Source organism: Sulfurivermis sp. (assembly GCF_059410345.1).
In genome coordinates this window covers 56,626-114,296 of sequence record NZ_JBLJDO010000007.1, presented here as the reverse complement: position 1 = coordinate 114,296, position 57,671 = coordinate 56,626, and the positions used below count along the sequence as shown (strand labels likewise).

Genomic DNA, 57,671 nt, shown 5'->3' with positions numbered 1-57,671 from the left:
ATCGATTCGCGCACCATCCTCGATCAGCAGGGCGCCGAAAGCCTGCTCGGCAACGGCGACATGCTCTACCTGCCGCCGGGCCACGGCGTGCCGGCGCGTATCCACGGCGCTTTCGTCTCCGATCAGGAGGTGCACCGCGTGGTGGATGACCTGAAGAAGCGTGGTCGCCCCGAGTACGTGGAAGACATCCTCAAGGGCGGCGGCAGCGACAATGGCGAGGCTGGTTTTGCCGGTGACGGCGGCGGCGAAGGCTCCGAGTCCGACCCGCTGTACGACGAGGCGGTGCAGATCGTGTTGGAGAGCCGCCGCGCCTCGGTGTCCGGTATCCAGCGCCGCCTCAAGATCGGCTACAACCGTGCCGCGCGCATGGTGGAGATGATGGAGATGGCCGGCGTGGTCGGCCCGTTGCAATCCAATGGTGCGCGCGAGGTGCTGGCGCCGCCGCCACCGGAAGACTGAGAAAACAGGCGATCCGCAAATGAACGCAAATGAAGGCGTTCTAGGCGATTGTTTCGCGTTCATTTGCGTGTATTCGCGGACCAGTTCTTTACTTTCGTTTCGAGTGATGACATGAAATATTTCAATTACATTTGGCGGACCGTTTTGTTGTCATCGCTACTGACGTTGAGCGTGCCTGGCCAGGCCGCCGACGGCAAGGTGCGGCTGGATGCCTTCTTCAAGGGGCTAAAGACCATGCGCGCCGAGTTCGTGCAGACCCTGGTGGATGCCGAGCAGCGCGTGATGGAGCAAAGCGAGGGCGTGCTGCTGCTGTCGCGCCCGGGGCGCTTCCGTCTGGATTACGCCAAGCCCTATAGCCAGCTCTATGTCGCCGACGGCAAAAAGGTATGGATGTACGACAAGGACCTGGAGCAGGTCACGGTGCGGTCACAGGACGAGGCGCTGGGCAGCACGCCGGCGATGCTGCTGACCGGCAGCGAGCCACTGGAACGCAGCTTCATTCTGCAGGAGCTGGGTGATCACGAGGGCTTTACCTGGATCGATCTCAAACCGCGCGAGAAGGATGCCACCTTCGCCTATATCCGCCTGGCCCTGGAGGGTGATGTGATCCGCGCCATGGAGATGGTGGATAACTTCGGCCAGATGACGCGGCTGTTCTTCCATACCGTGAGCCGCAACCCGCCGGTGGAGGCGGGCGCCTTTCGCTTTACGCCGCCGCCGGGCGTCGACGTGGTGGGTGAGTGAAAGAGAGGTATCCGTAAATGAACACCCATCCACGCGAATGATTAAACCGCTGTCTTTATTGGCGCGTAATTGGCGTTCATTTGCGCACTGTTCCGCTTCTTTTTTAATTGCGATGCGCGCGGCAGACGTGTGATGAAGGAGCCGGATCGCTTCCATCCCCTGGCGGACCGTATGCGGCCGGCTGCGCTGGAGGAATACTTCGGCCAGACCCATCTGCTCGGTCCGGGCAAGCCGCTGCGCCTGGCCATCGAATCGGGCAACCTGCACTCCATGGTGTTCTGGGGCCCGCCCGGTACCGGCAAGACCACTCTGGCGCGCATGATCGCCGGCCGCGCCAATGCCCAGTTCATCGCCATCTCGGCGGTGCTGTCCGGGGTGAAGGACATCCGCGAGGCCATCGCCCAGGCACAACAGGTACGCGCCGCCTACAATCGCGGCACCGTGCTGTTCGTGGACGAGGTGCACCGTTTCAACAAGTCACAGCAGGATGCCTTCCTGCCCTACGTGGAAGACGGTACCGTCACCTTCATCGGCGCCACCACTGAAAATCCCTCCTTTGAACTGAACAACGCGTTGCTGTCCCGTGCCCGCGTCTATGTGCTGAAGAGCCTGACCGCCGACGATATCCTGGCTGTGCTGGAGCGGGCGCTGCACGATGCCGAGCGCGGTCTCGGCGACCGGCCCCTGGTGCTCGCACCGGAGTTGCTTGCGCGCATCGCCGAGGCGGCCGATGGCGATGCCCGCCGCGCCCTCAATCTGCTGGAGATCGCCGCCGACCTGGCCGACAAGGTGGGTGGCCGGGAGGTGGTCTCGGAGGAAACCCTGCACGAGGTGCTGGCCGGCGGCGGGCGCCGTTTCGACAAGGGGGGCGAGGTCTTTTACGACCAGATATCCGCCCTGCACAAGTCGGTGCGCGGCTCGGCACCCGATGCCGCCCTGTACTGGCTGACGCGCATGCTGGACGGCGGCTGCGATCCGCTCTACATTGCGCGCCGCGTGGTGCGCATGGCCACCGAGGACATCGGTAACGCCGACCCGCGCGCCCTGCGTATCGCCCTGGATGCCTGGGATGTGCAGGAACGCCTGGGTAGCCCGGAAGGCGAACTGGCTATCGCCCAGGCGGTGCTGTACATGGCCTGCGCACCCAAGAGCAATGCGGCCTACATGGCGTACAATGCCGCCATGGCCGACGTGAAGCAGCATGGCTCCTATGAGGTGCCGATCCATCTGCGCAACGCGCCGACCAAGCTGATGAAGGAACTGGGCTACGGCAAGGCCTATCGCTATGCCCACGACGAGCCGGAGGCCTATGCGGCGGGGGAAAACTATTTCCCCGAGGACATGCCCGAGCGTCACTACTACCAGCCGGTGCCGCGCGGCCTGGAACTGAAGATTGGTGAAAAGCTGGCCCACCTGCGCGAACTGGACCGTGCGGCACGGCAGAAGAAGAAATAGCGGCAGGGGAGATCGATGATGCAGATACTGGCCATTGCAGGAGGCGGCGCCGTCGGGGCGCTGATGCGCTTCTGGCTGGCAGGTTGGGTGTACGGCCTGCTCGGGCGCGGTTTTCCCTGGGGCACGTTGGTGGTCAATGTCAGCGGGTCGCTGCTGATGGGCCTGCTCTATGTGCTGCTGGTGGAGCGCATGAATGTCGCGCCGGAGTGGCGCGCCTTGCTGCTGGTGGGTTTCCTTGGTGCCTTCACCACTTTTTCCACCTTCTCGCTGGAAACTCTCAATCTGATCGAGGATGGACAGTTGTTGCGGGCGATGATGAACGTGTTGCTCAGCGTTGTGCTGTGTATCGGCGCGGCCTGGGTCGGAATGGTAGGGGGGAGACAGCTATGAGCGGCGCAGAAGTCACTGTGGTGCGTATCTATACCAGCGAAGGCCAGGGACAGGCGGACAACCTGCTCAAGCGCCTGCATGACTGGGAACATGTGCGCGGCGTCACCGTCTACCGTGGCATCGCCGGTTTCGGCGTCTCGGGCAAGGTGCACACCGCCAAGTTGATGGATCTGTCGCTGGACCTGCCGATCATCGTCGAGTTCTTCGACACACCGGACAAGGTGGCCGCGATCCTGGAACACCTGAAGAACGATATCAAACCGGGCCATATGCTGAGCTGGACGGCCCGGGTGAACGACTGAACACGCGAACGTGAAAGGATAAAGAACATGCATGACCCCCGCCTGTTTCGGGCCGAACTGGAAACTACGGCGCAACTGCTCGCGCGCCGCGGTTTCGTGCTGGACACCGCCGCCATCGGCCGCCTGGAGGCCGAGCGCAAGGATATCCAGATGCGTACCCAGGAGCTGCAGGCCGAGCGCAACAGCAGCTCCAAGGCCATCGGTCAGGCCAAGGCGCGCGGCGAGGACACCGCGCCGCTGCTCGCCGCCGTGGCCGACCTCGGTGACAGGCTGAAAGAGGCCGAGGCGCGCCTCAACGCCATCCAGGACGAACTGAACGCCCTGCTGATGGGGGTGCCCAACATCCCGCACGAGAGCGTGCCGGCGGGCCGGGACGAGAACGACAATGTGGAGGTGCGCCGCTGGGGCACGCCGCGCAGCTTCAGCTTCACGCCGAAGGATCACGTCGACGTGGGCGAGGGCCTGGGCCAGCTCGATTTCGAGACCGCCGCCAAGATCACCGGCTCGCGCTTCGCCACCATGCAGGGTGCGCTGGCGCGCATGCACCGCGCCCTGATCCAGTTCATGCTGGACCTGCATACGGTTGAGCACGGCTATACCGAGACCTATGTGCCTTATCTGGTCAACGCCGACAGCCTGCGCGGTACCGGCCAGTTGCCCAAGTTCGAGCAGGACCTGTTCGCCCTGCGCGGTGAGCAGAACTACTATCTGATCCCCACCGCCGAGGTGCCGGTCACCAACATCGTGCGCGACACCATCGTCGAGGCCGAACGCCTGCCGCTCAAGTTCGTCTGCCATACCCCCTGTTTTCGCAGCGAGGCCGGAGCCTACGGCAAGGACACCCGCGGCATGATCCGCCAGCACCAGTTCGAGAAGGTGGAGCTGGTGCAGATCGTGCGCCCGGAGGACTCCTGGCAGGCGCTGGAGGAGTTGACTGGCCACGCGGAAACGGTGCTCAAGCGCCTGGAACTGCCGTATCGCACCATGGCCCTGTGTGCCGGCGACATGGGTTTTTCCGCAGCCAAGACCTACGATCTGGAGGTGTGGCTGCCGGGACAGGACAAATACCGCGAGATTTCCTCCTGTTCCAATTTCCAGGATTTCCAGGCGCGGCGCATGCAGGCGCGCTGGCGCAACCCGGAGACGAAGAAGCCCGAACTGGTGCATACCCTGAACGGCTCCGGTCTGGCCGTTGGCCGTACCCTGGTGGCGATTCTGGAGAACTATCAGCAGGAAGACGGTGCGGTGGCCGTACCGGCCGCGTTGCAGCCGTATATGGGCGGCCTGACGGTCATCACAGCGCGTTGAGGTGCAGCGATGAAGCTTCATTTGTTTGCTGTCGTGTTGATGCTGGCGTTGGCGGCGCCCTTGCATGCCGGGGTGTGGGATGACATCAAGTCCGATGCCCGCGAGCTGAAAAAAGACGTAAAGGACGGGGCGAAGGAACTGAAGCAGGACATCAAGGAGGGCGCCAAGGACTTGAAGAAAGATGTGAAAGAAGGGGCCAAGGAACTGAAGAAGGATGTCAAAAACGAGTCCAAAAGCACCTGGCAGAGCTTCAAGGGCGGTGTGAAGGATGGTTGGACCCGTTTCAAAAAAGGCTGGCACGATTTCTGGAATTGACCCAGGAGGTATGCGATGGCGCGGATAGGCTTGCTGTTATTGCTGCTGGTGAGTGGTCTTGCCCTGGCCAGCGCGGATAAGGACAAGGGATTCAAGAACGAAGTGAAGGAAGGGGCCAAGGAAACATGGCAGGGTTTCAAGGAAGGCGTGAAGGATGCCGGCCGTTCCCTCAAGCAGGGCGGCAAGGCCATCAAGGAAGACGCCAAGGAGAGCGTCGATAAGGTAAAAAAGGATTTGCAGGACTGAGGTTTCCCTCCCGCAAGCCCCCAATGGCTGACGCTGGTTCCTCGACGCGGCGTTGTCTTCCCTGTTTGAGTCCCCATATCGGGCTAGGTTATGCCCCGGCTTCCGGGTAAACTAATCGCCCCTTTAGTCCACTACGAGCTGCTAAATCGATGGATTTATTGCCAATTTTCATGAATGTGCGTGGTCGCCGCACCCTGGTGGTCGGTGGCGGCGACGTGGCGGCACGCAAGGTCGGCCTGCTGCTGGAGGCTGGTGCCGCGGTCCACGTGGTCAGCCCCGCACTCAATGACACCCTGCAGGCGCAGGCGAAAAGCGGCGCCATCAGCCATCGCGGCGCTGGGTTTGCGCCGGCGGACCTGGACGGCGTTGCGCTGGCAGTGGCTGCCACCGACGCTGAGGCGGTCAATCGGCAGGTATCCGAGCTGGCGCAGGCGCGCGGCATTCCGGTCAACGTGGTGGACAATCCCTCCCTGTGTAGCTTCGTGATGCCTTCCATTATCGACCGCTCGCCGGTGCAGATCGCCGTATCCACCGGCGGCGCGTCGCCGGTGTTGGCGCGGCTGTTGCGCGCGCGCCTGGAGTCGGCCATTCCGGCCGCCTATGGCCGCCTGGCGCAGCTGGTGGAAGGTTTCCGCGACAAGGTGAAGGCGCGCTTCAAGGACGTCAATGCCCGGCGTAATTTCTGGGAAAAGGTTCTGCAGGGCGAGATCGCCGAGATGGTGTTCGCCGGCAAGGACGAACAGGCTCAGGCCGCCCTCGAGGCCGCGGTGGCGGCGGGCAAGGACGAGCCGGTCGGTGAGGTGTACCTGGTCGGCGGCGGCCCCGGTGACCCGGACCTGCTGACCTTCCGCGCCCTGCGTCTGATGCAGCAGGCCGATGTGGTGGTCCATGACCGCCTGATCTCCAAGCAGGTGCTGGACCTGTGTCGGCGCGATGCGGAGCGCATTTACGTCGGCAAGGAACGTGACAACCATGCCTTGCCGCAGGATGAGATCAACATGTTGCTGGTGAAGCTGGCCAAGGAAGGCAAGCGCGTCTGCCGCCTGAAGGGCGGCGACCCGTTCGTCTTCGGCCGTGGCGGCGAGGAGATCGAAACCCTGGCCGCCGAGGGTGTCAACTTCCAGGTGGTGCCGGGCATCACCGCCGCCATCGGCATGTCGTCCTACGCCGGTATCCCGTTGACCCACCGCGACTACTCGCAGTCAGTCACCTTCGTGACCGGTCACCTCAAGGACGGCAGCATGAACCTCAATTGGTCGGCGCTGGCCCAACCCAACCAGACCGTGGTGTTTTACATGGGGCTGAAGGGGCTGTCGGTGATCTGCGACAACCTGATCAAGCATGGTCGCTCGCCCGATACGCCGATGGCCCTGGTACAGCAGGCGACCACGCCGCGGCAGAAGGAATTCATCGGTACTTTGGGAACCATGACCAAGGTGATCGCCAAGGAAGAGGTCAAGCCGCCGACTCTGATCGTCGTTGGTGAAGTGGTGCAGCTGCACAAACAGTTCAGCTGGTTTGAACCGCAGGCGTATTACGGGGATAAATGAGAGTTTCGAGTTTGTAGTTGCGAGTGTCGAACGGCGGGCTGGTGCCCCCGTTTCGGAACCCGCAACTCGAAACTGTTTTTCAGGCCGGCTTGCGCTGTTCCGGGCGCAGCTTGGTGGTGAAATAGTCTTCGCCGCTGTCTTCGTCGACCGGGTTGCCGTTGCCGTCGAGCATGGGCTGTTCGAACTCGAACCAGCCGCGCATGCCGGTCTTGAGGGAGTAGACGTGCTTGAAGCCCATGCGCTGCATGGTGTGGGCGGCGAGCACGCTGCGATAGCCGGAACGACAGATGACGACGATTTCGCGTTCGCGGCCGGCGGCGAGTTCCGGTACGGTTTCTTCGTAGTCCCACTCGCAGGCGGATTCCAGCACACCGCGCGGTACGTTGATGGCTCCCTCGATATGCATGGCGGCGAATTCATAGGGTTCGCGCACGTCGACGAGCAGCAGATCGGGCGTGCTGTTGAGCTTTTCCTCCAGATCCCAGGGGAATAGCTCGTCCACGTCGGATAGGCATTCGGCGACCAGATCGGTGTAATGCTTCATGGCGACTACCTTGCAGGTTCAGCGGGTAACACGGGTGAGGCAGAAGGCAGCAATATTACTTGCTTTGGGCAGCGGACTCAAAGCGTCGCATTGATGTAGAGAGGCAGAATCATGGCCGTGGAAAAATTCATCCCGATCAAGAACGAACAGCAGCCGGAGCCCGAAGACGAGCGCCTGGCGGCGTTTTCCAGCCCCTGTGAGGGCAATGAGCCCTATGCCCTGATGGTGCTGGGCGACAGCATGCTGCCGGAATTCACCGAGGGCGACGTTATCGTCATCTACCCTAAGAATGTGGTGAAGGACGGCTCCTATGTGGTCGCCCATCACAAGGACGAATACATCTTCCGCCAGTATGTGATGGTGGAAGGTCGTAGCTATCTCAAGGCGCTGAACCCCGCCTATCCCATGGAAGAGGTGCCGGGTGTCGAGGTGGTGAAGGGGGTGATTGTGCAGAAGAAGGGCAAGGGCGGGGGCCGCAAGAACATCAAGCACTACGTTTGATCGGCTTCGAGTTTCGAGTTTCGAGTTTCGAGGACAGCGCTTGTTCGAAACCCGAAACCCGGAACTCGAAACAGCGGTTAGTGGTGATGACCGCCGGCGCCGTGTACGTGGCCGTGCTCCAGCTCTTCCTCGGTGGCGTCACGCACCCCGACGATGGTGACGTCGAAGTTCAGGGTCTGGCCGGCCAGCGGGTGGTTGGCATCGACGGTGATGGTTTCCGGCGAGGTCTCCACTACGGTGACGACCATCGGCTGGCCACTCTCGGTCATGGTGTGGAACTGCATGCCCACCTGGATCTCTTCCGGGGTTTCGAACATCTGACGCGGCACGGCCTGCATCATGTTGTCGTCGCGCTCGCCATAACCTTCCTGCGGCGGTACGGCAACCTTCAGTGCATCACCGGCCTTCTTGCCTGCCAGCGCCGCTTCCAGGCCGGGGATGATGTTGCCGATGCCGTGGATGTAGGCCAGCGGATCACCGCCCTTGGAGCTGTCGATGACATTGCCCTGATCGTCGGTGAGGGTGTAGTCGATGGTGACGACCTTGTGAACGGAAATCTGCATGGTGCGGTCCTGGGTTGCGGGAGATGTCGGTCATTGTAGGGGCTTTGGCCGCCTGCGCCAAGAAAAAAAGCGGCCCGAAGGCCGCTATAAAGTCCACAGCTGCAGGGGTGCTGCTGGTGGAATCAGGAACAGGTATTGCCCTCCGGTACGCCGGCTTTCTTCAGCATGAAGGCCAGGGGACAGAAGCTGGTGATACCGCTCTGGGCCAGATTGAGGCCGACGAAGGCGGTCAACCAGACCCAGTCCGGGTGGTGCAGATTGGCCAACAGCAGGCTGAGCAACACCATCATTCCCGCCACCAGATGTACGATGCGATCAACATTCATGGTCCGGTCCTCACTCAGTTGCGGTAGCTGATCTGCAGGTTGAGCACGTTCTGCTCCAACTCCAGCTTGTTGCCGCTGCTGTTCTTGACCTCATTGTGGAAGGCGCGCACATAGGACAGGCTGACAGCGGCCTTGTCGTTCATCTGGCGCGTCATGCCCAGCGACAGGTGGTGTTCGGTGACGGCGAGAGAGCCGTAATTATTGGTGACATCTTCCGGGCCGATGGGGGATGCGCCGTAGTTGTAGCCAACGCGTACCATGGTCTTGTCGCTGACCTTTTTCTGCATGGCAATGGCATACACCGTCTGATCGCTCCAGCCGAAGTTCATCACCTGGTTGCCGCCCGGCGTTTTCAGTGTCACCTTGTCCAGTACATCACTGAACTGGATCTGCTTGATGTCGGTCGCGATGAGCAGGCCAGGATTCGGCATATAGGCCAGCCCCAGCTGCAGGCTCTGTGGGGCATCCATGGTCATCTCATACCGCCCGCCGGTGGTGTTCCATCTGAAGGCGTCCATGTTCTGCTGACTGATGTAGGCGGCGCCGAGGCGCACGGTGTCGCTGATCTGGTATGTGATGCCCAGGGTCGCGCCGAAACCGAATACCTGGTTCTGCGGCAGTTGGAAGTTGCTGTTGTACATGGCCAGGCTCTGGTAGTCGATGTTCAGGGCGGCACCGACATTGAGCTTGTCACTGACCTTGTAGGCGAAGCCCGGTGCGATTTTGTAGAACTGTTTGGTGGTGACGACCGCCTGATTGCCCGCGGCGGGAGCGATATCGGCGAAATCGACACCCATACCCGAGAGACCGGCCATACCCATGCCCAAGGTCAGTTGATCATCGATGCGAAAGGCGAGGGCGCCGGACGGCATCATGTACAGGTCGGAATCAGAGCTGTAGCCGTTGGCCTTGCGCGGCGGATTGAGAAAGCCGAAGCCCATGTCGGCGCGAAACTCGTTCATCTCCAGCGTGGCGAGTCCCGCCGGGTTGGTCAGGATGGTACCGGCATCCTGCGGCGCAGCGACAACGGCGCCGGCCATGCCCCATTGGGTGGCGGTGACGCCGAGCATCTGATCGCCATTGGTGGCGTGGGCCAGGCCGCTGCTGCTGCAGATGGCGGCAAGCAGCGCTGTCCTCGTGAGATTATTGCTGTTCATGGATTCCCCCTCCGGAATGAGTATGTGGTTTTATTTTTTGGGTAGTACGCGCGGCGAAATACCGGGTTGGCCGCGGAAATAGTTGTGGCAGGCGACACAGCCCTGGGCGATCTGGCCGAGATAACCGGCGGCCTTGGCCATGTCCCCTTCCTTGGCGGCATCCGCCAGGCGCAGGGTGTTACCTTCCACCATGTCCTGGAATACCAGCAGGGCATCGACGGTTTCGTCTTTGACCTTATCCAACGGCATGTAAGGCAGCAGGCCGCCACGCGGCAGGCGATGGTGCGCCAGGTTGTGGGCAGCGTCGATTGCCATGTCGGCGTTGTCAGTGGCGATGGCGGCGGCCATGCGCTGATAGTCGGCCAGGATCTCCTGCATCACCTGGACCATGGTCAGAGTGTCGCTGCGGCGGTCGTGCAGCATCTGCAGGCGGCTCAGTGTCTGCTTGCTCTGTGGCGACAGGGCCTGCACCTTCTTCTGCAGCTCCGGCGTCATGATTGACATCATCTGTTGCATCATCTTCTGTGCATCGGCAGGATTGGGCTGGGCGGCCTGCGGATCGGCGGCGAACACGGCAGGAGCAGAGGCCAGCGCAAGGCACAGGACTACGGTGCGAAGTTTGCGGTGCGTTGCAAAGTGGAGCATATAATTCCCCTCGTTATGTTTTGTTGGTCGGAAGCCAGACTGACCTGCCGGTGTTGCTGTGAAATTGCTCATTTGTAACAAGTTGTAACAGGATGTTTCTGGGAGTACCGACAGGTGGCTGAAATATGCGTAATGGCAAAGAACACATTCTGGTAGTGGACGATGATGCGGCGCTGCGCAGCCTGCTGACCCGCTACCTGACGGAAAACGGCTATGCGGTTGATGCCGTCGCGGACGGCAAGGCGATGATCGGCGCGCTGGCGGCGCAGCGACCTGATTTGGTGATACTGGATTTGATGTTGCCCGGGGAGGATGGCTTCACTCTGGCGCGGCGTTTGCGCAGCGAGGGCGATATCCCCATCGTCATGCTGTCCGCCCGCGGCGAGGACGTGGATCGCATCGTGGGCCTGGAGATTGGTGCTGATGATTACCTGCCCAAGCCCTTCAATCCACGCGAACTGCTGGCGCGGATCCGTGCGGTGCTGCGGCGTCAGCGCCCGGTTTCCGCGTCGCCGAACACCGATGCCATCTGCTTCGGGCCGTATCGCCTGGAGTTGGAGCGTCACCGCCTGCTGCGCGATGGTGTCGAGGTGCCGCTGACGACCGGCGAGTTCGCCCTGTTGCGCGTGTTTGTGGAGCATCCCAACCGGGTACTGGAACGCGACACGCTGCTGGAGCGTCTCAAGGGATATGAGCGCAATCCGTTCGATCGCAGCATCGATGTGCGCGTCAATCGTCTGCGCCGCAAGATAGAGGTCGATCCCGCCAATCCGCACTACATACGCACGGTGTGGGGCGAGGGCTATATGTTTTGTCCGGCGGAGTAGGCGATATGTCCATTCCCTCGCTGCGCACACTGTTTGGTCGCATCCTGTTCACCATCGCCGTGGTATCGGTGGTGTTTCAGCTGTTTACCGGATGGGTCATCGGCCAGTTGATGTTGCTGCCGGTAGGAAAACGCGCGGCGCAGGATCTGGCCGCCCTGATGGTGCAGTCCGCCGCCAATTGGCAGCAGCGTCCGGCAACGGAGCGTACCCGCTATGCCGGTGAGGTTTGGCAACTCCATCAGCTGCACATCGGGTCCGTGGAGCAGGCATTACCCTATTCCACCAGCCTGTGGCCGTATCTATATTTTCTCGAACGGGAACTGCAAACCCTCACCGGCGAGGCGGTGATGGTGCGCATGAGTCGGGAGGGGGAGGAGCTCTGGTACTGGGCTGATCTTCCGCTGCGCGGGGAGGTGGTGCGCGCGGGATTCAGCTGGAGCCGCGTTGGCGTGCATCCTCCCTTCGCTTTGTTCCTGATGTTGAGCGTCGGCGGCGTGGTGATCCTCGGGACTGCGGTTTTGCTGGCACGACGACTCAGTCGGCCGCTGGAGCGGCTCGCCGGCGCCGCGCAGCATCTGGGCGCTGGTCACTGGCCGGAGCCGCTGCCCGAACAAGGACCGCAGGAACTGGCCGCGCTGGCGCGCAGCTTCAATCAAATGAGTTTGCAGGTGCGTGAACTGCTGGCCAATCGCACTACGCTGCTGGCCGGTATCTCCCACGATCTGCGCACGCCGCTGGCCCGCCTGCAACTGGCGCTGGCGATGTTGCCGCCGCAGGGGGAGGCCGAACTGGTGCAGGGCATGCAGCGCGATGTGGACGAGATGAACCGCCTGATCGGCCAGTTCCTGGAGATCAGCCGCGGTCTGGGCGAGGCGAAGCTGGAATGGGTGGATGTGCGCGAGGCCCTGCGCGAGCTGAGCGATGACGCGCGCCGTGGTGGCGCCGAGGTCCACTGGCACGACGCCGGCCCATGTCGTCTGCAACTGCACAAAATGGCACTGTGCCGCATCATCGCCAATCTGCTGGATAACGCCGTGCGCTATGGGGCGGGATTGCCGGTGGATATGGAATATTCCTGCACCGGCGCTGGCGTGATACTGCGGATACTGGACCGCGGGCCGGGTATCCCCGAGACGGAGCGGGAGGCGGTATTCCGTCCCTTCCATCGCCTGGAGCAGTCGCGCAGCGCGCAAACCGGCGGCAGCGGCCTGGGACTGGCCATTGCGCGGCAGCTGGCCGAGGCCAATCAATGGACCATCGCGCTGTTGCCGCGGGCAGGCGGAGGCCTGGTGGCGGAGGTGAGTATCCCGTTCGGGAAGCGGGCGGAGCGGCGCTAGGCGGCCCGCATAGATTCAGCTGCGCAAACGCTTGAGCAAATCCTCCAGCAGGGCAAACCGGCTCTCCGCGTCCGGCATCGCCTTGACGATGCGCAGGCGCTCCTGACCGTCCAGCTTGTAGACCTTGGCCTGGGTCTGGATGAGCTGGATGATCTTGAGCCCGTCGACGTTGGGTTGCGGGATGAAGGTTATGCGGCCGCCAGCGGGACCGAGTTCGATCTTGCGGATGCCGAGCGGGGTGGCCTGCAGTTTCAGTTCGGTGACGCGGATCAGGTTCTTGGCCGGTTCGGGCAGCAGGCCGAAGCGGTCGATCATTTCCACTTGCAGATCGCGCAATTCTTCCAGGCTCTCGGCGCTGGCGATGCGCTTGTACATGATCAGGCGGCTGTGCACGTCGGGCAGGTAGTCGTCGGGGATCAGGGCCGGGATGTGCAGGTCCACCTCGGTGCCGTGATCGAGCGGGCGATCCAGTTCCGGTTCCCGGCCGGCCTTGAGCGCGGCGACGGCGCGCTCCAGCAGTTCGCTGTACAGACTGAAGCCGATCTCCTGCATCTGGCCACTCTGTTCCTCGCCCAGCAACTCGCCAGCGCCACGGATCTCCAGGTCGTGGGTGGCGAGGGTGAAGCCGGTGCCCAGTTCCTCGATGGCCTCGATGGCCTCCAGGCGCTTGATGGCGTCATCGGTCATCTGTCGGCGCGGCGGCACGATGAGGTAGGCGTAGGCGCGGTGGTGCGAGCGGCCGACGCGGCCGCGCAACTGGTAGAGCTGGGCCAGGCCGAAGCGATCGGCACGGTTGATGATGATGGTGTTGGCGCTGGGGATGTCGATGCCGGTTTCGATGATGGTGGTGCACACCAGGATGTTGAAGCGCTGGTGGTAGAAATCGGACATCACCCGTTCCAGTTCGCGCTCGCGCATCTGGCCGTGGGCGTGGCGCACGGTGGCTTCAGGGATCAGGGCGGCGAGTTCCTGTTCCATCTTCTCGATGGTGTCCACGTCGTTGTGCAGGAAGTAGACCTGGCCGCCGCGTTTGATCTCGCGCAGGCAGGCCTCGTGGATCAGCGGCTGCTGCCATTCGGTGACGAAGGTCTTCACGGCAAGGCGGCGCGCCGGTGCGGTGGCGATGATGGACAGGTCACGGATGTGGGCCAGCGACATGTTGAGGGTGCGCGGGATCGGCGTGGCGGTGAGGGTGAGCACGTCCACCTCGGCGCGTAGCGCCTTGAAGCGATCCTTCTGCCGCACACCGAAGCGGTGTTCCTCGTCGATGATGACCAGGCCGAGACGCTCCAGCTTGATGTTCTCCTGCAATAGCTTGTGGGTGCCGATGATGATGTCCACCTTGCCCTGTTGCAGGCCCTCGATGACCTGATCCTGTTCCTTCTTGGTGCGGAAGCGCGACAGGCTTTCGATGCGCACCGGCCAGTCGGCGAAGCGGTCGCGGAAGTTCTCGTAGTGCTGCTGGGCGAGCAAGGTGGTGGGCACCAGCATGGCCACTTGTTTGCCGCCCATCACGGCGATGAAGGCGGCGCGCATGGCCACCTCGGTCTTGCCGAAGCCGACGTCGCCGCACACCAGGCGATCCATGGGCTGCGGCGTTTCCATGTCGTGGATCACCGCATCGATGGCCGCCTGCTGATCGGGTGTGGTCTCGAAGGGGAAGCCGGCGGCGAAGGCCTGGTAGCCGGCCCAGTCCATCGTGTAGGCGTGGCCCTTGCGTGCGGCGCGCTGGGCATAGATGGCGAGTAATTCCGCCGCCACGTCGCGCACTTTTTCGCTGGCCTTACGCTTGGCTTTTTCCCACTGGCCGCTACCCAGCTTGTGCAGTGGCGCCGATTCCGGCGCGGCGCCGGTGTAGCGGCTGATCAGGTGCAGTGAGGACACCGGCACGTACAGCTTGTCGCCGCCGGCGTATTCCAGGGTGAGGAACTCCTGTGTGATGCCGCCGGCATCAAGGGTCTGCATGCCGAGGTAACGGCCGACGCCGTGTTCCTCGTGTACCACCGGGGCGCCCGGCTGCAATTCGGCCAGGTTGCGGATCACCGCATCGGAGTCGCGCGTGGCGCGCACCTTGCGGCGGCGCCGTTGCATCACCTGTTCGCCATAGAGCTGCGGCTCGGCGATGACGGCCAGCGGCGGATCCTGCAACAGCAGGCCCTGCTCCAACGGCGCCACCAATAGGCCGAGCGGCACGTCGTTGTCGAGGAACTGCTGCCATGACGCTACCGGCTTGGGTTTGATGTCGGCACCGCCGAGCAGGTCGAGCAGGGCCTCACGGCGGCCGGCAGATTCCACCGCGAACAACACGCGGCCGGGAAATTGGCCGAGGAAGCGGCGCAGGGCGGCGGTGGGTTGCTCCGAGCGCACGTCCAGGGTCAGGCTGGGCGGCGACTCACAGGCGAAGTTGATGTGGCCGGCCTTGGGTTCCAGTTCGAAACGCTGCAATTGGGTGCGCGGGTGCTGTGCTAGCAGCCCCAGTACCTCGTCGCCACGCAGGAAGATGTGGTCTGGCGGCAACAGCGGCCGCTCGATGTTGTGGCGCAGTTGCTCGTGGCGTTCCTTGCACTCGCCCCAGAAGCCGTCGGCGGCATCCTCGGCCCCCTCGGTACTGAGCACCAGGGCCTGGGCCGGCAGGTAGTCGAACAGGGTGGCCGTGCGTTCGAAGAACAGCGGCAGGTAGTATTCGATACCCGGCGGGGCCAGCCCGTTGCTGACATCGCGGTAGATCAGGCTGCGCTGCGGGTCGCCCTCGATGGCGAGGCGCCAGGCGGAGCGGAACTGCTTGATGGCGGCGTCGCCGAGGGGAAATTCGCGCGCTGGCAGCAGGCGCACCGAGTCCACCTTGTCCAGCGAGCGCTGATTTTCCGGATCGAAGGTGCGGATGCTCTCCACCTCGTCGTCGAACAACTCGATGCGGTAGGGGGTGTCGCTGCCCATGGGAAACAGGTCGAACAGGGCGCCGCGCACGGCGAACTCGCCGTGCTCCATCACCTGCGATACGCAGCGGTAGCCGCTGGCGTCGAGGCGCAGGCGCATCTGCTCCAGGTCCATGCGCTGGCCTACGTCCAGTACCAGGCTGTGGCCTTCCAGATACTCGCGTGGCGGCAGGCGGTGCATCAGGGTGGCGATGGGGGTGATCAGCACGCCGCGCTTCAGGGACGGCAGGCGGTACAGGGTGGCCAGGCGTTCGGAAATGATGTCCTGGTGCGGCGAGAAGGCGTCGTAGGGCAGGGTCTCCCAGTCCGGGAAGTGCAGCACCGGCAGGCTGGCATCGTCGCCGAGGTAGAAACGCAGTTCGTATTCCAGCCGGCTGGCGGTAGGGGCGTCGGCGGTGACCACCAGCACCATGCCGTCCTGTTCGCGCGCCGCGCTGGCGATGGCCAGGCCGTAGCTGCTGCCATACAGGCGCCCCCAGCGCAGGCGCTCGCCGGGGCGGCGGGCGGGAACGGGGTGCAGCGGCGAGCAGTAGCGTTCGGTCATCGGGAAAATCCGGCCGGAAAAAAAGCGGCTATTGTATAGGCATCCGTGCGCGGGGCATAAACGGTATTACCCCCCTTACGGGGTTGCCGCAGGATGGCATAAATATTGCCTTATGATCACATGAATAATATTTCGGTCCTGGGACTCATCCCCTTTGGCCGGTTGGGCACACGAGCAGGAGTATTTCCATGGCACACATTGTCATTATCGGCGCCGGTCTGGGTGGTTTGCCCGCGGCCTACGATTTTCGCGACATCCTTGGCAGCAGCCACGACATTACCATCATCAACAATACCGACTACTTCAGCTTCACACCCTCCAATCCCTGGGTGGCGGTAGGCTGGCGCACCCGCAAGGACATCACCTTCCAGATCGAGCCCTACCTGGCGAAGAAGAACATCAAGCTCATTGCCAAGCCGATGATCGAGCTGAAGCCGGATGAGAACACCGTCGTGCTGGCGGACGGCAGCGTGGTGAAATACGACTATCTGGTCATTGCCACTGGCCCCAAGCTGGCCTTTGAAGAGGTGGAGGGCCTGGGTCCTCACGGTGGCCATACCCATTCCGTCTGCACCACCGACCACGCCGAGAAGGCCTACGAGGGCTGGAAGGAATTCATCAAGGAGCCGGGGCCGCTGATCGTCGGTGCGGTACAGGGGGCGTCTTGTTTCGGCCCTGCCTATGAAACGGCGATGATCTACGCCACCGATCTGCGCAAGCGCAAGATCCGCGACAAGGTGCCCATGACCTTCGTCACCTCCGAGCCCTACATCGGCCACCTGGGCCTCGGCGGTGTGGGCGATTCCAAGGGCATGCTGGAGTCCGAATTGCGCCAGAACCACATCAAATGGGTGTGTAATGCCAAGGTGACCAAGGTGGAGGCCGGCAAGATGTTCGTGGATGAGCACAACGACAACGGCGAGGTAATCAAAAAGCACGAGCTGCCGTTCAAGTACTCCATGATGCTGCCGGCCTTCAAGGGCATCGACCCGCTGATTAACGTGGGTGACAAGCTGGTCAATCCGCGCGGCTTCGTCAAGGTGGATGACTACCAGCGCAATCCGACCTGGAACAACATCTACTCGGTGGGTGTGTGCATCGCCATCCCGCCGGTGGAGGCCACGCCGGTACCCACCGGCACCCCCAAGACCGGTTACATGATCGAGTCCATGGTGTCGGCGGCGGCCCATAATCTGAAAAATGCCATCGAGGGCAAGGCGCCGGACGAGAAGGGCACCTGGAACGCCATCTGCCTGGCCGATATGGGCGATACCGGCGTGGCCTTCGTCGCCATGCCGCAGATCCCGCCGCGCAACGTGTCCTGGATGAAAAAAGGCAAGTGGGTGCACATGGCCAAGGTGGCCTTCGAGAAATACTTCATCAACAAGATGAAGAAGGGTTCCTCGGAGCCGCTGTTCGAGAAATACATCCTCAAGGCCCTGGGCATCGAACGTCTGAAGTAAGCACCGCGCTATGGGCCGTAGCAAACGGCGGGGCACTCCCTGCCGTTTGTTTTTGTAGCGCCGGATCTGCCCCCAGGCTTGACATGACAGCATGACAAGCAGACTATGTCATGACATCGACTGCCAAAAATAACAACAATAACCATTATCATTGGAGGGGTAACAATGGCCTGCAACAGCATCGCGAAGCCGTCCTGCGAACAAATCATCAACATCCTGCCCGATCCCTTCGTGGTCATCGACCGCAATTACCGCATCATGGCCGCCAATACCCAGTACCGTAAGCGCTACGGCCTGGGTAACGGCGATGATGTGGTGGGGCGATTCTGTTATGAGGTATCGCACCGGGTGGATGTCCCGTGCAGCCAGCACGGCGAGCATTGTCCTTTGGAGATCGTGTTCAGCACCGCGCAATCGACCCAGGTGATGCATGTCCACTACGACATGAACGGTAACGAGGAGTACGTGCAGCTCCAGTCCACCCCCTTGTTCGATGACCACGGCAACGTGCTGTACGTGGGTGAATACATCTTCCCTGTCAGCCAGAAGCGCCAGGATACCCTGCTCATTGGCCGCTCCCGCCCCATGGTGCGCATGACCAGCCTGCTGCAGCGGGTGGCCCCTACCACCACCACAGTGTTGTTGCAGGGCGAGAGTGGCGTCGGCAAGGAGTGCGTCGCCAAGTATATACATGAATATTCACCGCGCAGCGGCGGCCCCTTCGTCATCGTCGATTGCGGCACCCTGGGCGAGAACCTCATCGAAAGCGAGCTGTTCGGTCACGAAAAGGGGGCCTTCACCGGCGCCGCCGGGCGCAAGAAGGGGCTGTTCGAGGTGGCCCACGGCGGCACTCTGTTCATCGACGAAATCGCCGAGTTGCCGCTGGCCCTGCAGACCAAGCTGCTGCGTGTGCTGGAAACAGGCACCATCCGCCGCCTTGGCGGCACCGACTACATCAACGTGGATGTGCGTGTGGTCGCCGCTACCCACCGCGATCTGCAGCGCATGGTCGAGCGGGGCGAGTTCCGCCAGGATCTGTATTACCGTCTGTCCGCCTTCCCGGTCCGTATTCCACCGCTGCGCGATCGCCCGGACGACATTGCCGCCCTGGCCGAGTACTTTCTCTCCAATAGCGAAGACAGCGACCGCTTCGTTCCCCTGTCGCCGGAAGTGATCGAATCCCTGATGACCTACGACTATCCGGGCAACGTGCGTGAGTTGCGCAATATCGTTGAGCGTGCCGCCATCCTGGCCTACGGCGAAGACATCATCCGTCCGGAGCATCTGGTATTCGAGGGGCCGCGGCGTGAGGACATTCAGCACCCGGGCGGAGAACATGCGGTGGTCCATGCGGGCAGCCGGAAATTGCTGCAACGCCGCAACGGCCGCCTGACCGATGATGAGGTGATGCACGCACTGGAAACCTGCGAGGGCCACCGTGCCCGGGCTGCCCAGCGCCTCGGTGTCAGCGAGCGCACCTTGTACCGTTATGTGGAGCGCATGCGGGGCAACGGATAACGCGGGTTTGGGGCCAGTGGAGCGAAAAAAGCCGCGCCCTTTCGGGAGCGGCTAAAAACACCACAGTGTGGAAGGAGGGGAATCCACCATGCATCCCACAGAACGCATGGCATTGCTCCACAAAATATATATGGCAATATCCGTGCCACAATCAAATCTATTATGAATCATGGTGTTATAGAACGGCGATCGCCTGCTATGTCATGACACGTCCTGTCAAATGACAGAGATGGCGCACCATTCCGGCAGACTCAGCCACCGGCCCCCCTACGTGCCGCCGCCGCCACGCGCTTTTCATAGGCCCCCCGGGCAATCGCCACATCCTCCAGAAAGTGCGGCAGTTCGGGCAGTAGCAGGGCCTGCGGGCCATCCACCAGGGCCTTGGGGGGCTGGGGATGGAAATCCACCAGGACCATATTGGCGCCGGCGATGATGCCCTGGGCGGTGACGTGGAACACATCGAGCAGGCCGTCCGGGGCACGATCACGCGAGCCCACCGAGTGGGACGGGTCGATGCACACCGGCATGCGTGTGAGGCGCTTCACCACCGGCACGTGGGCGAAGTCCACCATGTTGCGGTGCGGGTCGCCCATGTTGGTCTTCATGCCGCGCAGACCGAACACCACGTTGCGGTTGCCCTCCGAGGCGAGATATTCGGCGGCGTTGAGTGACTCCTCCAGGGTGATGCCGAATCCACGCTTGAGCAGTACGGGAAACTCACGTTGGCGACCGACTATCTTGAGCAGTTCGAAGTTCTGTGTGTTGCGGGTGCCGATCTGCAGCATCACGCCGGTGGGGTTGCCGGTATGGTGCAGCGCCTCACGGATTTCGTTCACATGACTCTCGTGGGTCACCTCCATGGCGATGACCTTGATGCCGTACTTGCCGGCCAGCTCGAACACATAGGGCAGGCAGGTCTTGCCGTGACCCTGGAAGGCATAAGGGTTGGTGCGTGGCTTATAGGCGCCCATGCGTGTGCACACCTGGCCATGGTCGCGCAGGGTCCGCATCATGATCTCCACATGCTCCGGCGTGTCCACGGCGCACAGGCCGGCAAACACATTGAAATTGTCCTGGCCGAAGCGTACGCCGTTGTATTCGAAATAGCTGGGGCGCTGGTCGTCGTGGTGGCGGCCGAGTACACGGTACTCGCGTGATACGCGCACCACGCGCTCCACGCCGGGCAGGCTGGCCATGTCGTCCTTGTCCAGCGCAGCGGTATCGCCGATGAGATAGATCTCGGTCAGCGTCTGCTGGGCGCCACGTTCCTCGTGCACGCGCATCTGTACGCGCGGCAGGTTGGCGATGTGATTGCGCAGGGCATCAAACTCCGGGCTCTGCGTGGTGACGTGCGGCTGCAGGATGATGATCATGGTGGCTTAACCTCTAGGAATCCGCAAATGAACGCGAATAGACGCGAATCGATAGAATAAGAAATTGGTGATTATCCCGCCAAGCTTAAGATACAGCGCCTGGATGAGGTGCATCCGTGGCGTGGTGGGCATCATCACTGTATTCCGCCCAAAGAAATATTCGCGTGTATTTGCGTTCATTCGCGGACTGATCAGTCACGGTAGCGGCGCAGCAGGTCGCCGTAGGCGTCGATGCGGCGGTCGCGCAGGTAGGGCCAGGCACGGCGCACCTGTTCCGTGCGGCCCAGTTCAACCTCGGCCACCAGGAAAGTAGGATCGTCCTCCGGCGCCTGGGCGAGGATCTCGCCCTGCTGGCCGCAGATGAAGCTGTAGCCCCAGAAGTTGATGCCCGGGGTCTGGCCCGACGGATCCGGTTCGAAGCCGACGCGGTTGCACGCCACTACCGGAATGCCGTTGGCAATGGCATGGCTGCGCTGGATCGTCACCCAGGCGTCGCGCTGACGCAGTTGCTCGTCCAGCTCTACCCGTTCGTCCCAGCCGATGGCGGTGGGATAGAGCAGAATCTCGGCACCGGCCAGGGCCATCAATCGCGCCGCTTCGGGATACCATTGGTCCCAGCATACCAGCACGCCGAGCCGCCCTACCGAGGTATCGATGGGGGTGAAGCCGAGATCGCCTGGGGTGAAGTAATATTTTTCGTAATAGGCGGGGTCGTCGGGGATGTGCATCTTGCGGTAGAGGCCGGCGATGCTGCCGTCCTTCTCCAGCACCACGGCAGTATTGTGGTACAGGCCCGCGGCGCGCCGCTCGAAGATCGAGCCGACGATGACGATGCCCAGTTCCCTGGCCAGCTCGGCCAGGGCATGGGTGGTCGGGCCAGGGATGGCTTCGGCCTGATCGAAGCGTGCCGAGTCTTCCGTCTGGCAGAAGTACACGCCGCTGTGCAATTCCTGCAACAACACCAGTTCGGCGCCATCGGCCGCGGCGGCGCGGATCTCCAGCGAGCTGTAGTAGAGATTGGTCTCGCGGTCTTCGCTGCAAGGTTGCTGCACCAGACCGACACGCAGGGTACGTGATTTCATCACATCCTCCACACGGGTGAGTCAGCAAATGAACGCGAATCAACGCGAATACAACTTTGTCGGGAGAGAGTAGTTTTCATTGGCGTGTAATCGCGTCTATTTGCGGGCTCGATTTTTCATATGATGCCCGCCGGCAGTTGCATGGTCACACAGTGCAGGCTGCCGTACTGGTGGATCAGCGGCAGGCAGTTGATGGCGATGATTTCACGCCCGGGGAAGCAGGGGGCCAGCCGCTCCAGCGCCACCTCGTCCAGGGCATCGCCATAAACGGGAACCAGCACGGCACCGTTGATGATGAGGAAGTTGGCGTAGGTGGCGGGCAGGCGCTTGCCGTGCTCGTCCCGTTTGGGGGCGGGCAGCGGCAACGGTACCAGTCGGTAGGGTTGACCGTCGGCGGTACGGAATGCCATCAGTTCGCGTTCCATTTCCCGTAGGGGCGAGTAATGGCTGTCCCGCGGGTCGTCGCAGCGGACGTAGGCGATGGTGTGGGCGTCGCAAAAGCGCGCCAGGGTGTCGATGTGGCCGTCGGTGTCGTCGCCTTCCAATTCGCCGTGGTCCAGCCACAGCACGCGCGTGCTGCCGAATACCTGGGCGAAGATGCCTTCCAGGCCGACGCAGTCGTATTCCGGGTTGCGTTGCGGGTTGAGCAGGCAGTGGCGAGTGGTGAGCAGGGTACCTGCACCATCGCTTTCGATGCTGCCGCCTTCCAGGATCAACGCGACGCTTTCCAGTGGCGTGGTACCGAATACGCCCTGCTCATGCAGGGTACGGGTCAGGGCATTGTCCAGGTCATAGGGGTATTTGCATCCCCAGCCATTGAAGGCGAAATCGAGCAGCAGCGGTTTGCCGTCACGCAGCACGGTGATGGGGCCGTGATCGCGGGCCCAGACATCGTTGGACGGGGCGACGGCAAGGCGTACCCGCTTCAAGTCCACGCCCGCCGCCGTGAGTTGTGCGGCGACATGGTCGCGATGTGCCGTATGCAGGCAGGAAACGAGCAGCGGCTCATGGGCGGTAACGGCACGGGCGATATTGACGAAAACGGCCTCCACCTGGGCCAGGATACGGCCGAGCGGCCCGTGGATGTGGGGCCAGGTGAGCATCACCGCGCTTTGCGGCGACCATTCGGCGGGCAGTATTTGCATGGGGACCCTGGCCATAACTGCGGCTGCGCGCAGGCAGCCGCAGTGAGTTGAGGAGAACGACGTTATTTACGCTTGAGTACCGTGTGGATTACATACTGATGCTCGAAATAGACGGTATAATCCGCGTACACCCAGCGGCTGATGGGCGGTTCGCCTACGGCAGGAATCTTCTCCAGCGGTGCGCCAAAACGGGCCTCCACCTGCTGCTTGTTCATGCCACGGACGGGCAGATCCATTTGGATCTGTGCGGCTTCCGTACCCGGTGCGGCGGGCGGCACCTGTACCACATCGCCATGGGCGACAGTGCTGCCGGCAGCCAGCAGGATGGCGATGAGGCGGATAGGGCTGGGACGCATGATTCGGCTCCTTGATCGTCGTTGTTGTCCTGAGTCTAGTGCAACCCAATATACTGCACTGGCTCCACACGAGTAAAACCCATTCGCCATGTCAGTCCGTGAACTATTTTCCTACCGCAAATTCTGGGCGCAGCGCTTCGGCACCGCGCCCTTTCTGCCCATGTCGCGGGAGGAGATGGAGCAGCTGGGCTGGGATTCCTGCGATGTGATCCTGGTCACGGGCGATGCCTACGTGGATCACCCCAGTTTCGGTATGGCGATGGTCGGGCGCCTGCTGGAGGCACAGGGCTTTCGTGTCGGCATCATCGCCCAGCCGGACTGGACCTCGGCGGAGGATTTTCGCCGTCTGGGCCGGCCCAACCTGTTCTTTGGCGTCACCGCCGGCAACATGGACTCCATGGTGAACCGCTACACCGCCGACCGGCGCATCCGTAGCGATGACGCCTATACGCCGGGCGGCGAGGGTGGCAAGCGGCCGGACCGTTCGGTCATTGTCTATAGCCAGCGCTGCCGCGAGGCCTACAGTGACGTGCCGCTGATCATCGGCGGTATCGAGGCCAGCCTGCGCCGCATCGCCCATTATGACTACTGGTCGGAAAAGGTGCGCCGCTCTGTGGTGCTGGATGCCAAGGCGGACCTGTTGTTGTACGGCAATGCCGAGCGCGCCCTGGTGGAGGTGGCCCACCGTCTGGCCAAGGGCACGCCCATACACGAGATTACCGATGTACGCGGCACTGGGTTCCTGCGCAAGGCAGTGCCGGACGACTGGTATGAGGTGGATGCTGGTGAAATCGACACGCCGGGGGCGCCGCCGGTGCATGTCAACCCCTATGCCGAGACCACGGCCTGCACGGCTGGGGCGGGGCAGGTGGTGCGCCTGCAAAAGAAGCCGCGTCCTGAGCGTGAGCGTAGCGTGGTGCGCCTGCCGTCCTATGAGCAGGTGCGCGACGATGCGGTGTTCTATGCCCATGCCTCGCGCGTGTTCCACCTGGAGACCAATCCGGGCAATGCCCGTGCCTTGGTGCAGCGCCACGGCGAGCGCGAGGTATGGCTTAACCCGCCGCCGATCCCGCTGACCACCAAGGAGATGGATGCGATCTTCGATCTGCCCTATGCGCGGGCGCCGCATCCGTCCTACGGCAATGCCCGCCTGCCGGCCTGGGAGATGATCCGTTTTTCCGTCAACATCATGCGCGGTTGTTTCGGCGGCTGCACCTTCTGCTCCATCACCGAACACGAAGGGCGCATCATCCAGAACCGTTCCGAGGACTCCATCGTGCGCGAGGTGGAGGCCATCCGCGATCAGGTCGCCGGCTTTACCGGCGTCATCTCCGACCTCGGCGGCCCCACCGCCAATATGTACCGCATGCACTGCAAGGAAGAGCAGATCGAGGCCGCCTGCCGGCGCCTGTCCTGTGTGTTTCCCGACGTGTGCGGCAACCTCAAGACCGATCACGCACCGCTGATCCATCTCTACCGCCGCGTGCGCCAATTGCCCGGCATCAAGCGCGTGTTCATCGCCTCCGGCCTGCGTTACGACCTTGCCGTGCGTTCACCCGAGTATGTCAAGGAACTGGTGACCCATCATGTGGGCGGCTATCTCAAGATTGCCCCTGAGCATACCGAGGCCGGGCCGCTTAATTTAATGATGAAGCCGGGTATCGGCACCTACGACAAATTCAAGACGATGTTCGAGCAGGCTTCAAAGGAGGCGGGTAAGGAGCAGTATCTGATCCCGTATTTCATCGCTGCCCATCCCGGCACCTCGGATACCGACATGCTGGAGCTGGCCCTGTGGCTGAAGCGCAACGGTTTCCGCCTCGATCAAGTGCAGACCTTCCTGCCCACGCCGTTGGCCATGGCCACCGCCATGTACCACACCGGCCACAATCCGCTGAAGCGGGTGCGGCGCGACAGCCAGGGCATCGAGGTACCCAGCGGTCTGCGCCAGCGCCGCCTGCACAAGGCATTTCTGCGCTATCACGACCCGGAAAACTGGCCCCTGCTGCGCGAGACCTTGAAACGCATGGGACGCAGCGATCTCATCGGCAACGGCAAGCGCCACCTGGTGCCGGCCTGGCAGCCGGAAGGTACCGGGCGGCTGCTGACGGCGCATAAGGGCAAGCCGACGCCGGCGCGGCAGGGCAGCGCGCCGCCGGCCAAATCGCGGCGCCGCCGCTAAAGCCGCGCTAAACTTTGTGCATGGTTTGCAGGCGAAGAGAGTTGCATGGTTTACGTCGAATCCACTGTTCGTGACGCCGCATTAAAGGAAGCCGCGGGCCGTAACGCCTGGCTGGACAGCCTGGCGGAGGGCCGTACGGCCGATGAGGTGGCGCTTATCCGCCGCGCGGTCGAGCTGGCCGAGCGCGCCCATCGCGAACAGCTCCGCGCCTCCGGTGAACCTTACCTCGCCCATGCCATCGCCGTGGCCGATATCCTCGTCGGCCTGCGCATGGACCACGAAACCCTCGCCGCCGCCATTCTGCATGATGTGGTGGAAGATACCTCCATCACTCTGGATGACATCGCGCAGGCCTGCAGTCCGGCGGTGGCCCATCTGGTTGACGGCCTCACCAAGATGAAGGTGATCGGCGAGTATCAGGCGGCGGAGCAGGGCAACAAAAAGGAACAGATCAAGGCTGAGAGCCTGCGCAAGCTGTTGCTGGCCATGGCCGAGGATGTGCGCGTGGTGTTGATCAAGCTGGCCGACCGCCTGCACAACATGCGCACCTTACAACACCTGCCGGCCTACAAGCAGCAGCGCATCGCCCACGAAACGCTGGATATCTACGCGCCACTGGCCAACCGGCTGGGTATCTGGCATGTGAAATGGGAGCTGGAGGACCTGGCATTCCGCTATCTGGAGCCGCAGGCCTACAAGGAGATCGCCAAGTCCCTCGACGAGCGCCGCGTCGATCGCCAGCGCTACATCGACAAGGTGCTGGCTACCTTACGGGAAGAGCTGGAGCGAGCCGGCATCAAGGCCGATGTCAAGGGTCGGCCCAAGCATATCTACTCAATCTGGAAGAAGATGCAGCGCAAGGGGCTGAGTTTCCACGAACTGTACGATGTGCGCGCCGTGCGCATTCTGGTGGATACGATCCCCGACTGCTACCACGCCCTGGGAGTGGTGCACATGCTGTGGCCGCATATTCCCAAGGAGTTCGACGATTACATCGCCACGCCCAAGGAGAACCGTTACCGCTCCATCCATACCGCCGTGGTCGGCCCCGACGGCAAGACTGTCGAGGTGCAGATCCGAACTTTTGAGATGGACAAGGAGTCGGAGCTGGGCGTCGCCGCACACTGGCGCTACAAGGAGGGCGGCAAGAGCAATCGCGATTTCGAGCAAAAGGTGGCCTGGTTGCGCCAACTGCTCGAGTGGAAGGACGAAGAGAGCAGCGCCGGCGATTTCATCGATCGCTTCAAGTCGGAGGTATTCCAGGATCGAGTCTACGTGCTGACCCCACAGGGTGAGGTGGTGGACATGCCCCAGGGCGCCACGCCGCTGGACTTTGCCTATTACATTCACACCGAGGTGGGTAACCGCGCCCGCGGCGCCCGCGTCGACGGCCGCATGGTGCCCATTACTTACGAACTGAAGAGCGGCGAGCAGGTGGAAATTCTCACCACGCGGCATGGCGAACCGAGCCGCGATTGGCTCAATCCCCATCTCGGCTACCTCAAGACCTCGCGTGCCCGCGCCAAGGTACGCCACTGGTTCACCCAGCAGGCGCTGGAGCGCAATCTGGCGGAAGGCCGTGCGGTGCTGGAAAAGGAATTGCGTCGCTTCAGCGTCTCCGACTTGCCGCTGGAACAGCTGGCGGCGCAATTCGGTTTCGAACAGCTCGATCCCTTTCTGCTCGCCATCGGTCGTGGTGATATCAACACCAGCCAAATCGTCCGCGCCCTGCAAAAACAGGTGGTGCCGCCGCCGGTCGAGGATGAGTCGCTGCACATCAGCGTGCCCACGCCGGGCAAGGGCGGCGAGGGCGGCATCCACATTCACGGTGTCGGCAACCTGCTCACCAGCATGGCGCGCTGCTGCAAGCCGGCGCCGGGCGACGCCGTGGTGGGCTACATCACTCAGGGGCGTGGCGTCACCATTCATCGGCGCGATTGCCGCAACATCCTGAATATGGCACCGGACAAACGCGTGCGCCTCATCGAGGTGGACTGGAGCAGCAAACAGCGCCAGACCTATCCGGTTGATATTGAGATCCTTGCCTTTGATCGCCAGGGTCTGCTGCGCGACATCACATCGATCCTTTCCAACGACAAAATCAATGTGTTGTCGGTCAATACCCAAACCAACAAGCAGGACTACAGCGTACGCATGCAGCTCACCCTGGAGATTGCCAATATCGATGAACTGTCACGGGTGCTGGGCCGCATCAGCCAGTTACCCAACGTGACCGAAGCGCGGCGGCGGATACATTGACAGCCAGAGGCAAGTTTGCAAATACAAATAGTCACGGATCAGTTAATCGATTGTGAAATTCGAAACTCCCCTCCTGACAGGAACTCTGTTGCGGCGTTACCAGCGCTTTCTGGCCGATGTGCGGACGGCCGATGGCCGCGTGATTACCGCCCATACCCCCAATACCGGCAGCATGCTGGGCTGCGCCGAGCCGGGCAGCCGTGTCTGGTTGCGCGAGGTTGGCAACCCAAAGCGAAAATATCCGTATGCCTGGGAACTGGTGGAGAGCCAGGCTGGTGTGATGATTGGCATCAACACCGGGATGGTGAACCGGCTGGTGAGCGAGGCCATTGCTGCCGGTGTGGTAACGGAATTGCAGGGTTATGCCTCGCTGCGGCAGGAAGTGCGCTACGGTCAGGAAGGCAGCCGCATCGATCTGTTGCTGGCGGCGAACGGCCGCCCGGACTGTTATGTGGAGATCAAGAATGTCACGGCGCTGGATGCCTCCGGTACGGCCTTTTTTCCCGATGCGGTCAGTGCACGTGGCAGCAAGCATTTGCGTGAATTGATGCAGGTGGTGGCGGCGGGCGGGCGTGGCGTACTCTTCTTCTGCGTGCAGCGTGGCGACGCGCAGGCGCTACGCCCGGCCGATGAGATCGATCCGCTCTATGGCCGTACCCTGCGTGCGGCGCTGGCCGCCGGGGTGGAGGCAGTGGCCTACCGCGCCCGGGTGACAGCGCAGGCCGTCACGCTGGATACCGCATTGCCAGTGCAGGCTGGATAGGTTGCCGTCCCATGAATACGCGTGGGTTTCATCGCCGCTTCGGTATCCTGCTCAAACTGATTCTATTGGTTGAGGCGACGATAGCGGCATGGCAGCAGCATTGGCTCACCGTCGGTATCGTCGCCGGCATACTGGCCATCACCTTCATTCCCCTGTTGATGGCGCGGCGCTTTCGTGTCTTTATCCCGCCGGAGTTCGAGGTGCTGGCCATTGTCTTCGTTTTCGCCTCGCTGTTCCTTGGCGAGGTGCATGGCTACTACACACGGTTCTGGTGGTGGGATCTGGTCCTGCACACCAGCTCCGGACTCCTCATGGGAATACTTGGCTTCCTGCTGGTGCATGTGCTGAATGAAACCGAGGACATCAATCTGCACATGACGCCGGGATTCGTGGCCTTTTTCGCCTTTACGTTTGCCGTCAGCGTGGGCGCCCTGTGGGAGATATTCGAGTTCGCCATGGACAGCCTGTTTGGCATGAACATGCAGAAACCCATGCTGGGCGACCCGTCCGGTTTGACCGATACCATGTGGGACATGATCGTGAATGCGCTGGGGGCGCTGGTGATCGCAGTGCTTGGTTACGGCTATCTCAAAACCGCCGGTAATAAATCGTTCCTGGAGCGCTGGATTCACGCCTTCATCCAAGCCAACCCGGGGCTGTTCGAGCGGCGCCGCCGCTCCTGATCCCACGACCCGCCGGACTCGCACACGCCATGGATCCGTTGCTGCAACAGGCCGTTCAACATCATCAAGCCGGGGAGCTGGAGGATGCGGAGCGCATCTATCGTCAGATCCTGGCGCAGGATCCTGGCCAGGCCGATGCCCTGCACCTCCTGGGGTTGGTGCTGTATGCCCGTGGCGAGGCACCCGCGGCGGCAGAGCTGGTGCGCCAGGCGGTGGCGGCGCAGCCGCGCTCGGCGGTATTTCACTTCAATCTGGGCAATATCCTGCGTGATGCCGGCGACCTTGCCGGGGCGCTGGCGGCCCATCGTCAGGCGGTGGCCCTGCAGCCGGACGAGGCGGATTATCACAACAATCTTGGTCAGTCCTGCGAGGAGGCCGGCATGGCGGACGAGGCGCTGGTCTGTTATCGGCGCGCCGTGGAGCTGGCGCCGGAGGACGCCACGCTGTGGGTGAACCTGGCGCTCACCCTGCAACAACAGGGGCAGCGCGAGGCGGCGATTGCCGCCTATGGCCATGCCTTGCGTTTGGCGCCGCAGCATGCGCAGGCGCTCAACAATCTGGGCGGGTTGTTGCAGGCCGGGGAGGATTATGCCGCCGCCGCCGCCTGCTATGCAGCGGCTCTGCAGGCCGAGCCGGAGCTGGCCGAGGCACATCGCAATTACGGCGCCCTGCTGGAGGCCGTCGGTGACAAGGAGGCCGCGCTGCATCACTACGACGAGGCCCTGCGTTTGAAGCCCGATTACGCCGAGGTGTCCTATGTGCGTGCCGCGTTGCGCGGCGAGCAGGTGCCCAGCGTGGCGCCCGGAGATTATGTGGCGGCCTTGTTCGATCAGTATGCCGATGGTTTTGATGAGCATCTCACCGGCGTACTGGGCTACCGCACGCCGAGTCTGTTGCGCGCCCTGTTCGAACGTTGCGGTGGCGGCAGCGCTTTGCAGGTGTTGGATCTGGGCTGCGGCACCGGCCTGGCGGGCATGGCCTTTCGTGATGTGGCCGCCCACTTGGCGGGTGTCGACCTGTCGCCGCGCATGGTGGACAAGGCGCGCCAGCGCGCCGTGTACGACGCGCTGGCGGTAGGTGATGTGGTACAGACCTTGGATCAACAGATGCAGCGCTGGGATCTGCTGCTGGCAGCGGATGTGTTTGTCTATCTGGGCGATTTGGCGCCGGTGTTCATCGTCGCGGCGCAGGCGCTGCGTCATGGGGGCCGACTGCTGTTTTCCGTGGAACAGGGTGCGATGGAAGCGTATGTGTTACGCGAGGCGGGTCGTTATGCCCACAGCGCCGACTACGTGCGGGCACTGGCGAATCGGCATGGCTTTGCGCTGCTGGCGGAGGAGGCCGCGGTATTGCGGCAGAATCTCGGCGTCGATGTGCCGGGCTGGTTGTACGCATTGCAAAAGCGCTAGGCGCTTTTGATCAATACCCGGAACACGACATCCACCGTCAGCCGGAGGCTGGATAGTTGCGCCGCGGCCTCCTTGCCCGCATGGCTGGCGCGGTAGAGGTGAGGCGTCATCACCAGCAGGTCGGCGATTTGTGCGCGTTCCAGCGCCGCGGTCTGGTAGCGCAGGGGCTCACTGTGCGACAGCGTGAATCCCGCTTGTTGCGCCTTGTCGAGGGTCGGTGGCGCTGATTTGCGCACCTCCGGGTAGATCACTTCACGCAGTTGGAGCAGATGCTCGGGGCCGGCATCTACCAGCAACAGCCTGCCGCCTGGTTTGAGCAGGGCAGCGAAGGCGGGATAGACGGGGAAGCCGAACATGCACAGGATCAAATCCACCGTGCCCGGCACAATGGCGGGATTGGCGTTGGAGGCCACCAGCCAGGTGATCTGTCTGTTGCGGCGGGTGGCTGCGATGACTGCCGGCTTGGCGATGTCGAGTCCGATGAGACTGGCCGTGTGACCGCTCTCCGTCAATGCCATGTGCAATTGGTTGAGGTAGTAACCTTCGCCGCAACCGGCATCCACGACACAGGCATCACCCTCTGGCAGGTGTGGCAGCACCAGTGCCTGCAGATGGTGGGCGATGGGTGCATAGAAGCCGGCATCGAGGAAGCGGCGGCGAGCCTCTACCATCGCCGTACTGTCACCCGGTGTGCGGGATTTCTTGTTCTGCACCGGCAGCAGATTGACATAACCCTGGCGCGCGACATCGAAGCTGTGGCCATTGGCGCAGCATAGCCGGTGTTCCCCCCGCTCCAGTGCCAGACCGTCCAGTGGACAGGCCAGATTGTCTGCCTTCACGGTCTGTCTCGCCGCGAATCGATTGCGCTCACGCCGCCAGCAACTCCACGATGCGCTGGCGCAGCTGTTCCATCTGTGCGGCATCGTGCAGCGGGTGGTTTTCCGCATCGGTAACGAAGAAGATGTCTTCCACGCGGGCGCCGAGGGTGGCGATCTTGGCGTTTTGCAGGCGCACATCGCACTCCATCATCGCCTTGCCGATCTGCGACAGCAGGCCGGGGCGGTCAGCGCTGATCACTTCCATCACCGTACGATCATTGTAGGGGTCAGGCTGGAATAACACCTGGGTCGGGATGGTGAAATGCTTCAGCTGGCGCGGCAGGCGGCGTTCAACCTTTTGCGGCGGGACGTCGGGATGGGCCAGTACCTCGTGCAGCGTGGCCTCCAGTTCCTGGATGCGCCAGGCGTCGCTGACCGGGGCGCCGTCCTCTTCCAGCACGGTGTAGGTGTCCAGGGTATAGCCATCACGCGAGGTCATGACGCGCGCGTCGGTAATGGTGAGTCCCATTTGGTCCAGTGTGCTGGTAGCGAGGGCAAACAGGTTGTCGTGCCGTGGTGTGTATATGAATATCTCGGTGCCGCCATGCTGCATCTGTTGGCGGATCAGGATCATCGGCAGGGCCGCGCCCTGAGCGGCGATGATTGCCTCGGTGTGCCAGGCGATGGCATCGATGGTGTAGCGCAGGAAATAGTCATCATCGAGGCGCGCCCACAGGGCGTCGATGGCCTCTGTGGAGACGGCGCGGTCGCGCACGCGCATGCGCGCCTCTTCCTTGGTTTCGGCGATCAGTTCGTCGGCATCGATGGGGTTGGTGAGACCGCGGCGCAGCGCGTTGCGTGTGCTGTTGTACAGCGTGTTGAGCAGCGTGCCCTTCCAGGTGTTCCATAACGTGGGACTGGTGGCGCGGATGTCGGCCAGGGTGAGCAGATAGAGGTAATCCAGGTGTACGCGATCACCCACGGCAGCGGCGAAGGCATTCACCACGTCCGGGTCGTTGATGTCCTGGCGCTGGGCGGTGGCCGACATCAGCAGGTGGTTGCGCACCAGCCAGGCGGCGAGGCGGGTGTCGTATTCGGACAGCGCATGGTTGCGGCAGAACTCCGTTACCTCCTCGGCACCGAGTACGGAATGGTCGCCGCCGCGGCCCTTGGCGATGTCGTGGAACAGGGCGGCGACATACAGCACCTCGCGCTTGGGGATCTGATCCATCAGTTCGCTGCACAGCGGGAATTCGGCACGGTACTGTGGATAGGCGTAGCGGCGCACATTGCGCAGCACGAACAGGGTGTGCTCATCCACGGTATAGACATGGAACAGGTCGTGCTGCATCTGGCCGACGATGCGGCCGAAGGCGGGCAGGTAGGCGCCGAGCAGGCCGAAGCGGTTCATGTGGCGCAGGGCGGTATGCACGCCGCGCGGCTGGCGCAGCAGCTCCATGAACAGGCTGCGGCAACGCAGATCGGCGCGGAACTCGTCGTCGATGAGGTGCAGGTGGCTGCGGATCAGGCGGATGGTCTCGGCGCGGATACCCTTGAGAGTTTCGTGTTGTGCCAGCAGCAGGAACAGCTCCAGCAGGGCGAAGGGCTGGCGGCGGAATACCAGTTCGTTGCTCACCTCGAGAAAGCCGTTGCGCGCCTGGAAGCGGCGGTTGAGCGGGGTGATCTGCGCCGGTTCGTCGGCCAGCAGGATCTTTTCCTGGAATAGTTGCAGCAGCATTTCGTTGAGCTGGCCCAGCTCCATCACCGTGCGGTAATAGCGTTTCATGAACTGCTCCACCGCCAGGGTGGCATTTTCGTCCTGGTAACCAAACTGGCGGGCGAGGGCGCGCTGATGGTCGAACAGCAGGCGGTCTTCGCGGCGTTTGGCCTGCAGGTGCAAGGCGAAACGGACCTTCCAGAGGAAGTTCTGGCCGTCGATGAGGGTGCGGTATTCCGCCGGGGTGAGGAAGCCGTGGCCGACCAGATCGTCGAGGGTCTGGCCACCGAAGTGGCGCTTGGCCACCCAGCCGATCATCTGGATGTCGCGCAGTCCGCCGGGGCCTTCCTTGATGTTGGGTTCCAGGTTGTAGGCGGTGTCGTGGAACTTGCGGTGGCGGGCGATCTGCTCCTGCCATTTGGCCTCGAAGAAGTCCCGTGTCGGCCAGATGCGGTCGGGACCGATCACCTGGTGCATGGCGTAGTACAGACCGGCGTCGCCGCCCAGCAGGCGCGACTCCATCAGATTGGTGGCGACGGTGATGTCGGCCTGGCCCTCCCGCTCGCAGTCGGCCACCGAGCGCACGCTGTGTCCCACCTCCAGACCCATATCCCACAGGAACAGCAGGAAACTCTCCAGGGCCTGGTGCAGGGCAGGCAGCTCACCCACCGGCAGCAGCACCATCAGATCGATATCGGAGTGGGGGTGCAGCTCACCGCGGCCGTAGCCGCCCACAGCCACCAGGGCGGCCTGCTGTTCGTGCTCACCCATGTGGCGGCGCCAGGCGCGGGCCAGCAACTGATCCACCACCCAGGCGCGGCCGCGCACCAGCTGGACGATGGGCGCACCGCGCTCGAAGCGCCGCGCCAGTACCGCCTGGGAATGGCGCAGGGCGTTGCGGAACAGGGTGAGGGGCGGGGTAGCGCTGGCGAGGGCCGCGTCAAAGGCCGCGCCGTCGAAGAGGACGTCTTTTTCCATGCCCTATCAGATCGAAATATAGTCCGCGAATGAACGCGAATGGGCGCAAATAGAGGCTACATATGTTCTTATCCTGGCCAATTCGCGCTCATTCGCTTTCATTTGCGGAGAACTGCCTTAAATAACTTCATCCTGGCGCCGGGTAAGAACCTCGTAGCCGTTTTCGGTGACCAGGATGGTATGTTCCCACTGGGCGGACAGGCTGCGGTCCTTGGTCACCACGGTCCAGCCGTCGGGCAGCAGTTTGATCTGGCGCTTGCCGGCATTGACCATGGGTTCGATGGTAAAGGTCATGCCCGGGGTCAGCTCCAGGCCGGTACCGGGGGTGCCGTAGTGCAATACCTGGGGTTCCTCGTGGAAGTCCTTGCCGATGCCGTGGCCGCAGTATTCGCGCACGATGGAGTAGCCGCTGGCCTCGGCATGGTGCTGGATGGCGTGGCCGATGTCCCCCAGGCGGGCGCCCGGTTTGACCAGGCGGATCCCTACCAGCAGGCATTCGTGGGCGATGCGGCACAGGCGTTCGGCCTTGATGGCCGGCTTGCCCACCAGGAACATCATGCTGGTATCACCGTGGTAGCCGTCCTTGATGACCGTGATGTCCAGGTTGACGATGTCGCCGTCTTTCAGCTCCCGGTCGTTGGGGATGCCGTGGCAGACCTGGTGATTGATGGAGGTGCAGATGGATTTGGGGTAGCCGTGGTAATTGAGCGGCGCCGGGATGGCCTGCTGGACATTGACGATATGATCGTGGCACAGCCGGTCCAGCTGCTCGGTGGTCACCCCCGGCTGCACGTGCGGCGCGATCATCTCCAGCACCTCGGCGGCCAGACGGCCGGCCACGCGCATTTTTTGCTGTTCTTCCGGGGTTTTGATGGTGACGCTCATGCAGTCTTCCTGGGGCTGGTCGGCGGCGCGGCGGCCGTCTCGGGGCGGGTATGCCGTTGTTGCGGAACGGTGATTATGGTATAAAGCGCGGCTTCAATAGGCAAACCCGCTTTTATTGAGTTTTTAAATCCGCACACGCACCGTCACACTGGCCGGGGTGCCCCAGGGTATATCACCCGGAGGTCGGCCAGCGGGGTACGTGGAGGCCCAACCCTGAAGAGGAATGTTTCAAATGGCAAACGTGACCATGCGTCAGATGCTGGAGGCCGGCGTTCATTTCGGCCACCAGACCCGTTACTGGAACCCGAAGATGGCCCCCTTCATCTTCGGCGCCCGCAATAAAGTCCACATCGTCAACCTGGAAAAGACCGTCCCGCTGTTCAATGACGCGATGAATTTCCTGGGTTCCATGGCGTCCAAGCGTGGCAACGTCCTGTTCGTCGGCACCAAGCGCCAGGCCCGCGACATCATCGCCGCCGAGGCGCAGCGCTGTGGCATGCCCTACGTCAACCACCGCTGGTTGGGTGGCATGCTGACCAACTTCAAGACTGTCAAGCAGTCCATCAAGCGCCTGAAGGATCTGGAGGCCATGGAGCAGGACGGCAGCATGAACCGTGTCTCCAAGAAGGAAGCCCTGCTGATGCGCCGCGAGATCGAGAAGCTGCAGCGCTCCATTGGCGGCATCAAGGAGATGGCCAGCCTGCCGGACGCCCTGTTCATCGTCGACGTCGGCCATGAGAAGAACGCCATCGCCGAGGCCAAGACCCTGGGTATCCCGGTGATCGGTGTGGTGGACACCAACAACAGCCCGGACGGCGTTGATTACGTCATCCCCGGCAACGACGACGCCATCCGTGCCATCACCCTGTACGTGCAGACTGCGGCGGACAGCATCCTGGCCGGCCGCAGCGCCTCGGGTGCCGGTGTGGTGGACGAGTTCGTCGAGGTCGATGAGGCCGCGGTCCGCTGAGGCGGGCACCACAAGCAACACAAAAAGGGGGCCATGCCCCCTTTTTTGAATGTATTGCCGAAAGGGTGGCCCCGGCTGCCCATTGATTTCCGATTTTCTAGAGAGGATTACAAGATGGCTGAAATTACTGCTGCCCTGGTCAAGGACCTCCGCGAGCGCACCGGCGCCGGCATGATGGAGTGCAAGAAGGCCCTGACGGAAACCAACGGTGACATCGAGGCTGCCATCGAGCACATGCGCAAGGCCGGCATGGCCAAGGCCGACAAGAAGGCCGGCCGTACCGCCGCGGAAGGCCTGATCGTGGTCAAGGCTGCTGCCGACGGCAAGCGCCTGGTGATGGTTGAAGTGAACTGCGAAACCGACTTCGTCACCAAGGGCGACGATTTCCGCAATTTCGCTGCCGCCGTCGGCGACACCGCGCTGAACTCCGGTGCCAACGATATTGACGCCCTGCTGGCTGCCAAGATGGCGGACGGCATGACCGTGGCCGACGCCACCAAGGCCCTGATCGCCAAGATCGGCGAGAACTCCGCTGTGCGCCGCATGGTCGCCTACAACAGCGGCAACCTGCTGGTGAACTATATGCACGGCACCCGCATCGGCGTGGTGGTCGAGCTGCAGGGCGGTTCCGTTGAACTGGCCCGCGATATCGCCATGCATATCGCCGCCAGCCGCCCGCAGTGTGTGTCTGAAGACCAGGTGCCGGCCGAGCTGATCGAGAAGGAACGCGAGATCTACACCGCACAGTCCGCCGACAGCGGCAAGCCCGCCGATATCATCGCCAAGATGGTCGACGGCCGCATCAAGAAATTCCTCAAGGAAGTCACCCTGCTGGGCCAGCCCTTCGTCAAGAACCCGGATATCACCGTGGAGAAGCTGGTGAAGGACGCCGGCGCCAAGGTGATCGGTTTCACCCGCTTCGAAGTGGGCGAGGGCATTGAGAAGAAGGCCGTCAACTTTGCTGAGGAAGTGGCTGCCCAGGCCGCTGCCACGAGCAAGTAAGCCATGGATGCCGCTGCCAAACCGGTCTACCGCCGCGTCCTGCTCAAGCTGAGCGGCGAGGCTCTGATGGGCAGACAGGGGTTCGGTATCGACCCGGAGGTTGCCCAGCGCATCGCCCAGGAAATCGCCGCCGTGGTGCGAGCGGGGGTGCAGGTGGGCCTGGTGATTGGTGGCGGCAACATCTTCCGTGGCGTCAGCCTGGCATCTTCCGGTATGGACCGTGCGGCAGCTGATCAAATCGGCATGCTGGCCACGGTCATCAACTCCCTGAATATGCAGGGTGCGCTGGAAAAGGAAGGCGTGCAGGTGCGGGTAATGTCGGCCCTGCCGATCCCCGCCGTGTGTGAAGACTATGTACGCAGCAAGGCGATCCGTCACCTGGAAAAGGGGCGCGTGGCCATCTTTGCCGCAGGCACGGGCAATCCGTTCTTTACGACGGACTCGGCCGCCAGCCTGCGTGGTATCGAAATCAACGCCGATCTGGTGCTCAAGGCCACCAAGGTGGACGGGGTATACAGTGCCGACCCGGTGAAGGACCCCAAGGCCACCCGCTATGCCCGCCTCAGCTACGACGAGGTGCTGGAGCGCAAGCTGGAGGTGATGGATGCCACGGCCATCGTGCTGTGCCGCGATCACCGTATGCCGCTGCGGGTGTTCAACATGAACAAGGCCGGTGCCCTGATGAACATCATGCTGGGCCAGGATGAGGGCACCCAGGTCGAAGCCTAGGCTGTGGAGGAACCCATGATTAATGACATCAAGAAAGACGCCGAAGCACGCATGAAGAAAAGCGTCGATGCGCTCAAGGGCGAACTGACCAAACTGCGCACCGGACGTGCCCATCCCAGCCTGCTGGAACACATCACCGTGGAATATTACGGCTCCATGGTGCCGCTGAGCCAGGTAGGCAATATCGGTGTCGAAGACTCCCGCACCCTGACCATCACGCTGTGGGAGCGCAATATGATTCAGGCGGTGGAAAAGGCCATTCTCACCTCCGACCTGGGCCTCAACCCGAACAGTGCCGGCACGGTCATCCGCATCCCCATGCCGCCGCTCACCGAAGAGCGCCGCCGTGAACTGACCAAGGTGGTACGTCACGAGGGCGAGGGCGCCAAGGTCGCCATTCGCAACATCCGCCGCGATGCCAATAATGATCTCAAGGAACTGCTGAAATCCAAGGAAATCAGTGAAGACGACGAGCGCCGCGGCCAGGATGAAATCCAGAAACTCACCGACCGTTACATTGTCGAAGTCGACAAGGTTCTCGAGACCAAGGAAAAGGACCTGATGGAAATTTAAGTTACAAGTGACAGGTTTCAAGCTGCAATAGAAAGATGAATGTCACTGCGTTAAAGAAGTTTGATCAGCGAGGTTCGATTTTTCTGCAACTTGCCCCCTGTCACATGTAACTACCAACCCATGTCCGATTCCGAACTGTACGCCCGTAAATTACCTCGTCATGTTGCCATCATCATGGATGGCAACGGGCGCTGGGCGCGCAAGCGTGGCCTGCCGCGTTTTGCCGGTCACAAGGCCGGCATGGACAGCGTACGAGCCATGGTCAAGGTATGCCTCAGTCAAGGCATCGACTGCCTTACCCTGTTTGCCTTCAGCAGCGAAAACTGGCGCCGCCCGGCGGAAGAGGTCGGGCTGCTGATGAATCTGTTCATGACCGCGCTGGACCTGGAGGTCAAGAAGCTGCACAAGCATGGGGTGCGGCTGCGCATCATCGGCGAGCGCACGGCCTTTGCGCCCGAGTTGCAACAGCGTATTAGTGCCGCGGAACAGCTCACCGCAGCCAACACCGCGCTCACGCTGATTATCGCCGCCAACTATGGCGGACGCTGGGATATCACCCAGGCGGCCCGGGGGCTGGCGGAGCAGGTGCAGCGCGGTGAACTGGCTGCCACTGCGGTCACCCCCGAAATGCTCGAATCGCGTCTGTCGCTGGCCGGGTTGCCGGAGCCGGATCTGTTCATCCGCACCGGGGGTGAACAGCGCATCAGCAATTTCCTGCTGTGGCAACTCGCCTATACCGAATTGTATTTCACCCCGCTGTTGTGGCCTGAATTCGACGACCAGGCCTTTCTCGCAGCCCTTGAGTCCTTTGCCGGCAGGCAACGGCGCTTTGGCCGTACCGGGGAACAGGTGGAGCAAATTCTCGATGCTTAAAATGCGCGTGCTGACTGCGCTGCTGCTGGCGCCGTTGGCCATCTGGGCAACGTTGGTGCTGCCCAATGTCTGGTTCGCCGTGATTCTGGGGATGATCTTCAGTCTGGGGGCCTGGGAATGGTCGCGTCTGGCCGGATTGCATCAGACGGCGGCGCGCGCAGCCTATGTGGCCTTGTTTGCTGTGTTGCTCGCCGGTCTGATTGATAGGGCCAACATGGTGGAGGCCCTGCCCTGGCTGATTGCCCTGGCGGCGCTGTGGTGGGTGGCCGCCCTGTGTTTCATCCTGATCTATCCGCGTGCCAGCCGGTTGTGGATCGCGCGGCCGGGCCGCCTCGCCGTCGCTGGCCTGCTCTGTCTGCTGCCGGGATGGGCGGCGCTGGTCGCACTGCATGCCCAGGGGGCGCAAGGACCGCAGTACGTATTGTTCCTGCTGTTGCTGATCTGGGGCGCTGATGTCGGCGCCTATTTTGCCGGCCACCGTTTTGGCCGCAGCAAGCTGGCGCCGGCGGTGAGTCCAGGCAAGACCTGGGCCGGCGTGTGGGGTGCCATGGCCACAACCGCTGTCGTCACGCTGGGTGGCACTTATCTGCTCGGGCTGTCGCTGCACGTGCTGTTGTGGCTGCTCCCGCTCACGCTGTTCACCGTGGCGGTATCCATCGTCGGCGACCTTACCGAAAGCATGTTCAAGCGCCTGGCGGATGTGAAGGACAGCGGTGGTCTGCTGCCCGGCCACGGTGGCATCCTTGATCGCATCGACAGCCTCACGGCGGCCGCGCCCATGTTCATGCTCGGCTATCTGCTCTGGCAGGGATTTGCATGATCGGCGTCACCATACTCGGCGCCACCGGTTCCATTGGCCGTAGCACGCTGGACGTCCTGGGGCGGCATCGCGATCGCTATCGCGTGGTGGCGCTGAGCGCCAACGGCCAGGTCGACAAGCTGTACGAACAATGCCTGGAGCATCGGCCCGCCTATGCGGTGATGGCCGACGCGACAGCCGCCCAGAAGCTGGCGGAGCGCCTGCGTGTGAGCGCGCCTGACATCACGGTGCTGTCAGGCGTGGAAGGCCTGGAGCATGTCGCCGCGTTGCCGGAGGCAGACTATGTCATGGCGGCCATTGTGGGCGCTGCCGGGCTGACCCCGACCCTGGCTGCGGCCCGGGCCGGCAAGCGTGTCCTGCTGGCCAACAAGGAGGCGCTGGTGATGTCCGGTCGCCTGTTCATGGAGGCCGTGCAGCAAAACAATGCCGTGCTGTTGCCCATCGACAGCGAACACAATGCCATCTTCCAATGCATGCCGAAGGGTTTTGCCGACGGTTTCGAACGTGTCGGCGTGCGCCGCATCCTGCTCACTGCCTCAGGCGGGCCATTCCGCACCACGCCGCTGGAGCAGTTGGCGGCGGTGACGCCGGAACAGGCGGTGGCTCATCCCAACTGGAGCATGGGGCGCAAGATCTCGGTCGACTCTGCCACCATGATGAACAAGGGGCTGGAAGTTATCGAGGCCTGCTGGCTGTTCAATACCGCACCGAGCCAAGTGCAGGTGGTGTTGCACCCGCAGAGCGTAATTCATTCGATGGTTGAATATGTAGATGGCTCGGTGCTGGCGCAGCTCGGTAACCCCGACATGCGCACGCCCATCGCTCACGCCCTGGCCTGGCCCGAGCGCATGGAGTCCGGTGTCGGCAGTCTCGATATTTTTACCGTGGCACGACTGGATTTCAGTGCGCCCGATCTGAATCGCTTTCCCTGCCTGCGTCTGGCGGTGGAGGCGATGGAGGCCGGTGGCACCAGTTCGGCCATCCTCAATGCTGCCAACGAAGTGGCGGTGGAGTCCTTCCTGCAGCGGCGCATCGCCTACACCGCCATTGCGCCGGTGATCGAGGCGGTGTTGGCGCAGACATCGGCCCACAGCGCGGCTACCCTGGAACAGATCCTGGCGGATGACGCCGCGGCACGGGCGGCGGCGGAACGTGAGGTGGCGGTGCGGGAGATCAAGCACTGATGTTCGATTTTCTGCTGACGCCATTGATGTTCATCATCGCCATCAGCGTGCTGATTGCGGTGCATGAATTTGGCCATTACTGGGTGGCGCGGCGCATGGGTGTCAAGGTGCTGCGTTTCTCCATCGGATTTGGCAAACCGCTGTGGATGCGTCGCGCCGGGCGCGATCAAACTGAATATGTCATCGCTGCCATTCCGCTGGGTGGCTACGTCAAGATGTTGGACGAGCGCGAAGGCGAGGTGGCGCCCCATGAAGTGGAGCGCGCCTTCAATCGTCAGTCGCTGCGTAAGCGCACTGCCATCGTGGCGGCGGGGCCGGTGTTCAATTTGTTGTTTGCCGTGGTGGCCTATTGGCTGATGTTCGTCAGCGGCACCCCCGGCGTCAGACCACTGCTCGGCGAACTGGAACCGGCCAGCCTGGCCTACCAGGCAGGCCTGCGCAGCGAACAGGAAGTGCTGGCGGTGGGGGAGCGGGCGACCCCGACCTGGGCTGCCGTGCTGGAGTCCCTGCTGCCCTATACCTTGCGCAAGGAAGCGGTGACGATCACCGTCGATGACGGCGGTGTTGAATATCGCTACCGTCTGCCATTGGACCAGCTGCAGGGGGAGGTCGATGCCGCCACCTTCAGCAAGGTCATCGGCCTGCAGCCCTATCGGCCCCATATCGCGCCGATATTGGATGAAATCAGCGCCGGCTCGGCGGCCGCCCAGGCCGGCCTGCGGTCGGGTGATGAAATCATTGCCATCGACGGCGCGGCGGTGAACGACTGGGAAGGTCTGGTGCTCAAGGTGCGGGACAATCCTGACATCGCATTGACCTTCACCGTCCGCCGTAATGGCCAAATATTCGATACCCAGGTCCGCCCGACGGCGCGGGAAACAGCCGGTGTGATGATTGGCCGTATCGGCGCCAGCGTACGTATCGACGAACGCATCACCGAGCGCATGCGCACTGAGTGGCGCCTGGGGCCGTTCGATGCGGTGGGAGCGGCCCTGCACAAGACCTGGGACATGTCCACGCTGACCCTGCGCATGCTGGGCGAAATGGTGGTGGGGCGTGTATCGACGGAAAATATCAGTGGACCGATCACTATCGCCGTCTATGCCAAGAGTTCCGCCTTGGCCGGATTCGCACAGTTTCTGGCCTTTCTGGCCATTGTCAGTATCAGCCTCGGCGTGCTCAATCTGTTGCCGGTGCCAATTTTGGACGGCGGCCATTTGCTGTTTTATCTGATCGAGGCCATCAAAGGCAGCCCGGTGTCCGAGCGCACCGAGGCACTGGCGGCGCGGATCGGCATCATGCTGATTCTGATGCTGATGACCTTGGCGCTGTATAACGACTTGGCACGCCTGATGGGGGGAGAATGAAGAAGAGCAGCCCGCAACTGGCGCGCGCGGTGGCACTGGCCTGTGCCGTATTGCCGCTTTCGTCCTGGGCCTTGGAGCCCTTTGTCATCGACGACATTCGTGTCGAAGGTTTGCAGCGCATTTCCATCGGTACGGTATTCAACTATCTGCCGCTCAAGCGCGGCGATCAAGTGGACGACAAAGCCACGGTGGACGCCATCCAGGCCCTGTATCGCACGGGATTTTTCAAGGATGTGGTGCTGGAGCGTGAGGGCGATATCCTGGTGGTATTCGTTGCCGAGCGTCCGGCCATTTCCAGCATCACCATCGAAGGCAATAAAAGCATTCCCACCGAGCAGTTGCTGGAAAACCTCAAACGCATCGGCTTTGCCGAGGGGCGGGTATTCGATCGCTCCATGCTGGACAAGGTGGAGCAGGAACTGAAACGGCAGTATCTGGCCATGGGCAAGTATGGCATGCGTCTGAAGTCCACCATCACGCCCGAGGAGCGCAATCGTGCCGCCATTCGTATTGACGTGGCGGAGGGTGATGTGGCGACCATCTATCGCATCAACATCGTCGGCAACAAGGCCTATTCCAGCGAGGAGCTGTTGCGCCAATTCCAGCTCGGCCCGCGTCCAGCGTTTTCATTCTTTAGCGATAGGGATAAATACTCCAAGCAGAAGCTGGCCGGTGATCTGGAGGCGCTGCGCTCCTGGTATCTCGATCGCGGCTATATCAATTTTAAGATCGATTCCACGCAGGTTTCCATTACGCCGGATTATGAGCACATCTACGTCACCATCAATGTGAGCGAGGGCGAGCGCTATACGGTGCGCGATGTGAAGATGGCGGGGGAGAGCATCGTGCCGCACGACGTGCTGCGCGATCTCATCAGTATCCAGCCCGGTGATACTTTCTCGCGCAAGCAGATCACCGAAAGTACGGCGCGGATCAGTGAGCGCCTGGGTGATGAAGGCTACGCCTTCGCCAATATCAATGCGATGCCTGAGCTGGATGAGGAGAAGAAGGAAGTTACGCTCACTTTCTTCGTTGATCCTGGCAAGCGCGTGTACGTGCGTCGCGTCAATGTGCTGGGCAATGCCAAGACGCAGGACGAAGTGGTGCGGCGGGAGTTGCGCCAAATGGAGGGGGCCTGGATTTCCACTGAGCGCATCAAGCGTTCGCGCACCCGCCTGGAACGCCTCAGTTTCATCGAGGGCGTTACGGTCGAAACACCGGCCGTGCCCGGCACACCGGATCAGGTGGATGTGAACTATACCGTGCATGAACGTGATGCCTTCGGCAGCCTCAACTTCGGTATCGGCTACGGCGACTCCCAGGGGTTGCTGTTCAATGCCAGCGTGTCACAGGACAATTTCCTGGGCACCGGTCAGCGCTACGCCATTGAGGTAAACAACAGCAAGGTTTCGACCGTCTACAGCCTCAACGTGGTCGATCCCTACTACACCATGGATGGCATCAGTCGTACCCTGAATTTCTTCTATCGCACCACCGATGCCGGCCAGGCCAGCGTGTCCTACTACGCTGCAGACAGCTACGGTGCTGGTATCGGTTTCGGTATCCCGGTAGCGGAATTCGATACGGTGCGCATCGGCGGCGACTACGAACACACCTATCTGAAGAACGTCAGCGAGTCGTCACAGCAGATTCAGGATTTCGCCGCCGCCAATGGCGACACCTACGACGCCTACAAGCTGAATGTGAGCTGGACCCGCGACAGCCGCAACCGCTTCCTGTTCCCCTCGTCCGGCTCGCTGCTGACCCTGGGCACGGAAGTTGCCACCCCGGCGGGCAATCTGCAGTTCTACAAGCTGAGCTATCGCCACAAGCTGTTTGTGCCTTTGAGCGAGTCGGTGACCTTCAGCGCCGGCGGCGAACTGGCCTATGGCCACAGCTACGGCGAGACCAGCGGCAACCTGCCGCCCTTCGAGCGCTACTACGCCGGTGGTGCCCGCACGGTGCGCGGCTTCCGGGCCAGCAGCCTGGGGCCCAAAGATGAGTTCGGCGACCCCATCGGCGGCAACGCCCGGGTGGCCGGCAACCTGGAGTTGATTTTGCCCGGACCCTTTGGGGAGAATAGCAAGTCAATACGGCTGGGCGCCTTCCTGGACGCCGGCAACGTGTATGATACCGACATAGAAAAGGTGGATCTGGGGCAACTGCGTTATGCCACCGGCCTGTCCCTGTACTGGATGACCCCGGTGGGCGCCATGACCTTTACCGTGGCCAAGGCCCTCAATGCCAAGGACGGAGATCGGACGGAAGGCTTCCAGTTCAACCTGGGCACCCTCTACTAAGGAGCGATACATTGAACAGGCTCTCTCTCTGGACCTTGCTGGGTTTGTGTCTGGTCTTGGTATCCGCCACGGCGGTGGCCGCCGAGGCGCGGGTGGGTTTCGTCAATACGCCGCGCATCCTGGAGCAGGCGCCGCAGGCCAAGATGGCCCGTGAACGGCTGGAGCAGGAGTTTGCGCCACGCGACAGCGAGTTGGCTGCGGCCCAAAAGACCCTGAAGGCCCAGGAAGAAAAGCTGGCGCGGGACGGCGCCATCATGAGTGAGGAGGAGCGCCGCAAGCTGGAGCGCGACGTACTCACCCAGCAGCGCGACCTCAAACGTGCCCGCGAGGCCTTTACCGAAGACCTCAACCTGCGCCGCAATGAAGAGTTTTCCCGTATGCAGCGCGAGGTAGGTGACGCCATCGTGGCCATCGCCAAACAGGATGGTTACGACCTGATTTTTGAAACCGGTGTGGTCTATGCCAGTGATCGTGTCGACCTGACCGAGCGGGTGCTGGGGCTGCTGCGCCAGCAGTTCGAGGCCCAGAACAAGAAAAAGGCACGGTGAGCTTCACCCTCGCAGAGCTGGCCCAGCGCGTCGGCGCACGGCCGGTGGGGGATGGCGCCTGTGTCATCCACGGCGTCGCTACGTTGAACGGCGCTGTCGCCGGCACCATTACCTTTCTTACCAATCCCCGTTACCGCAAGCACCTGCAGGCGACACAGGCGTCGGCCGTCATCCTGCGGGAAGACGACCTGCCGTTCTGCAGCACCAATGCCCTGGTGGCCGCCAACCCCCATCTGGCCTATGCCAAGGTAGCCGCCTTATTCGCTCCTTCCGCTGATGCCGTGCCCGGCATACACCCGAGCGCCGTGGTGGCCTCGTCCGCCCATATCGACGCCAGCGCCAGTATCGGCCCGCATTGCACCATCGGCGCGGATTGCGTCATCGGTGCGGATGCGGTGATTGGCCCGGGGTGTGTACTGGAGCGCGGCGTTCGTATCGGTAACGGAACACGCCTGGTGGCCAATGTCACGGTCTATCACGGCTGCCGCATCGGTGCCCGTGGCCTGCTGCATGCCGGCGCCGTCATCGGCTCCGACGGTTTCGGCTTTGCCCATGATCGCGGCACCTGGATCAAGGTGCCGCAGCTCGGCGCGGTGATGATTGGCGACGACGTGGAGATCGGCGCCAACACCAGTATCGATCGCGGAGCCGTGGAAGACACGGTGATCGAGGACGGGGTGAAGCTGGATAACCAGATCCAGGTGGCGCACAATGTGCGCGTCGGTGCGCACACCGCCATGGCCGGTTGCGTCGGCGTGGCCGGCAGCGCCGTAATCGGCAAGCACTGCGCCATCGGTGGCGGTGCCGGCATCCTGGGACATTTGGAGATCGCCGACGGAACGACCGTCACCGCCATGTCGCTGGTGACCAAATCACTGAAAGAACCCGGTGTCTATTCCTCGGGCACGCCTCTGGAACGCAGCGAGCAGTGGCACAAGAACACGGTGCGCTTCAAACAGTTGGACGAAATGGCGCGGCGATTGAAGCAACTGGAAAAAGAACTGGAAGAACTGAAGAAAGGGTAGTGCCTTGAATACGATGGATATACACGAGATTCTCGAATACCTGCCGCACCGCTATCCGTTCCTGCTGGTGGACAAGGTGATCGATTACAAGCCGGGTGAGTATCTCATCGGCGTGAAGAATGTTTCCTTCAACGAGCCGTTCTTTACCGGCCACTTCCCGCAGCGCCCGGTCTTCCCCGGTGTGCTGATCATGGAAGCGCTGGCCCAGGCCACCGGCCTGCTGGCGTTCAAGACCCAGGGCAAGAAACCGGATGGAAGTTCGCTGTATTACTTCGCCGGTATCGACAATTGCCGCTTCAAGCAGCCGGTGGAGCCGGGCGATCAGTTGTTTCTTGAGGTAAAGCTGGTGACCACCAAGCGCAACATCTGGAAATTCAGCGCCGAGGCCAAGGTGGACGGCAAGGTCGTCGCCAGCGCCGAGCTGATGTGCGCGGAGCAGGTGATGGCATGAGCATCCACCCGACCGCCATTGTCGATCCCAAGGCCCGCATCGGCGCGGGTGTCAGCATCGGCGCCTATTCGATCATCGGCGCCGATGTGGAAATCGGTGACGGCACCTGGATAGGGCCGCATGTGGTGATCAACGGCCCGACGCAGATCGGTCGTGATAACAAGATCCACCAGTTCGCTTCTCTGGGTGAAGCGCCGCAGGACAAGAAGTACAACGGCGAGCCCACGCAACTGGTGATCGGTGATCGCAACATCATCCGTGAGTACGTCACCATGAACCGTGGCACACCGGGCGGTGGCGGTGTTACCCGCGTCGGCAGCGACGGCCTGTTCATGGCCTATATCCACATCGCCCACGATTGTCAGATCGGTGACAAGGTGATCTTCTCCAACAACGCATCCCTGGCCGGCCATGTGCATGTGGGCAATCAGGTGATCCTGTCCGGATTTACTCTGGTGCATCAGTTCTGTGCCATCGGCGCTCATGCCTTCACCGGCATGGGCAGCGCCATATCGAAGGATGTGCCGCCGTATCTGATGGTGGCCGGTAACCCGGCGGAACCGCATGGCATCAATAAGGAAGGCCTGAAGCGGCGTGGTTTTTCTCCAGAGTCGATCCAGACCCTGCGCCAGGCCTACAAGGTGCTGTACCGCTCCGGTCTGCCGCTGGACGAAGCCACGGCACGGCTGAAAGAGATGGCGCAGACCTGCGCCGAACTTAAGCCCTTCGTCGAGTTCCTCGACAACTCCAAGCGCAGCATCGTCCGCTAACGGTTGGGCAGAGAATGAAAAACGCCAGGGGCCTCCCGGCCCCTGGCGTTTTTTGCTTTACGTATTGGTTGCACGTTTGATTTTTACGCCGCGGGTGTGTCCAGCAGTTGCAATACCACGCGGGCGACGTTGTCCGAACCGCCGGCGGCGCCCAGCTTCTCCCGCACCCGTTTCAGTCTTTCGCGGATCTGCGCATTGCGCGCCTCATCGAACACCAGGCTTTCCGCCTCCGCCGCAATCCTGTCGGCCGTGGCGTCGTGCTGGATCAGTTCCGGTGCGATACGTTCACTGGCGACGATGTTGCACAGGGCGACGTGGTCCACTTTGATCATGCGGCTCATGATGCGGTAGCTGAGGGGGGCGATCCTGTAGATCACCGCCAGCGGCGTGCGCATCAGGGCGATCTCCAGGGTGGCGGTGCCCGAGGCGCTGACGATGGCATCGCAGGCGGCCATCACGTCATAGGCGCGGCCGGAGACCACCGTGATCGGTACCGCGCGGCCGGAAAAATACGGGGCAAAATCGGCGTCGCTCAGAGTCGAGGCGCGTGGCAGGATGAATTGCAGGTCTGGATGCTTGGCATGCAATTGCGCCGCCGCATCAAGCAGCACTGGCAGCAGACGCTTGATCTCGCTGCGGCGGCTGCCCGGGAACAGGCCCAACACCTTGCGTTCAGGATCGAGGCCGAACTCGTGGCAGGCAGCGCTGTGATCGAGCGCGCTGTGTACTTCCTCCACCAGAGGGTGCCCAACGAAGGTAACCGGCACATGGGCGTTACGGTAGAACGGCTCCTCGAAGGGGAACACCACCGCCATGTGATCCACCAGCTCACGGATACGGTGCACCCGCTCCTGGCGCCAGGCCCAGATCTGCGGGCTGATGTAGTACAGTACCTTGATACCCAGCTCTTTGGCGGTCTTGGCCAGGCGCAGGTTGAAGTCGGGGTAGTCCACCAGGATCAGCAGGTCGGGCCGCTCCTCGCGCAGCTTGCGTCGCATCAGTCGCAGCGCACCGTAGATGGTGGGGAAGTGCGCCAGCACCTCGAACAGACCAACCACCGCCATGACCCGTGAGTCCACCAGGGTGTCCACACCCTCGGCGCGCAGCTGATCGCCGCCGATGCCGAAGAAGCGGATATCCGGCCGCTGCCGTTTGACGGCGCGCACCAGCCCCGCGGCACGGGCGTCGCCGGACGCCTCGCCGGCGATGATCATGATCTTTTTCATGTCTGAGCTACCCAACGCCTTTGCGTCGGAGTATTTATCCGCCAACTGCGCCGCGGATGACGTCGAGCACTTGATCCACCTGGGCGTCGGTCAGTTCCGGGAAGATGGGCAGCGACAGACATTCGCTGGCGATCTTTTCGCTCACCGGCAGCTTGATACCCAGGCAGGTGCCGGCAAACGCCTTCTGCTGGTGCAGCGGGATCGGGTAGTAGATGGCGTTGGCGATCTGCGCGTCATTCAAGGCCTTGTTGATGGCGTCGCGTTTGGGCGAAAGCAGGGTGTACTGGTGGTAGACGTGGCGACCCTTGCCATCCTCGAACGGCGGGATGACGTCCGGCATTTGGGCCAGGGCAGCGCTGTAGCGGTGGGCGGCGCGGCGGCGGCCGGCGTTGAACTGTTCGATGCGTTTGAGCTTCACGCGCAGGATCACCGCCTGCAATTCGTCGAGGCGGCTGTTGTAACCGATGATGTCGTGGTGATAGCGCACCTTGCTGCCGTGGTTGCGCAGCATGCGCATGGTTTCGGCCATTTGCGCATCGTTGGTGGTGACCATGCCGCCGTCGCCGTAGCAGCCCAGGTTCTTGCTGGGGAAGAAGCTATGGCAACCGGCCAGCCCGATGGCGCCGGTCATCTGGTCGCCGTAGGCGGCGCCGAAGGATTGGGCGCAATCCTCGATCACCTGCAACTGGTGCTGTTCGGCCAGGGCCATCAGCGGCGCCATGTCCACCGGCTGGCCAAACAGGTGCACCGGGATGATGGCCTTGGTGCGTGGGGTGATGGCGGCAGCGACACGATCGATGTCGAGATTGAAGGTACGTGGGTCGATGTCGACGAACACCGGCCTGGCGCCGACGTAGGCGATGGCCTCGGCGGTGGCGATGAAGGTGAAGGGAGATGTGATCACCTCGTCGCCTTCCTTCAGGCCGGCGGCGCGCACGGCGAGGTGCAGCGCGTCGGTGCCGTTGGCGCAACTGATGGCGTGGGCCACACCCAGATATTCGGCCGCTTCCTTCTCGAAGGCCTGCACGTTGGGGCCAAGGATGAACTGGGTCGCTTCCAGGGCGGCGAGGATGCCGCTGTCGATTTCATCCTTGAGGGCGTGGTACTGACCCTTGAGGTCTACCATGGGGATCATTGTTTATTCTCCGTCAGTGCGGTTGTTGTTGGAACAATTCGCTGATATGGATGGCGGTGGCCAGGGCGTCGCGCCCATCCTCGCCGGTGACCGGCGGTTTGCCGCCGGTGGCAATGGCATCGAGGAAGGCGATGATTTCGGCCTTGATGGCATCGGAATTCTCAAAGATGCTTTCCTCGGATTTGATCTCAGGGATGCCGGGGAACATTTCCTTCTCGCCCTTGCGATGCACACTGAGGATCTTGTCCTGGAAGTCTACCGAGATGTAGGCGTCGTGTTGGAAGATACGCATCTTGCGCTGCGGCTTCATGCTGACGCGGCTGGCGGTGACGTTGGCGACGCAGCCGTTCTCGAATTTGATGCGCGCGTTGGCGATGTCCACTTCCTTGGTCAGCACCGAAACGCCATCGGCATCAATGCTCCTGATGGGGGAGCGCACCAGACTCTGGATGACGTCGATGTCGTGGATCATCAGGTCCAACACCACGTTGACGTCGGCGCCGCGCGGATTGAACGGCGCCAGGCGGTGCGACTCGATGAAGCGCGGTTCGGACAGCACGCCGTTCAGCGCGAGCACGGCGGAGTTGAAGCGCTCCAGGTGTCCTACCTGCAAAACCAGGCGGTTGCGCGCGGCGATGGCGATCAGCTCGTCGGCTTCGGCGACGGTGACGGTAATGGGTTTTTCCACCAGCACGTGGACGCCGTTTTCGAGGAAGAATTTAGCGACTTCGTAATGGCGCTGGGTTGGCACCACGATGCTGACCGCCTGTACTTTGCCGGCCAGTTCGCGGTAATCGGTGAGGGCGGTGGTCTTGCATTCGGCGGCGACGCGGGCGGCGGCCTCGAGATTGGCGTCCACCACGGCGACCAGCTCTGAATTGGCAAGTGCTGCGTATTTCTGGGCGTGAAAGCGGCCCAGGTAACCGACGCCGACCACGGCGGTTTTGATCTTGTTCATTGGCGTATCCATCCGGGCGCGCAGGCCCCTGAAATAAAGCGGCAAATGGTCGCATTTACCGCCTGCCAAAGCAATTGAACCCAACAAAATCAAGTTTGAATCCGCGAATGAACGCGAATGGACGCAAATTCAGGCGAGAAGCAAGGCCGCAAAGCAGTTGCACAACCCTATCCACCGGGTGGGTGGGACCTGTACACCATACTATTCGCGTCTATTTGCGTATATTTACGGACCAATGAAGAGAACGAATGCGCGACATGACGGCAGCTCGTGCGCCGGGTATGCTTGCCACTTTTTCGCATATCCTGCAGGTGGTTATGGAACGGCAATTTGGTCTGGGGTTCGGCGGCGGCCTGACGCTGGTGGCAGGCGTGGACGAGGTGGGCCGTGGCCCCTTGGCCGGTCCGGTGGTCACCGCGGCGGTGATCCTCGATCCGGGGCGCCCCATCGAGGGGTTGGCGGACTCCAAGAAACTGAGCGAGAAGAAGCGCGAGGCGCTGGCGGAGCTGATCAAGGAACGGGCACTGGCCTGGGCCATCGGCCGTGCCGAGGTGGAGGAGATCGACCGCATCAATATCCTGCAGGCGACGATGCTGGCCATGCAGCGGGCGGTGGCCGCCCTCGACCCGGCCCCGCAACATGCCCTCATCGACGGCAACCGCTGTCCCAAACTGCCCTGTAGCGCCGAGGCCATCGTCCAGGGCGATGGTTCGGTGCCGGCCATCAGCGCCGCCTCCATCCTGGCCAAGGTGACCCGCGACCGCGAGATGGTGGAGCTGGATGCCCGGTATCCTGGCTACGGCCTTGCCGGTCACAAGGGGTATCCTTGCAAATCCCACATCGAGGCACTGGAGCGGCTGGGGGTGACACCGATCCATCGCCGTTCCTTTGGTCCGGTCAGGAAACTGCTGTAGTTCGGGAACCTAACTGACTGATTTGTTGAGCCATGGTCGATTGAAATCGGCAGGCCTGCGCTGTCAAGACTTGCATCCTGCGCCCCAACTCCCGACACTTGCCCCCCATGCAATCCGTCCCGCCATTCGTCCATCTGCGCGTCCACACCGAGTATTCCCTGGTGGACAGCCTGGTGCGGGTCAAGCCGCTGGTGAAAGCGGTGGCCGCTGCCGGTATGCCGGCGGTGGCGGTGACCGACCAGAGCAACCTGTTCGCCATGGTGAAGTTCTACAAGGCGGCGCAGGGGGAGGGCGTGAAGCCCATCGTCGGTGCCGACCTGTGGATTGCCGGCAGCCAGGATGGCGCCGCGCCGACCCGCCTGACCCTGCTGTGCAAGGATGCCGAGGGCTACCGCAATCTGTCCGAACTCATCTCCCGCAGCTATATCGAAGGCCAGCACCGCGGCATCCCGGTGCTGGAGCGGGGGTGGCTGCCTGGCCACGTCAAAGGCCTGATCGCCCTGTCCGGTGGGCGCGAGGGCGACGTGGGCCAGGCCCTGCTGGCGGACAACCGCGACCTGGCAGCGGAACTCATCACCGGCTGGCTGCGCCTGTTCGGCGACAACTACTACCTGGAGCTGACCCGTACCGGCCGCGAGGGGGAGGAGGGCTACCTGCATGCCGCCGTCGCCCTGGCCGGGATGATGAATGTCCCGGTGGTGGCCACCAATGATGTACGTTTCTTGAAGCCCACCGACTTCGAGGCCCACGAGACCCGCGTCTGCATCCACGACAGCCGCACCCTGGACGATCCGCGCCGGCCCAAGCGCTATTCCGAGCAGCAGTACCTGAAAACCCCGCAGGAAATGGCCGAGCTGTTCGCCGACATCCCCGAATCGCTGGAAAACTCCGTTGAGATCGCCCGCCGCTGCAACCTGACCCTCACCCTGGGCAAATATTTCCTGCCCGACTTCCCCGTCCCGGCGGGGATGACCATGGACGAGTTCTTCCGCGCCGAGTCGCGCAAGGGGCTGGAGCTGCGCTTGGCCAAACTGTTCGATACCAAAGCGCCTGACTATGCGGAGAAATGCCGGCCCTACCGCGAACGGCTCGACATCGAACTGGACGTGATCATCAACATGGGCTTCCCCGGCTACTTCCTCATCGTGGCCGACTTCATCCAGTGGGCCAAGCGCAACGGTATCCCGGTGGGGCCGGGGCGCGGCTCCGGCGCCGGCTCGCTGGTGGCCTATGCGCTGACCATAACTGATTTGGATCCATTGGCTTACGACCTACTCTTCGAGCGGTTTCTGAACCCAGAACGCGTCTCCATGCCCGACTTCGACGTGGACTTCTGCATGGAAGGCCGTGACCGCGTCATCGAGTATGTCGCCGAGCACTATGGCCGCGAGAAGGTCTCCCAGATCATCACCTACGGCTCTATGGCGGCGAAGGCGGTGGTGCGCGACGTGGGCCGCGTCATGGGCCACCCCTATGGCTTCGTCGATCAGATCGCCAAGCTGATCCCCTTCGAACTGGGCATCACCCTGGATGATGCCCTGGAGAAGGAACCGGCCCTCAAGGATCGCTACGAGCGGGACGAGGAGGTGCGTAACCTGATGGACATGGCGCGCCAGCTGGAGGGGCTGACCCGCAATGCCGGCAAACACGCCGGTGGTGTGGTCATCGCCCCCACGGCGCTGACCGACTTCGCCCCGCTGTACTGCGAACAGGGCGCCCAGGGCGTGGTCACCCAATTCGACAAGGACGACGTGGAGGCCGTCGGCCTGGTGAAGTTCGACTTCCTCGGCCTGCGCACCCTGACCATCATCGACTGGGCCTTGGGCAACATCCGCAAGCAGACCGGCGAGACCATTGACATCACCGCCATTCCGCTCAACGACAAACCGTCTTTCGACCTGCTCAAGGCCTGTCAGACCACCGCCGTGTTCCAGCTCGAATCGCGCGGCATGAAGGACCTGATCAAGCGCCTGCAACCGGACACCTTCGAGGACATCATCGCCCTGGTGGCCCTGTTCCGTCCCGGTCCGCTGGAGTCGGGCATGGTGGATGACTTCATCAACCGTAAGCACGGCCGCGCCAAGGTCGAGTATCCCTTCCCGGAAACCGAGGCGATCCTCAAGCCCACCTACGGCGTCATCGTCTACCAGGAACAGGTGATGCAGATCTCCCAGGTCATCGGTGGCTACACCCTGGGCGGTGCCGACCTGCTGCGCCGCGCCATGGGCAAGAAGAAGCCGGAGGAGATGGCCAAGCAGCGCGAAATCTTCCTGGAAGGTGCCGCGCGGCTCGGCTTCGATCAGAGCAAGGCCGGCGCGCTGTTCGATTTGATGGAGAAGTTTGCTGGCTACGGTTTCAACAAGTCCCATTCCGCCGCCTATGCGTTGGTGTCTTACCAGACCATGTGGCTCAAGGCCCATTACCCGGCGGCCTTCATGGCCGCCGTGCTGTCGGCGGATATGGATAACACCGACAAGGTGGTGACCCTCATCGACGAGTGCCAGACCATGGGGTTGGCCGTGGTGCCGCCGGCGGTGAATACCAGTCAGTACAAGTTCACGGTGCGCGCGGACAACGCCGTGGTCTATGGTCTTGGCGCCATCAAGGGGGTGGGCGAGGGCGCCATCGAGGGCATTGTCAGCGAGCGCGAGGCCCATGGTCCCTATGCCGACCTGTTCGACTTTTGCAAACGCATCGATCTGAAGAAGGCCAACCGCCGCGTACTGGAGGCCCTGATCCGTGCCGGTGCGCTGGATGGCCTCGGCCCCAACCGCGCCACCCTGATGGCGGCGCTGCCGCAGGCCCTGCAGGTGGCCGAGCAACACCTGCAAAACCATCAGGCCGGCGTTGAGGACCTGTTCGGCTTCAGCCCGGCAGGGGAGGCCGATGCCGCCGGTCCGGCAGTGTACGAAGAGGTGCCCGAGTGGAACGACGAAATCCGCCTCAACGGCGAGAAAGAGACGCTCGGCCTGTATCTCACTGGCCACCCCATCGACCGCTTTCTGTCCGAGCTGGCCCGTTTCACCACCTGTCGCCTGGCGGAACTGGCCGCCGACCGGCCACGTGCCGTCACCGTGGCCGGACTGGTGGTCGCCCTGCGTACCCGGCCCACCAAGCGCGGCGACCGCATGGGCTTCGTCACCCTGGACGACCGCAGCGGCCGCCTGGAGGTGACCCTGTTTGGTGACAGCTACGCCCGTTTCCAGCACCTGATCAGCCAGGACAAGGTGATCGTGGTGCAGGGCGAGGTGCGCCACGATGACTATTCGGGCGGCCTGGTGTTGCGTGCCGAGGAGGTGTTCGACCTGGAGCTGGCCCGCAACCACTACGCCAAGCGCCTGGTGGTGCAGGTGGATGCGCCCAAGGCCGGCAACGGCTTCACCGAAAACCTGGAGCGGGTCCTCGGCCCCTACTGCGAGGGGCGTTGCCCGGTGCAACTGGACTACACCAACGGCCGTGCCCGCGCCCGCATGACCCTGGGCGAGGACTGGCGGGTGCGCCCCAGCGAAGAGCTGCTGCACCGCCTGCAACAGCTGGCCGGGCCGGAGGCGGTGCGGCTGGAATATTAGTTCGCCGGGCGGAATTCGGCCCGCCCCACCCATGAAGGGGTCCGTATACGGCCCGAATGGAAACCGCTAAACTAGCGCGAGCCCATCAGATAACGACAATTCAGCACTGAATTCCCCATGAACCTGAACTTCCTGGATTTCGAACAGCCCATCGCCGAACTCGAGGCCAAGATCGAAGAGCTGCGTTTCGTCGGCGACGACAACGAGATCAACATCAGCGACGAGATCGCCCGGCTGCAGAGCAAGAGCCAGAGCCTGACCAAGTCCATCTTCTCCAGTCTGACCTCGTGGCAGATTTCCCAGCTGGCGCGCCATCCGCAGCGTCCCTACACCCTGGATTACATCGAGCGCATCTTCACCGAGTTCGAGGAATTACACGGTGATCGCGCCTTTGCCGACGACCCGGCCATCGTCGGCGGTATCGCCCGTCTCGATGACAAGCCGGTGATGGTGATCGGCCACCAGAAGGGCCATGACACCAAGGAAAAGGTGCGCCGCAATTTCGGCATGCCGCGTCCCGAGGGCTACCGCAAGGCGCTGCGCCTGATGGAGATGGCGGAGAAGTTCAAGCTGCCGGTGCTCACCTTCATCGACACCCCGGGCGCCTATCCCGGCGTCGGTGCCGAGGAGCGGGGCCAGAGCGAGGCCATTGCCCGCAACCTGTATGTCATGGCCCGTCTCAAGACCCCCATCGTCTGCACCGTCATCGGTGAAGGCGGGTCCGGCGGTGCCCTGGCCATCGGTGTGGGCGACCGTGTGCAGATGCTGCAATACAGCACCTATTCCGTCATTTCTCCGGAAGGCTGTGCCTCCATTCTGTGGAAGAGTGCGGAGAAGGCCCCCGATGCCGCCGAAGCGCTGGGCATCACCTCCACTCGCCTGAAGGAACTGGGCCTCATCGACAAGATCATCGACGAGCCCCTGGGTGGCGCCCACCGTGACATCGATGTCGCCGCCGCCAACATCAAGGTTGCCCTGGTGGACAGTCTTGGTGCCTTGTGCAAGGTGTCCCTGCCCAAGCTGCTGGATCAGCGCTACGAGCGCCTGATGAAGTTCGGCAATTTCATGGAAGGCTGAACTGTGAGGCGGAGGGTGGGAACACCTGCTGCCTTCTCTCTTCACCCCGTGGACATTGCCGATCACCTTCGCCGCTTTCTCCAATCCCAGCCCCCTGCGGGGCGCTACCTGGTCGCCTACAGCGGCGGCCTGGACTCCCATGTCCTTCTGCACGCATTGCATCGGCTGGGTATAAACCTAGCCGCCGTGCATGTCCATCACGGGCTGAGTTCCAATGCCGATTTGTGGTCCGAGCACTGTGTCGCCGCCTGTAACACGCTCCAGGTGCCATGCCAGGTGGTGCGCGTGCATGTGAGCGCTGACGGCAGCGGGCGCGAGGCCGCCGCACGCGCCGCCCGTTACGCTGCACTGGAGCAGGCTCTGGGGGAGGGCGAGATGCTGCTTACAGCCCATCATCAGGACGACCAGGCGGAAACACTGCTATTGATGCTGCTGCGCGGCACCGGTGTGGCCGGGTTGGCAGGGATGCCTGCCGCGCGTTTGTTCGGCCGCGGCCTGCTGGCGCGGCCACTGCTCGGGTTGCCGCGCAGCGCACTGCGCCATTACGCCGAACAGCACGATCTGTCCTGGGTGGACGACGAAAGCAATTTCGACACTAGCCTGGACCGCAACTATCTGCGCCATCACGTCCTGCCCCTGCTGCGCGAGCGCTGGCCGGCGGCAAACGGTACCCTGTCCCGTGCTGCCGCCCACCTTGCCGAGGCGGGGGCACTGCTTGCCGAACTGGCCGAGACCGATCTGGCCGGCGCCTGCGGCAGCCGCCCGGCGACCCTGTCCATCACCGCCCTGTGCCGGTTGAATGTGCCGCGCCGACGCAATCTCTTGCGCCACTGGTTGCGCAGTCGGGGGCTGCCGCTGCCCGATACGGCGCATCTGCACCGTATCGAACAGGAGGTGCTGCCGGCCCGGCCTGATGCCGAACCGCGGGTAGACTGGAATGGTGTCGAGGTGCGGCGTTACCGGGATGACCTCTACGCCATACCGCCGTTGTCGCCGGTACCGGAGGTGGAGCTGACATGGGACATGGCGCAGCCGTTGTCGCTGCCCGACGGCCGTGTGCTCACCGTCACCGCGGCGGCGGCCACCGGTCTGGGCGCCGCACGCTGTGCCGACGCCCGCGTCACCGTGCGTTTCCGGGCCGGCGGTGAGCGCTGTGCCCCGGTCGGGCGCGGCCATACCCACGAACTGAAAAAGCTGTTCCAGGAGGCCGGTGTACCGCCATGGGAGAGGGCGCGTGTCCCCCTGCTGTATGTGGATGGCATGCTGGCGCTGGTGGTCGGCTACTGGCTTTGTGAAACATTTGACGCCGGTGACGGCGAAGCGGCACTGGCGGTGACACTCAATGCTGCGGACATTGCAAGCCGCAACGAAAACAACGACAATTGACGCGGCCGCGCGCC

General features: G+C 62.6%; 51 protein-coding genes and 1 pseudogene (1 of these 52 running past the window's edge). 36 read left to right on the top strand and 16 right to left on the bottom strand.

Annotated features, from left to right (window positions below):
* The 9 genes and pseudogenes from ACMV8A_RS08060 to cysG all read left to right on the top strand — a co-directional run.
* Window positions 1–459: the 3' portion of a DNA translocase FtsK gene (locus tag ACMV8A_RS08060; protein ID WP_495325256.1), read on the top strand. The gene continues 1,869 nt to the left of window position 1, outside the view; 459 of the gene's 2,328 nt are visible here — the last part of the coding sequence; its start codon lies off the left edge, out of view; it ends in the stop codon at window positions 457–459.
* Window positions 460–606: 147 nt separating this feature from the next.
* On the top strand, window positions 607–1,203 hold the full coding sequence (lolA, locus tag ACMV8A_RS08055; RefSeq protein WP_495325255.1) for an outer membrane lipoprotein periplasmic chaperone LolA: 597 nt from the start codon (window positions 607–609) through the stop codon (window positions 1,201–1,203).
* 132 nt (window positions 1,204–1,335) lie between these two features.
* Entirely contained in the window at window positions 1,336–2,658 is a 1,323-nt protein-coding gene (locus tag ACMV8A_RS08050; RefSeq protein WP_495325254.1) for a replication-associated recombination protein A, read from the top strand.
* Window positions 2,659–2,673: 15 nt separating this feature from the next.
* Window positions 2,674–3,045: pseudogene (crcB, locus tag ACMV8A_RS08045) on the top strand (fluoride efflux transporter CrcB); the annotation flags it as partial.
* On the top strand, window positions 3,045–3,350 hold the full coding sequence (locus ACMV8A_RS08040; protein WP_495325253.1) for a DUF190 domain-containing protein: 306 nt from the start codon (window positions 3,045–3,047) through the stop codon (window positions 3,348–3,350). The pseudogene crcB and the gene ACMV8A_RS08040, both read left to right, overlap by 1 nt.
* A 27-nt stretch (window positions 3,351–3,377) precedes the next feature.
* On the top strand, window positions 3,378–4,658 hold the full coding sequence (serS, locus tag ACMV8A_RS08035) for a serine--tRNA ligase (RefSeq protein ID WP_495325252.1): 1,281 nt from the start codon (window positions 3,378–3,380) through the stop codon (window positions 4,656–4,658).
* A gap of 9 nt (window positions 4,659–4,667) precedes the next feature.
* Entirely contained in the window at window positions 4,668–4,973 is a 306-nt protein-coding gene (locus ACMV8A_RS08030) for a hypothetical protein (RefSeq protein ID WP_495325251.1), read from the top strand.
* 15 nt (window positions 4,974–4,988) lie between these two features.
* Window positions 4,989–5,219 carry a hypothetical protein gene (locus ACMV8A_RS08025; RefSeq protein ID WP_495325250.1) on the top strand — a complete coding sequence of 77 codons (231 nt, stop codon included), beginning with the start codon at window positions 4,989–4,991 and terminating at the stop codon, window positions 5,217–5,219.
* A gap of 149 nt (window positions 5,220–5,368) precedes the next feature.
* Complete coding sequence (gene cysG / locus ACMV8A_RS08020) at window positions 5,369–6,769, top strand: siroheme synthase CysG (RefSeq protein ID WP_495325249.1); 1,401 nt, start codon at window positions 5,369–5,371, stop codon at window positions 6,767–6,769.
* Window positions 6,770–6,848: 79 nt separating this feature from the next.
* Here the strand turns inward: cysG and ACMV8A_RS08015 are convergent, their stop codons facing one another.
* Window positions 6,849–7,313 carry a rhodanese-like domain-containing protein gene (locus tag ACMV8A_RS08015; protein WP_495325248.1) on the bottom strand — a complete coding sequence of 155 codons (465 nt, stop codon included), beginning with the start codon at window positions 7,311–7,313 and terminating at the stop codon, window positions 6,849–6,851.
* 111 nt (window positions 7,314–7,424) lie between these two features.
* On the opposite strand from ACMV8A_RS08015, the gene ACMV8A_RS08010 reads away from it, so the two are divergent.
* Complete coding sequence (locus ACMV8A_RS08010) at window positions 7,425–7,814, top strand: S24 family peptidase (RefSeq protein WP_495325247.1); 390 nt, start codon at window positions 7,425–7,427, stop codon at window positions 7,812–7,814.
* A 77-nt stretch (window positions 7,815–7,891) separates the two neighbouring features.
* On the opposite strand, the gene ACMV8A_RS08005 is transcribed toward ACMV8A_RS08010, so the two are convergent.
* The 4 genes from ACMV8A_RS08005 to ACMV8A_RS07990 form a co-directional block, all read right to left on the bottom strand.
* The gene (locus ACMV8A_RS08005) at window positions 7,892–8,377 is read right to left on the bottom strand and encodes an FKBP-type peptidyl-prolyl cis-trans isomerase (RefSeq protein ID WP_495325246.1); all 486 of its coding nucleotides are present in this window, start codon (window positions 8,375–8,377) and stop codon (window positions 7,892–7,894) included.
* 122 nt (window positions 8,378–8,499) lie between these two features.
* Window positions 8,500–8,703 carry a YgaP family membrane protein gene (locus tag ACMV8A_RS08000; protein WP_495325245.1) on the bottom strand — a complete coding sequence of 68 codons (204 nt, stop codon included), beginning with the start codon at window positions 8,701–8,703 and terminating at the stop codon, window positions 8,500–8,502.
* A gap of 14 nt (window positions 8,704–8,717) precedes the next feature.
* Complete coding sequence (locus ACMV8A_RS07995) at window positions 8,718–9,860, bottom strand: OmpP1/FadL family transporter (protein WP_495325244.1); 1,143 nt, start codon at window positions 9,858–9,860, stop codon at window positions 8,718–8,720.
* Window positions 9,861–9,890: 30 nt separating this feature from the next.
* Window positions 9,891–10,505, bottom strand: coding sequence for a hypothetical protein (locus ACMV8A_RS07990; RefSeq protein WP_495325243.1), 615 nt, complete (start codon window positions 10,503–10,505; stop codon window positions 9,891–9,893).
* A 125-nt stretch (window positions 10,506–10,630) separates the two neighbouring features.
* Here ACMV8A_RS07990 and ACMV8A_RS07985 point away from each other — a divergent pair, with 125 nt between their 5' ends.
* Complete coding sequence (locus tag ACMV8A_RS07985) at window positions 10,631–11,332, top strand: response regulator (RefSeq protein WP_495325242.1); 702 nt, start codon at window positions 10,631–10,633, stop codon at window positions 11,330–11,332.
* Window positions 11,333–11,337: 5 nt separating this feature from the next.
* Window positions 11,338–12,669 carry an ATP-binding protein gene (locus ACMV8A_RS07980; protein ID WP_495325241.1) on the top strand — a complete coding sequence of 444 codons (1,332 nt, stop codon included), beginning with the start codon at window positions 11,338–11,340 and terminating at the stop codon, window positions 12,667–12,669.
* A 15-nt stretch (window positions 12,670–12,684) separates the two neighbouring features.
* Here ACMV8A_RS07980 and mfd read toward each other — a convergent pair whose 3' ends face one another.
* Window positions 12,685–16,149, bottom strand: a complete 3,465-nt coding sequence (gene mfd / locus ACMV8A_RS07975; RefSeq protein WP_495325240.1) for a transcription-repair coupling factor — start codon at window positions 16,147–16,149, stop codon at window positions 12,685–12,687.
* A gap of 188 nt (window positions 16,150–16,337) precedes the next feature.
* On the opposite strand from mfd, the gene ACMV8A_RS07970 reads away from it, so the two are divergent.
* A complete protein-coding gene (locus ACMV8A_RS07970; RefSeq protein WP_495325239.1) occupies window positions 16,338–17,612 on the top strand; it encodes an NAD(P)/FAD-dependent oxidoreductase in 1,275 nt (424 codons plus the stop codon).
* A gap of 165 nt (window positions 17,613–17,777) precedes the next feature.
* Window positions 17,778–19,130: a sigma-54 interaction domain-containing protein gene (locus ACMV8A_RS07965; RefSeq protein WP_495325238.1), complete on the top strand. Its 1,353-nt coding sequence runs from the start codon at window positions 17,778–17,780 to the stop codon at window positions 19,128–19,130.
* 251 nt (window positions 19,131–19,381) lie between these two features.
* Here the strand turns inward: ACMV8A_RS07965 and ACMV8A_RS07960 are convergent, their stop codons facing one another.
* The 4 genes from ACMV8A_RS07960 to ACMV8A_RS07945 form a co-directional block, all read right to left on the bottom strand.
* Window positions 19,382–20,503, bottom strand: a complete 1,122-nt coding sequence (locus ACMV8A_RS07960) for a 3-deoxy-7-phosphoheptulonate synthase (RefSeq protein ID WP_495325237.1) — start codon at window positions 20,501–20,503, stop codon at window positions 19,382–19,384.
* A 191-nt stretch (window positions 20,504–20,694) separates the two neighbouring features.
* Window positions 20,695–21,585, bottom strand: a complete 891-nt coding sequence (locus tag ACMV8A_RS07955; RefSeq protein ID WP_495325236.1) for a carbon-nitrogen hydrolase — start codon at window positions 21,583–21,585, stop codon at window positions 20,695–20,697.
* Window positions 21,586–21,701: 116 nt separating this feature from the next.
* Entirely contained in the window at window positions 21,702–22,730 is a 1,029-nt protein-coding gene (locus ACMV8A_RS07950; RefSeq protein ID WP_495325235.1) for an agmatine deiminase family protein, read from the bottom strand.
* Window positions 22,731–22,792: 62 nt separating this feature from the next.
* A complete protein-coding gene (locus tag ACMV8A_RS07945) occupies window positions 22,793–23,086 on the bottom strand; it encodes a hypothetical protein (RefSeq protein ID WP_495325234.1) in 294 nt (97 codons plus the stop codon).
* Window positions 23,087–23,174: 88 nt separating this feature from the next.
* Here ACMV8A_RS07945 and ACMV8A_RS07940 point away from each other — a divergent pair, with 88 nt between their 5' ends.
* From ACMV8A_RS07940 to ACMV8A_RS07920, 5 genes are read left to right on the top strand one after another with little or no spacing between them, the layout of a single operon-like run.
* A complete protein-coding gene (locus ACMV8A_RS07940) occupies window positions 23,175–25,268 on the top strand; it encodes a YgiQ family radical SAM protein (RefSeq protein WP_495325233.1) in 2,094 nt (697 codons plus the stop codon).
* Window positions 25,269–25,313: 45 nt separating this feature from the next.
* A complete protein-coding gene (relA, locus tag ACMV8A_RS07935) occupies window positions 25,314–27,527 on the top strand; it encodes a GTP diphosphokinase (protein WP_495325232.1) in 2,214 nt (737 codons plus the stop codon).
* 52 nt (window positions 27,528–27,579) lie between these two features.
* Window positions 27,580–28,290 carry a DNA/RNA nuclease SfsA gene (sfsA, locus tag ACMV8A_RS07930; protein ID WP_495325231.1) on the top strand — a complete coding sequence of 237 codons (711 nt, stop codon included), beginning with the start codon at window positions 27,580–27,582 and terminating at the stop codon, window positions 28,288–28,290.
* Window positions 28,291–28,301: 11 nt separating this feature from the next.
* On the top strand, window positions 28,302–28,973 hold the full coding sequence (locus ACMV8A_RS07925; RefSeq protein ID WP_495325230.1) for a DUF2238 domain-containing protein: 672 nt from the start codon (window positions 28,302–28,304) through the stop codon (window positions 28,971–28,973).
* Window positions 28,974–29,002: 29 nt separating this feature from the next.
* Window positions 29,003–30,382, top strand: a complete 1,380-nt coding sequence (locus ACMV8A_RS07920) for a class I SAM-dependent DNA methyltransferase (protein ID WP_495325229.1) — start codon at window positions 29,003–29,005, stop codon at window positions 30,380–30,382.
* On the opposite strand, the gene ACMV8A_RS07915 is transcribed toward ACMV8A_RS07920, so the two are convergent.
* The 3 genes from ACMV8A_RS07915 to map all read right to left on the bottom strand — a co-directional run bounded on the left by ACMV8A_RS07915 (window position 30,379) and on the right by map (window position 34,780).
* On the bottom strand, window positions 30,379–31,221 hold the full coding sequence (locus ACMV8A_RS07915; RefSeq protein WP_495325228.1) for a putative RNA methyltransferase: 843 nt from the start codon (window positions 31,219–31,221) through the stop codon (window positions 30,379–30,381). The two genes, ACMV8A_RS07920 and ACMV8A_RS07915, sit on opposite strands and share 4 nt — an antisense overlap.
* A gap of 28 nt (window positions 31,222–31,249) precedes the next feature.
* Window positions 31,250–33,895 (bottom strand): [protein-PII] uridylyltransferase, encoded by a 2,646-nt coding sequence (gene glnD / locus ACMV8A_RS07910; RefSeq protein WP_495325227.1) that lies wholly within the window; start codon window positions 33,893–33,895, stop codon window positions 31,250–31,252.
* 117 nt (window positions 33,896–34,012) lie between these two features.
* On the bottom strand, window positions 34,013–34,780 hold the full coding sequence (map, locus tag ACMV8A_RS07905) for a type I methionyl aminopeptidase (RefSeq protein ID WP_495325226.1): 768 nt from the start codon (window positions 34,778–34,780) through the stop codon (window positions 34,013–34,015).
* Between the two features lie 232 nt (window positions 34,781–35,012).
* On the opposite strand from map, the gene rpsB reads away from it, so the two are divergent.
* The 13 genes from rpsB (at window position 35,013) to lpxA (ending at window position 47,392) form a co-directional block, all read left to right on the top strand.
* Window positions 35,013–35,750 (top strand): 30S ribosomal protein S2, encoded by a 738-nt coding sequence (rpsB, locus tag ACMV8A_RS07900; protein ID WP_495325225.1) that lies wholly within the window; start codon window positions 35,013–35,015, stop codon window positions 35,748–35,750.
* 114 nt (window positions 35,751–35,864) lie between these two features.
* A complete protein-coding gene (gene tsf / locus ACMV8A_RS07895) occupies window positions 35,865–36,752 on the top strand; it encodes a translation elongation factor Ts (RefSeq protein WP_495325224.1) in 888 nt (295 codons plus the stop codon).
* A 3-nt stretch (window positions 36,753–36,755) separates the two neighbouring features.
* Window positions 36,756–37,481 (top strand): UMP kinase, encoded by a 726-nt coding sequence (pyrH, locus tag ACMV8A_RS07890; protein WP_495325223.1) that lies wholly within the window; start codon window positions 36,756–36,758, stop codon window positions 37,479–37,481.
* 15 nt (window positions 37,482–37,496) lie between these two features.
* On the top strand, window positions 37,497–38,054 hold the full coding sequence (gene frr, locus ACMV8A_RS07885; RefSeq protein ID WP_495325222.1) for a ribosome recycling factor: 558 nt from the start codon (window positions 37,497–37,499) through the stop codon (window positions 38,052–38,054).
* Window positions 38,055–38,174: 120 nt separating this feature from the next.
* Window positions 38,175–38,927: a polyprenyl diphosphate synthase gene (gene uppS / locus ACMV8A_RS07880; RefSeq protein WP_495325221.1), complete on the top strand. Its 753-nt coding sequence runs from the start codon at window positions 38,175–38,177 to the stop codon at window positions 38,925–38,927.
* Window positions 38,920–39,747, top strand: a complete 828-nt coding sequence (locus ACMV8A_RS07875; RefSeq protein WP_495325220.1) for a phosphatidate cytidylyltransferase — start codon at window positions 38,920–38,922, stop codon at window positions 39,745–39,747. The genes uppS and ACMV8A_RS07875 overlap by 8 nt, the downstream gene beginning before the upstream one ends.
* Window positions 39,744–40,931 carry a 1-deoxy-D-xylulose-5-phosphate reductoisomerase gene (gene ispC / locus ACMV8A_RS07870; protein ID WP_495325219.1) on the top strand — a complete coding sequence of 396 codons (1,188 nt, stop codon included), beginning with the start codon at window positions 39,744–39,746 and terminating at the stop codon, window positions 40,929–40,931. The genes ACMV8A_RS07875 and ispC overlap by 4 nt, the downstream gene beginning before the upstream one ends.
* Entirely contained in the window at window positions 40,931–42,298 is a 1,368-nt protein-coding gene (rseP, locus tag ACMV8A_RS07865; RefSeq protein ID WP_495325218.1) for an RIP metalloprotease RseP, read from the top strand. The genes ispC and rseP overlap by 1 nt, the downstream gene beginning before the upstream one ends.
* Window positions 42,295–44,598 (top strand): outer membrane protein assembly factor BamA, encoded by a 2,304-nt coding sequence (bamA, locus tag ACMV8A_RS07860; RefSeq protein WP_495325217.1) that lies wholly within the window; start codon window positions 42,295–42,297, stop codon window positions 44,596–44,598. The genes rseP and bamA overlap by 4 nt, the downstream gene beginning before the upstream one ends.
* Window positions 44,599–44,609: 11 nt before the next feature.
* The gene (locus ACMV8A_RS07855) at window positions 44,610–45,146 is read left to right on the top strand and encodes an OmpH/Skp family outer membrane protein (RefSeq protein ID WP_495325216.1); all 537 of its coding nucleotides are present in this window, start codon (window positions 44,610–44,612) and stop codon (window positions 45,144–45,146) included.
* Complete coding sequence (gene lpxD / locus ACMV8A_RS07850) at window positions 45,143–46,171, top strand: UDP-3-O-(3-hydroxymyristoyl)glucosamine N-acyltransferase (RefSeq protein WP_495325215.1); 1,029 nt, start codon at window positions 45,143–45,145, stop codon at window positions 46,169–46,171. Before ACMV8A_RS07855 ends, lpxD begins: the two co-directional genes overlap by 4 nt.
* Window positions 46,172–46,175: 4 nt before the next feature.
* On the top strand, window positions 46,176–46,622 hold the full coding sequence (fabZ, locus tag ACMV8A_RS07845; protein ID WP_495325214.1) for a 3-hydroxyacyl-ACP dehydratase FabZ: 447 nt from the start codon (window positions 46,176–46,178) through the stop codon (window positions 46,620–46,622).
* Window positions 46,619–47,392, top strand: coding sequence for an acyl-ACP--UDP-N-acetylglucosamine O-acyltransferase (gene lpxA, locus ACMV8A_RS07840; protein WP_495325213.1), 774 nt, complete (start codon window positions 46,619–46,621; stop codon window positions 47,390–47,392). The genes fabZ and lpxA overlap by 4 nt, the downstream gene beginning before the upstream one ends.
* Before the next feature lie 83 nt (window positions 47,393–47,475).
* Here the strand turns inward: lpxA and lpxB are convergent, their stop codons facing one another.
* Genes lpxB through ACMV8A_RS07825 form a run of 3 tightly spaced genes read right to left on the bottom strand, consistent with a single transcriptional unit; the run spans window position 47,476 to window position 50,711 of the window.
* The gene (lpxB, locus tag ACMV8A_RS07835; protein WP_495325212.1) at window positions 47,476–48,618 is read right to left on the bottom strand and encodes a lipid-A-disaccharide synthase; all 1,143 of its coding nucleotides are present in this window, start codon (window positions 48,616–48,618) and stop codon (window positions 47,476–47,478) included.
* 34 nt (window positions 48,619–48,652) lie between these two features.
* Window positions 48,653–49,753 carry a DegT/DnrJ/EryC1/StrS family aminotransferase gene (locus tag ACMV8A_RS07830; RefSeq protein ID WP_495325211.1) on the bottom strand — a complete coding sequence of 367 codons (1,101 nt, stop codon included), beginning with the start codon at window positions 49,751–49,753 and terminating at the stop codon, window positions 48,653–48,655.
* A gap of 13 nt (window positions 49,754–49,766) precedes the next feature.
* Window positions 49,767–50,711 carry a Gfo/Idh/MocA family oxidoreductase gene (locus ACMV8A_RS07825; protein ID WP_495325210.1) on the bottom strand — a complete coding sequence of 315 codons (945 nt, stop codon included), beginning with the start codon at window positions 50,709–50,711 and terminating at the stop codon, window positions 49,767–49,769.
* A gap of 317 nt (window positions 50,712–51,028) precedes the next feature.
* Between ACMV8A_RS07825 and rnhB the strand changes: the two genes are divergently transcribed.
* The 4 genes from rnhB (at window position 51,029) to tilS (ending at window position 57,657) form a co-directional block, all read left to right on the top strand.
* Entirely contained in the window at window positions 51,029–51,625 is a 597-nt protein-coding gene (gene rnhB, locus ACMV8A_RS07820) for a ribonuclease HII (RefSeq protein ID WP_495325209.1), read from the top strand.
* A gap of 107 nt (window positions 51,626–51,732) precedes the next feature.
* Complete coding sequence (gene dnaE / locus ACMV8A_RS07815; protein ID WP_495325208.1) at window positions 51,733–55,194, top strand: DNA polymerase III subunit alpha; 3,462 nt, start codon at window positions 51,733–51,735, stop codon at window positions 55,192–55,194.
* Between the two features lie 117 nt (window positions 55,195–55,311).
* Complete coding sequence (gene accA, locus ACMV8A_RS07810; RefSeq protein WP_495325207.1) at window positions 55,312–56,271, top strand: acetyl-CoA carboxylase carboxyl transferase subunit alpha; 960 nt, start codon at window positions 55,312–55,314, stop codon at window positions 56,269–56,271.
* Between the two features lie 3 nt (window positions 56,272–56,274).
* Window positions 56,275–57,657: a tRNA lysidine(34) synthetase TilS gene (gene tilS, locus ACMV8A_RS07805; RefSeq protein WP_495325206.1), complete on the top strand. Its 1,383-nt coding sequence runs from the start codon at window positions 56,275–56,277 to the stop codon at window positions 57,655–57,657.
* Window positions 57,658–57,671 lie beyond the last annotated feature (14 nt).

Coding starts and splice junctions, on each gene's coding strand:
- ACMV8A_RS08050 (WP_495325254.1), top strand. CDS start 1,336: ATGAAGGAGCCGGATCGCTTCCATCCCCTGGCGGACCGTATGCGGCCG.
- ACMV8A_RS08040 (WP_495325253.1), top strand. CDS start 3,045: ATGAGCGGCGCAGAAGTCACTGTGGTGCGTATCTATACCAGCGAAGGC.
- serS (WP_495325252.1), top strand. CDS start 3,378: ATGCATGACCCCCGCCTGTTTCGGGCCGAACTGGAAACTACGGCGCAA.
- ACMV8A_RS08030 (WP_495325251.1), top strand. CDS start 4,668: ATGAAGCTTCATTTGTTTGCTGTCGTGTTGATGCTGGCGTTGGCGGCG.
- ACMV8A_RS08025 (WP_495325250.1), top strand. CDS start 4,989: ATGGCGCGGATAGGCTTGCTGTTATTGCTGCTGGTGAGTGGTCTTGCC.
- cysG (WP_495325249.1), top strand. CDS start 5,369: ATGGATTTATTGCCAATTTTCATGAATGTGCGTGGTCGCCGCACCCTG.
- ACMV8A_RS08015 (WP_495325248.1), bottom strand. CDS start 7,313: ATGAAGCATTACACCGATCTGGTCGCCGAATGCCTATCCGACGTGGAC.
- ACMV8A_RS08010 (WP_495325247.1), top strand. CDS start 7,425: ATGGCCGTGGAAAAATTCATCCCGATCAAGAACGAACAGCAGCCGGAG.
- ACMV8A_RS08005 (WP_495325246.1), bottom strand. CDS start 8,377: ATGCAGATTTCCGTTCACAAGGTCGTCACCATCGACTACACCCTCACC.
- ACMV8A_RS08000 (WP_495325245.1), bottom strand. CDS start 8,703: ATGAATGTTGATCGCATCGTACATCTGGTGGCGGGAATGATGGTGTTG.
- ACMV8A_RS07995 (WP_495325244.1), bottom strand. CDS start 9,860: ATGAACAGCAATAATCTCACGAGGACAGCGCTGCTTGCCGCCATCTGC.
- ACMV8A_RS07990 (WP_495325243.1), bottom strand. CDS start 10,505: ATGCTCCACTTTGCAACGCACCGCAAACTTCGCACCGTAGTCCTGTGC.
- ACMV8A_RS07985 (WP_495325242.1), top strand. CDS start 10,631: ATGCGTAATGGCAAAGAACACATTCTGGTAGTGGACGATGATGCGGCG.
- ACMV8A_RS07980 (WP_495325241.1), top strand. CDS start 11,338: ATGTCCATTCCCTCGCTGCGCACACTGTTTGGTCGCATCCTGTTCACC.
- mfd (WP_495325240.1), bottom strand. CDS start 16,149: ATGACCGAACGCTACTGCTCGCCGCTGCACCCCGTTCCCGCCCGCCGC.
- ACMV8A_RS07970 (WP_495325239.1), top strand. CDS start 16,338: ATGGCACACATTGTCATTATCGGCGCCGGTCTGGGTGGTTTGCCCGCG.
- ACMV8A_RS07965 (WP_495325238.1), top strand. CDS start 17,778: ATGGCCTGCAACAGCATCGCGAAGCCGTCCTGCGAACAAATCATCAAC.
- ACMV8A_RS07960 (WP_495325237.1), bottom strand. CDS start 20,503: ATGATCATCATCCTGCAGCCGCACGTCACCACGCAGAGCCCGGAGTTT.
- ACMV8A_RS07955 (WP_495325236.1), bottom strand. CDS start 21,585: ATGAAATCACGTACCCTGCGTGTCGGTCTGGTGCAGCAACCTTGCAGC.
- ACMV8A_RS07950 (WP_495325235.1), bottom strand. CDS start 22,730: ATGCAAATACTGCCCGCCGAATGGTCGCCGCAAAGCGCGGTGATGCTC.
- ACMV8A_RS07945 (WP_495325234.1), bottom strand. CDS start 23,086: ATGCGTCCCAGCCCTATCCGCCTCATCGCCATCCTGCTGGCTGCCGGC.
- ACMV8A_RS07940 (WP_495325233.1), top strand. CDS start 23,175: ATGTCAGTCCGTGAACTATTTTCCTACCGCAAATTCTGGGCGCAGCGC.
- relA (WP_495325232.1), top strand. CDS start 25,314: ATGGTTTACGTCGAATCCACTGTTCGTGACGCCGCATTAAAGGAAGCC.
- ACMV8A_RS07925 (WP_495325230.1), top strand. CDS start 28,302: ATGAATACGCGTGGGTTTCATCGCCGCTTCGGTATCCTGCTCAAACTG.
- ACMV8A_RS07920 (WP_495325229.1), top strand. CDS start 29,003: ATGGATCCGTTGCTGCAACAGGCCGTTCAACATCATCAAGCCGGGGAG.
- glnD (WP_495325227.1), bottom strand. CDS start 33,895: ATGGAAAAAGACGTCCTCTTCGACGGCGCGGCCTTTGACGCGGCCCTC.
- map (WP_495325226.1), bottom strand. CDS start 34,780: ATGAGCGTCACCATCAAAACCCCGGAAGAACAGCAAAAAATGCGCGTG.
- rpsB (WP_495325225.1), top strand. CDS start 35,013: ATGGCAAACGTGACCATGCGTCAGATGCTGGAGGCCGGCGTTCATTTC.
- tsf (WP_495325224.1), top strand. CDS start 35,865: ATGGCTGAAATTACTGCTGCCCTGGTCAAGGACCTCCGCGAGCGCACC.
- pyrH (WP_495325223.1), top strand. CDS start 36,756: ATGGATGCCGCTGCCAAACCGGTCTACCGCCGCGTCCTGCTCAAGCTG.
- frr (WP_495325222.1), top strand. CDS start 37,497: ATGATTAATGACATCAAGAAAGACGCCGAAGCACGCATGAAGAAAAGC.
- uppS (WP_495325221.1), top strand. CDS start 38,175: ATGTCCGATTCCGAACTGTACGCCCGTAAATTACCTCGTCATGTTGCC.
- ACMV8A_RS07875 (WP_495325220.1), top strand. CDS start 38,920: ATGCTTAAAATGCGCGTGCTGACTGCGCTGCTGCTGGCGCCGTTGGCC.
- ispC (WP_495325219.1), top strand. CDS start 39,744: ATGATCGGCGTCACCATACTCGGCGCCACCGGTTCCATTGGCCGTAGC.
- rseP (WP_495325218.1), top strand. CDS start 40,931: ATGTTCGATTTTCTGCTGACGCCATTGATGTTCATCATCGCCATCAGC.
- bamA (WP_495325217.1), top strand. CDS start 42,295: ATGAAGAAGAGCAGCCCGCAACTGGCGCGCGCGGTGGCACTGGCCTGT.
- lpxA (WP_495325213.1), top strand. CDS start 46,619: ATGAGCATCCACCCGACCGCCATTGTCGATCCCAAGGCCCGCATCGGC.
- lpxB (WP_495325212.1), bottom strand. CDS start 48,618: ATGAAAAAGATCATGATCATCGCCGGCGAGGCGTCCGGCGACGCCCGT.
- ACMV8A_RS07830 (WP_495325211.1), bottom strand. CDS start 49,753: ATGATCCCCATGGTAGACCTCAAGGGTCAGTACCACGCCCTCAAGGAT.
- ACMV8A_RS07825 (WP_495325210.1), bottom strand. CDS start 50,711: ATGAACAAGATCAAAACCGCCGTGGTCGGCGTCGGTTACCTGGGCCGC.
- rnhB (WP_495325209.1), top strand. CDS start 51,029: ATGGAACGGCAATTTGGTCTGGGGTTCGGCGGCGGCCTGACGCTGGTG.
- dnaE (WP_495325208.1), top strand. CDS start 51,733: ATGCAATCCGTCCCGCCATTCGTCCATCTGCGCGTCCACACCGAGTAT.
- accA (WP_495325207.1), top strand. CDS start 55,312: ATGAACCTGAACTTCCTGGATTTCGAACAGCCCATCGCCGAACTCGAG.